Annotated in this window: 64 protein-coding genes and 1 pseudogene (1 of these 65 only partly in view); 44 read left to right on the top strand and 21 right to left on the bottom strand. The window is 71.9% G+C overall.

Going from position 1 to position 52,795, the window contains the following annotated elements:
• The 6 genes from ACFVYA_RS04070 to ACFVYA_RS04045 all read left to right on the top strand — a co-directional run.
• A protein-coding gene (locus tag ACFVYA_RS04070) for a WXG100 family type VII secretion target (RefSeq protein WP_387042159.1) crosses the window boundary here: on the top strand, positions 1-797 show its 3' portion. It extends 235 nt beyond the left edge of the window; the window shows 797 of its 1,032 coding nt (coding positions 236-1,032); the start codon falls outside the window, past its left edge; it ends in the stop codon at positions 795-797.
• A gap of 3 nt (positions 798-800) precedes the next feature.
• Entirely contained in the window at positions 801-2,162 is a 1,362-nt protein-coding gene (locus ACFVYA_RS04065) for a WXG100 family type VII secretion target (protein ID WP_387042157.1), read from the top strand.
• Positions 2,162-2,632, top strand: a complete 471-nt coding sequence (locus ACFVYA_RS04060; RefSeq protein WP_285989500.1) for a hypothetical protein — start codon at positions 2,162-2,164, stop codon at positions 2,630-2,632. Before ACFVYA_RS04065 ends, ACFVYA_RS04060 begins: the two co-directional genes overlap by 1 nt.
• Complete coding sequence (locus tag ACFVYA_RS04055) at positions 2,629-2,949, top strand: YbaB/EbfC family nucleoid-associated protein (RefSeq protein WP_013224119.1); 321 nt, start codon at positions 2,629-2,631, stop codon at positions 2,947-2,949. The genes ACFVYA_RS04060 and ACFVYA_RS04055 overlap by 4 nt, the downstream gene beginning before the upstream one ends.
• Positions 2,950-2,986: 37 nt before the next feature.
• Positions 2,987-4,357 (top strand): type VII secretion integral membrane protein EccD, encoded by a 1,371-nt coding sequence (gene eccD / locus ACFVYA_RS04050; protein WP_285989501.1) that lies wholly within the window; start codon positions 2,987-2,989, stop codon positions 4,355-4,357.
• 120 nt (positions 4,358-4,477) lie between these two features.
• The gene (locus tag ACFVYA_RS04045; protein WP_387042152.1) at positions 4,478-5,746 is read left to right on the top strand and encodes a glucuronoxylanase; all 1,269 of its coding nucleotides are present in this window, start codon (positions 4,478-4,480) and stop codon (positions 5,744-5,746) included.
• Between the two features lie 18 nt (positions 5,747-5,764).
• On the opposite strand, the gene ACFVYA_RS04040 is transcribed toward ACFVYA_RS04045, so the two are convergent.
• Entirely contained in the window at positions 5,765-6,814 is a 1,050-nt protein-coding gene (locus ACFVYA_RS04040) for a type VII secretion protein EccE (RefSeq protein ID WP_387042149.1), read from the bottom strand.
• 141 nt (positions 6,815-6,955) lie between these two features.
• Here ACFVYA_RS04040 and eccB point away from each other — a divergent pair, with 141 nt between their 5' ends.
• The 3 genes from eccB to ACFVYA_RS04025 are packed head-to-tail and all read left to right on the top strand — an operon-like array spanning position 6,956 to position 9,716.
• Positions 6,956-8,377 carry a type VII secretion protein EccB gene (eccB, locus tag ACFVYA_RS04035; RefSeq protein ID WP_387042147.1) on the top strand — a complete coding sequence of 474 codons (1,422 nt, stop codon included), beginning with the start codon at positions 6,956-6,958 and terminating at the stop codon, positions 8,375-8,377.
• An 11-nt stretch (positions 8,378-8,388) separates the two neighbouring features.
• Positions 8,389-9,084 (top strand): response regulator transcription factor, encoded by a 696-nt coding sequence (locus tag ACFVYA_RS04030; protein ID WP_285989505.1) that lies wholly within the window; start codon positions 8,389-8,391, stop codon positions 9,082-9,084.
• On the top strand, positions 9,081-9,716 hold the full coding sequence (locus ACFVYA_RS04025) for a response regulator transcription factor (RefSeq protein WP_285989506.1): 636 nt from the start codon (positions 9,081-9,083) through the stop codon (positions 9,714-9,716). The genes ACFVYA_RS04030 and ACFVYA_RS04025 overlap by 4 nt, the downstream gene beginning before the upstream one ends.
• 127 nt (positions 9,717-9,843) lie before the next feature.
• Here the strand turns inward: ACFVYA_RS04025 and ACFVYA_RS04020 are convergent, their stop codons facing one another.
• A complete protein-coding gene (locus ACFVYA_RS04020) occupies positions 9,844-10,638 on the bottom strand; it encodes a carbon-nitrogen hydrolase family protein (protein WP_387042142.1) in 795 nt (264 codons plus the stop codon).
• An 84-nt stretch (positions 10,639-10,722) separates the two neighbouring features.
• Here ACFVYA_RS04020 and hisD point away from each other — a divergent pair, with 84 nt between their 5' ends.
• Genes hisD through hisB form a run of 3 tightly spaced genes read left to right on the top strand, consistent with a single transcriptional unit; the run spans position 10,723 to position 13,741 of the window.
• Positions 10,723-12,048: a histidinol dehydrogenase gene (gene hisD, locus ACFVYA_RS04015; RefSeq protein ID WP_387042139.1), complete on the top strand. Its 1,326-nt coding sequence runs from the start codon at positions 10,723-10,725 to the stop codon at positions 12,046-12,048.
• A complete protein-coding gene (locus ACFVYA_RS04010; protein WP_387042136.1) occupies positions 12,045-13,145 on the top strand; it encodes a histidinol-phosphate transaminase in 1,101 nt (366 codons plus the stop codon). Before hisD ends, ACFVYA_RS04010 begins: the two co-directional genes overlap by 4 nt.
• The gene (gene hisB / locus ACFVYA_RS04005; RefSeq protein WP_285989510.1) at positions 13,142-13,741 is read left to right on the top strand and encodes an imidazoleglycerol-phosphate dehydratase HisB; all 600 of its coding nucleotides are present in this window, start codon (positions 13,142-13,144) and stop codon (positions 13,739-13,741) included. The genes ACFVYA_RS04010 and hisB overlap by 4 nt, the downstream gene beginning before the upstream one ends.
• On the opposite strand, the gene ACFVYA_RS04000 is transcribed toward hisB, so the two are convergent.
• Complete coding sequence (locus tag ACFVYA_RS04000; RefSeq protein ID WP_387042133.1) at positions 13,738-14,469, bottom strand: MBL fold metallo-hydrolase; 732 nt, start codon at positions 14,467-14,469, stop codon at positions 13,738-13,740. The genes hisB and ACFVYA_RS04000 overlap by 4 nt on opposite strands.
• A 17-nt stretch (positions 14,470-14,486) precedes the next feature.
• On the opposite strand from ACFVYA_RS04000, the gene ACFVYA_RS03995 reads away from it, so the two are divergent.
• On the top strand, positions 14,487-14,645 hold the full coding sequence (locus ACFVYA_RS03995; RefSeq protein WP_285989512.1) for a hypothetical protein: 159 nt from the start codon (positions 14,487-14,489) through the stop codon (positions 14,643-14,645).
• Between the two features lie 5 nt (positions 14,646-14,650).
• Here the strand turns inward: ACFVYA_RS03995 and ACFVYA_RS03990 are convergent, their stop codons facing one another.
• Positions 14,651-15,211: a TetR/AcrR family transcriptional regulator gene (locus ACFVYA_RS03990; protein WP_387042130.1), complete on the bottom strand. Its 561-nt coding sequence runs from the start codon at positions 15,209-15,211 to the stop codon at positions 14,651-14,653.
• Here ACFVYA_RS03990 and ACFVYA_RS03985 point away from each other — a divergent pair.
• A pseudogene (locus ACFVYA_RS03985) lies at positions 15,210-15,473 on the top strand (epoxide hydrolase N-terminal domain-containing protein); the annotation flags it as partial. The gene ACFVYA_RS03990 and the pseudogene ACFVYA_RS03985 sit on opposite strands and share 2 nt — an antisense overlap.
• A gap of 98 nt (positions 15,474-15,571) precedes the next feature.
• The gene (locus ACFVYA_RS03980; RefSeq protein WP_387042127.1) at positions 15,572-16,336 is read left to right on the top strand and encodes an alpha/beta fold hydrolase; all 765 of its coding nucleotides are present in this window, start codon (positions 15,572-15,574) and stop codon (positions 16,334-16,336) included.
• A gap of 66 nt (positions 16,337-16,402) precedes the next feature.
• On the opposite strand, the gene ACFVYA_RS03975 is transcribed toward ACFVYA_RS03980, so the two are convergent.
• Positions 16,403-18,589 (bottom strand): MMPL family transporter, encoded by a 2,187-nt coding sequence (locus tag ACFVYA_RS03975; protein ID WP_387042124.1) that lies wholly within the window; start codon positions 18,587-18,589, stop codon positions 16,403-16,405.
• A gap of 206 nt (positions 18,590-18,795) precedes the next feature.
• On the opposite strand from ACFVYA_RS03975, the gene ACFVYA_RS03970 reads away from it, so the two are divergent.
• Positions 18,796-19,389, top strand: a complete 594-nt coding sequence (locus ACFVYA_RS03970; protein ID WP_387042122.1) for a TetR/AcrR family transcriptional regulator — start codon at positions 18,796-18,798, stop codon at positions 19,387-19,389.
• 227 nt (positions 19,390-19,616) lie between these two features.
• On the opposite strand, the gene ACFVYA_RS03965 is transcribed toward ACFVYA_RS03970, so the two are convergent.
• Together ACFVYA_RS03965 and soxR are read right to left on the bottom strand one after the other, a co-directional pair.
• Positions 19,617-20,153 carry an RNA 2'-phosphotransferase gene (locus ACFVYA_RS03965; protein WP_387042119.1) on the bottom strand — a complete coding sequence of 179 codons (537 nt, stop codon included), beginning with the start codon at positions 20,151-20,153 and terminating at the stop codon, positions 19,617-19,619.
• 33 nt (positions 20,154-20,186) lie between these two features.
• Complete coding sequence (soxR, locus tag ACFVYA_RS03960; protein ID WP_285989519.1) at positions 20,187-20,648, bottom strand: redox-sensitive transcriptional activator SoxR; 462 nt, start codon at positions 20,646-20,648, stop codon at positions 20,187-20,189.
• Between the two features lie 52 nt (positions 20,649-20,700).
• Between soxR and ACFVYA_RS03955 the strand changes: the two genes are divergently transcribed.
• Positions 20,701-21,393 (top strand): thiamine pyrophosphate-dependent enzyme, encoded by a 693-nt coding sequence (locus tag ACFVYA_RS03955; RefSeq protein WP_387042115.1) that lies wholly within the window; start codon positions 20,701-20,703, stop codon positions 21,391-21,393.
• A gap of 5 nt (positions 21,394-21,398) precedes the next feature.
• On the top strand, positions 21,399-22,289 hold the full coding sequence (locus ACFVYA_RS03950) for a transketolase family protein (RefSeq protein ID WP_387042113.1): 891 nt from the start codon (positions 21,399-21,401) through the stop codon (positions 22,287-22,289).
• On the opposite strand, the gene ACFVYA_RS03945 is transcribed toward ACFVYA_RS03950, so the two are convergent.
• Positions 22,267-22,485: a hypothetical protein gene (locus ACFVYA_RS03945; RefSeq protein ID WP_387042111.1), complete on the bottom strand. Its 219-nt coding sequence runs from the start codon at positions 22,483-22,485 to the stop codon at positions 22,267-22,269. The two genes, ACFVYA_RS03950 and ACFVYA_RS03945, sit on opposite strands and share 23 nt — an antisense overlap.
• 185 nt (positions 22,486-22,670) lie before the next feature.
• The gene (locus ACFVYA_RS03940; protein WP_387042110.1) at positions 22,671-23,399 is read right to left on the bottom strand and encodes a hypothetical protein; all 729 of its coding nucleotides are present in this window, start codon (positions 23,397-23,399) and stop codon (positions 22,671-22,673) included.
• 459 nt (positions 23,400-23,858) lie between these two features.
• Here ACFVYA_RS03940 and ACFVYA_RS03935 point away from each other — a divergent pair, with 459 nt between their 5' ends.
• Positions 23,859-24,290, top strand: a complete 432-nt coding sequence (locus ACFVYA_RS03935; protein WP_387042108.1) for an NUDIX hydrolase — start codon at positions 23,859-23,861, stop codon at positions 24,288-24,290.
• Here the strand turns inward: ACFVYA_RS03935 and ACFVYA_RS03930 are convergent.
• Genes ACFVYA_RS03930 through ACFVYA_RS03920 form a run of 3 tightly spaced genes read right to left on the bottom strand, consistent with a single transcriptional unit; the run spans position 24,261 to position 26,252 of the window.
• Complete coding sequence (locus tag ACFVYA_RS03930) at positions 24,261-24,815, bottom strand: NIPSNAP family protein (protein WP_387042106.1); 555 nt, start codon at positions 24,813-24,815, stop codon at positions 24,261-24,263. The genes ACFVYA_RS03935 and ACFVYA_RS03930 overlap by 30 nt on opposite strands.
• Before the next feature lie 37 nt (positions 24,816-24,852).
• Entirely contained in the window at positions 24,853-26,028 is a 1,176-nt protein-coding gene (locus tag ACFVYA_RS03925; RefSeq protein WP_387042103.1) for an acyl-CoA dehydrogenase family protein, read from the bottom strand.
• Positions 26,029-26,075: 47 nt separating this feature from the next.
• On the bottom strand, positions 26,076-26,252 hold the full coding sequence (locus ACFVYA_RS03920) for a hypothetical protein (RefSeq protein WP_285989527.1): 177 nt from the start codon (positions 26,250-26,252) through the stop codon (positions 26,076-26,078).
• A gap of 172 nt (positions 26,253-26,424) precedes the next feature.
• Here ACFVYA_RS03920 and ACFVYA_RS03915 point away from each other — a divergent pair, with 172 nt between their 5' ends.
• From ACFVYA_RS03915 to ACFVYA_RS03905, 3 genes are read left to right on the top strand one after another with little or no spacing between them, the layout of a single operon-like run.
• Positions 26,425-27,288, top strand: coding sequence for a hypothetical protein (locus tag ACFVYA_RS03915; RefSeq protein ID WP_387042100.1), 864 nt, complete (start codon positions 26,425-26,427; stop codon positions 27,286-27,288).
• Positions 27,289-27,320: 32 nt separating this feature from the next.
• Positions 27,321-27,944 carry an imidazole glycerol phosphate synthase subunit HisH gene (gene hisH / locus ACFVYA_RS03910; protein WP_387042260.1) on the top strand — a complete coding sequence of 208 codons (624 nt, stop codon included), beginning with the start codon at positions 27,321-27,323 and terminating at the stop codon, positions 27,942-27,944.
• Positions 27,945-28,421: a hypothetical protein gene (locus ACFVYA_RS03905; RefSeq protein ID WP_387042097.1), complete on the top strand. Its 477-nt coding sequence runs from the start codon at positions 27,945-27,947 to the stop codon at positions 28,419-28,421.
• On the opposite strand, the gene ACFVYA_RS03900 is transcribed toward ACFVYA_RS03905, so the two are convergent.
• Positions 28,418-29,206: a hypothetical protein gene (locus ACFVYA_RS03900; RefSeq protein ID WP_285989530.1), complete on the bottom strand. Its 789-nt coding sequence runs from the start codon at positions 29,204-29,206 to the stop codon at positions 28,418-28,420. The two genes, ACFVYA_RS03905 and ACFVYA_RS03900, sit on opposite strands and share 4 nt — an antisense overlap.
• A 122-nt stretch (positions 29,207-29,328) precedes the next feature.
• Here ACFVYA_RS03900 and priA point away from each other — a divergent pair, with 122 nt between their 5' ends.
• Positions 29,329-30,066, top strand: coding sequence for a bifunctional 1-(5-phosphoribosyl)-5-((5-phosphoribosylamino)methylideneamino)imidazole-4-carboxamide isomerase/phosphoribosylanthranilate isomerase PriA (gene priA, locus ACFVYA_RS03895; RefSeq protein WP_285989531.1), 738 nt, complete (start codon positions 29,329-29,331; stop codon positions 30,064-30,066).
• A gap of 172 nt (positions 30,067-30,238) precedes the next feature.
• Here the strand turns inward: priA and ACFVYA_RS03890 are convergent, their stop codons facing one another.
• Entirely contained in the window at positions 30,239-30,811 is a 573-nt protein-coding gene (locus tag ACFVYA_RS03890; protein WP_387042093.1) for an SgcJ/EcaC family oxidoreductase, read from the bottom strand.
• Positions 30,812-30,884: 73 nt separating this feature from the next.
• Between ACFVYA_RS03890 and ACFVYA_RS03885 the strand changes: the two genes are divergently transcribed.
• From ACFVYA_RS03885 to ACFVYA_RS03870, 4 genes are all read left to right on the top strand, one after another.
• Positions 30,885-31,349 (top strand): MarR family winged helix-turn-helix transcriptional regulator, encoded by a 465-nt coding sequence (locus ACFVYA_RS03885; RefSeq protein ID WP_387042089.1) that lies wholly within the window; start codon positions 30,885-30,887, stop codon positions 31,347-31,349.
• Between the two features lie 377 nt (positions 31,350-31,726).
• Positions 31,727-32,320: a TetR/AcrR family transcriptional regulator gene (locus ACFVYA_RS03880; protein WP_387042087.1), complete on the top strand. Its 594-nt coding sequence runs from the start codon at positions 31,727-31,729 to the stop codon at positions 32,318-32,320.
• Between the two features lie 57 nt (positions 32,321-32,377).
• Positions 32,378-32,719, top strand: coding sequence for a DUF1330 domain-containing protein (locus ACFVYA_RS03875; protein ID WP_285989538.1), 342 nt, complete (start codon positions 32,378-32,380; stop codon positions 32,717-32,719).
• A gap of 49 nt (positions 32,720-32,768) precedes the next feature.
• Positions 32,769-33,245, top strand: a complete 477-nt coding sequence (locus ACFVYA_RS03870; protein ID WP_285989539.1) for a GNAT family N-acetyltransferase — start codon at positions 32,769-32,771, stop codon at positions 33,243-33,245.
• Here ACFVYA_RS03870 and ACFVYA_RS03865 read toward each other — a convergent pair.
• Positions 33,229-33,615: a PPOX class F420-dependent oxidoreductase gene (locus ACFVYA_RS03865; RefSeq protein ID WP_387042085.1), complete on the bottom strand. Its 387-nt coding sequence runs from the start codon at positions 33,613-33,615 to the stop codon at positions 33,229-33,231. The genes ACFVYA_RS03870 and ACFVYA_RS03865 overlap by 17 nt on opposite strands.
• A gap of 248 nt (positions 33,616-33,863) precedes the next feature.
• Between ACFVYA_RS03865 and ACFVYA_RS03860 the strand changes: the two genes are divergently transcribed.
• Positions 33,864-34,802, top strand: coding sequence for a hypothetical protein (locus ACFVYA_RS03860; RefSeq protein ID WP_387042083.1), 939 nt, complete (start codon positions 33,864-33,866; stop codon positions 34,800-34,802).
• On the opposite strand, the gene ACFVYA_RS03855 is transcribed toward ACFVYA_RS03860, so the two are convergent.
• The 3 genes from ACFVYA_RS03855 to ACFVYA_RS03845 all read right to left on the bottom strand — a co-directional run bounded on the left by ACFVYA_RS03855 (position 34,792) and on the right by ACFVYA_RS03845 (position 37,565).
• Entirely contained in the window at positions 34,792-35,769 is a 978-nt protein-coding gene (locus tag ACFVYA_RS03855; protein WP_387042081.1) for a hypothetical protein, read from the bottom strand. The two genes, ACFVYA_RS03860 and ACFVYA_RS03855, sit on opposite strands and share 11 nt — an antisense overlap.
• A complete protein-coding gene (locus ACFVYA_RS03850) occupies positions 35,766-36,266 on the bottom strand; it encodes a SigE family RNA polymerase sigma factor (RefSeq protein WP_285989543.1) in 501 nt (166 codons plus the stop codon). The genes ACFVYA_RS03855 and ACFVYA_RS03850 overlap by 4 nt, the downstream gene beginning before the upstream one ends.
• Before the next feature lie 132 nt (positions 36,267-36,398).
• Positions 36,399-37,565: a phytase gene (locus tag ACFVYA_RS03845; RefSeq protein ID WP_387042257.1), complete on the bottom strand. Its 1,167-nt coding sequence runs from the start codon at positions 37,563-37,565 to the stop codon at positions 36,399-36,401.
• A 117-nt stretch (positions 37,566-37,682) separates the two neighbouring features.
• Here ACFVYA_RS03845 and hisF point away from each other — a divergent pair, with 117 nt between their 5' ends.
• The 6 genes from hisF (at position 37,683) to ACFVYA_RS03815 (ending at position 41,268) form a co-directional block, all read left to right on the top strand.
• The gene (hisF, locus tag ACFVYA_RS03840; RefSeq protein ID WP_285989544.1) at positions 37,683-38,456 is read left to right on the top strand and encodes an imidazole glycerol phosphate synthase subunit HisF; all 774 of its coding nucleotides are present in this window, start codon (positions 37,683-37,685) and stop codon (positions 38,454-38,456) included.
• Positions 38,453-38,830: a hypothetical protein gene (locus ACFVYA_RS03835; protein ID WP_285989545.1), complete on the top strand. Its 378-nt coding sequence runs from the start codon at positions 38,453-38,455 to the stop codon at positions 38,828-38,830. The genes hisF and ACFVYA_RS03835 overlap by 4 nt, the downstream gene beginning before the upstream one ends.
• Positions 38,827-39,189, top strand: a complete 363-nt coding sequence (gene hisI, locus ACFVYA_RS03830) for a phosphoribosyl-AMP cyclohydrolase (protein WP_285989546.1) — start codon at positions 38,827-38,829, stop codon at positions 39,187-39,189. Before ACFVYA_RS03835 ends, hisI begins: the two co-directional genes overlap by 4 nt.
• Complete coding sequence (locus ACFVYA_RS03825; protein ID WP_285989547.1) at positions 39,186-39,548, top strand: DUF1304 domain-containing protein; 363 nt, start codon at positions 39,186-39,188, stop codon at positions 39,546-39,548. The genes hisI and ACFVYA_RS03825 overlap by 4 nt, the downstream gene beginning before the upstream one ends.
• Positions 39,549-39,648: 100 nt before the next feature.
• Positions 39,649-40,725: a DUF3592 domain-containing protein gene (locus ACFVYA_RS03820; RefSeq protein ID WP_387042075.1), complete on the top strand. Its 1,077-nt coding sequence runs from the start codon at positions 39,649-39,651 to the stop codon at positions 40,723-40,725.
• A 9-nt stretch (positions 40,726-40,734) separates the two neighbouring features.
• Positions 40,735-41,268, top strand: coding sequence for a hypothetical protein (locus tag ACFVYA_RS03815; RefSeq protein ID WP_387042073.1), 534 nt, complete (start codon positions 40,735-40,737; stop codon positions 41,266-41,268).
• On the opposite strand, the gene ACFVYA_RS03810 is transcribed toward ACFVYA_RS03815, so the two are convergent.
• Positions 41,244-41,426: a DUF397 domain-containing protein gene (locus ACFVYA_RS03810; protein WP_387042071.1), complete on the bottom strand. Its 183-nt coding sequence runs from the start codon at positions 41,424-41,426 to the stop codon at positions 41,244-41,246. The two genes, ACFVYA_RS03815 and ACFVYA_RS03810, sit on opposite strands and share 25 nt — an antisense overlap.
• A 13-nt stretch (positions 41,427-41,439) precedes the next feature.
• Entirely contained in the window at positions 41,440-42,372 is a 933-nt protein-coding gene (locus ACFVYA_RS03805) for a Scr1 family TA system antitoxin-like transcriptional regulator (protein WP_387042068.1), read from the bottom strand.
• 22 nt (positions 42,373-42,394) lie between these two features.
• Between ACFVYA_RS03805 and ACFVYA_RS03800 the strand changes: the two genes are divergently transcribed.
• Together ACFVYA_RS03800 and ACFVYA_RS03795 are read left to right on the top strand one after the other, a co-directional pair.
• On the top strand, positions 42,395-43,450 hold the full coding sequence (locus tag ACFVYA_RS03800) for a DUF3592 domain-containing protein (protein WP_387042066.1): 1,056 nt from the start codon (positions 42,395-42,397) through the stop codon (positions 43,448-43,450).
• 29 nt (positions 43,451-43,479) lie between these two features.
• On the top strand, positions 43,480-44,493 hold the full coding sequence (locus ACFVYA_RS03795) for a DUF3592 domain-containing protein (RefSeq protein WP_387042064.1): 1,014 nt from the start codon (positions 43,480-43,482) through the stop codon (positions 44,491-44,493).
• On the opposite strand, the gene ACFVYA_RS03790 is transcribed toward ACFVYA_RS03795, so the two are convergent.
• Positions 44,469-45,125, bottom strand: coding sequence for a TetR family transcriptional regulator (locus ACFVYA_RS03790; RefSeq protein ID WP_387042062.1), 657 nt, complete (start codon positions 45,123-45,125; stop codon positions 44,469-44,471). The two genes, ACFVYA_RS03795 and ACFVYA_RS03790, sit on opposite strands and share 25 nt — an antisense overlap.
• A 52-nt stretch (positions 45,126-45,177) precedes the next feature.
• Here ACFVYA_RS03790 and ACFVYA_RS03785 point away from each other — a divergent pair, with 52 nt between their 5' ends.
• The 8 genes from ACFVYA_RS03785 to ACFVYA_RS03750 all read left to right on the top strand — a co-directional run bounded on the left by ACFVYA_RS03785 (position 45,178) and on the right by ACFVYA_RS03750 (position 52,786).
• Positions 45,178-46,737, top strand: a complete 1,560-nt coding sequence (locus tag ACFVYA_RS03785) for an anthranilate synthase component I (protein ID WP_285989555.1) — start codon at positions 45,178-45,180, stop codon at positions 46,735-46,737.
• A 73-nt stretch (positions 46,738-46,810) separates the two neighbouring features.
• Entirely contained in the window at positions 46,811-47,338 is a 528-nt protein-coding gene (locus tag ACFVYA_RS03780) for a Trp biosynthesis-associated membrane protein (RefSeq protein WP_387042255.1), read from the top strand.
• A 124-nt stretch (positions 47,339-47,462) separates the two neighbouring features.
• Positions 47,463-48,272, top strand: coding sequence for an indole-3-glycerol phosphate synthase TrpC (gene trpC, locus ACFVYA_RS03775; protein ID WP_013224167.1), 810 nt, complete (start codon positions 47,463-47,465; stop codon positions 48,270-48,272).
• Complete coding sequence (trpB, locus tag ACFVYA_RS03770) at positions 48,269-49,510, top strand: tryptophan synthase subunit beta (protein ID WP_387042057.1); 1,242 nt, start codon at positions 48,269-48,271, stop codon at positions 49,508-49,510. Before trpC ends, trpB begins: the two co-directional genes overlap by 4 nt.
• Positions 49,507-50,298 carry a tryptophan synthase subunit alpha gene (gene trpA, locus ACFVYA_RS03765; protein ID WP_285989558.1) on the top strand — a complete coding sequence of 264 codons (792 nt, stop codon included), beginning with the start codon at positions 49,507-49,509 and terminating at the stop codon, positions 50,296-50,298. The genes trpB and trpA overlap by 4 nt, the downstream gene beginning before the upstream one ends.
• A gap of 352 nt (positions 50,299-50,650) precedes the next feature.
• On the top strand, positions 50,651-52,012 hold the full coding sequence (locus ACFVYA_RS03760; protein ID WP_387042053.1) for a sensor histidine kinase: 1,362 nt from the start codon (positions 50,651-50,653) through the stop codon (positions 52,010-52,012).
• Positions 52,009-52,425 carry a roadblock/LC7 domain-containing protein gene (locus ACFVYA_RS03755; RefSeq protein ID WP_387042051.1) on the top strand — a complete coding sequence of 139 codons (417 nt, stop codon included), beginning with the start codon at positions 52,009-52,011 and terminating at the stop codon, positions 52,423-52,425. The genes ACFVYA_RS03760 and ACFVYA_RS03755 overlap by 4 nt, the downstream gene beginning before the upstream one ends.
• Before the next feature lies 1 nt (position 52,426).
• A complete protein-coding gene (locus ACFVYA_RS03750) occupies positions 52,427-52,786 on the top strand; it encodes a DUF742 domain-containing protein (protein ID WP_285989561.1) in 360 nt (119 codons plus the stop codon).
• The last annotated feature ends 9 nt before the right edge of the window (positions 52,787-52,795 follow it).

Below are 52,795 nucleotides of genomic sequence, written 5' to 3'. Positions count from 1 at the left end.
GCGACTCGCTCGGCCAGCTGACGAAGATCATCGACGTCGTCCAGAAGGGCGCCGAGCTGCTCGGCGTCTCCGGCACGCTGATCAAAACGGCGCAGGAGGCCTACCGCGCGGTGGTCGCCGCGGTGAACCCCACGGTGGCCGCGTTGATGTCGAACTGGTGGACCTACGGGGCCGCGGTCGCTTTGTCGACCGCGACGAGCGCGTCGCTGCGGGCGTTCATCACCGCGATCGGCGCGCTGCTCAAGGCGCTCGGCGCGGTGGACCTCGCCCAGCAGGTCACCACGCTCGCGCAGGTCATCGGCGAGATCGAGAAGCTCTTCCACCACGGTTCCGGCAGTTCGGGCGCGACGACGCCGTCGATCGGGAACACCCCGGTCACCGCGCCGCAGACCCCGCCGCCGGTGGCGAGCCCGTCGGGGCAGCAGGCGGTGGCGGGCGGGAGCGGCGGGGGGATCCCGCAGCAGCCCTCGTTCACTGACTACACCCCGCCCGCGCTCGCCACCGGCGGCGGTTCCAGCGGTTCCGGCGGCGCGGCGAACCCGGCGAACAGCTGGATTCCGGTAGACCACCCGGTGACACCGCCTCCGGTGCCCGCACCCGCGCCTTCGGTTCCGGCGCCCGTGGTGCCCGCCCCGGCCTCCGGGCACGCCGACGAGGTCGTCATCCACACCGACCTGACCACCGGCGAGTCCACTGTGGAGGCTCCCGGCGGCCAGGACTTCGACCTCGACATCGCGCTGGACTACAACGGCAAGCACTTCAGCCAGCACGTCGGCTACGACGCGGCCGGGAACTGACCGGTGGCGGGCTCGGGGGTCCTCGACGCGTCCGGGGTGGTCAGCTCGGTGCTGTCCGGGTACCGGCGGGTGCTCGTCGAGTGCCGCCGGCGGGTCACCGGCGATCCCGGGGCGCTGAGCGCCGCAGCGCAGCGGGCCGCGAGCCGGGCGTCGGCGATTTCGGGCCGGGCACGGGAAATCGACGAGTCCGCCAAGGCCCTGCACGCGGACTGGGACGGCGACGCCTACACGGCGTTCGCGACGGCGGCGGGTGAGCTCGGCCGGGAACTCACCGACACCGCCACGAAGCTCGACGACCAGGGGAAGCGGCTCGGTACCGCGGCCCGGCTCGTGCAGTCCGCCGAAGCCGCCGTCGATTCGGTGCTCGCGCAGTTCGACCAGTACGCCGCCCAGCTGACCGCCCAGGCCCGCGCGGTGAACTCCGCTTCGGTCGGTGCGTTCATCCAGGCCGCCCGGCAGCTCGGTGAACAGAGCGCCGCCGCGGGCCGCCAGGTCGTCGACGAGTTCTCCGACGCCCTCGCCGAGCTGTTCCCGCCCGAAGGCGTCGGGCGGCTCGAGCACGAGCTCGGCAAGTGGGCCCGCGGGCCGCTGCACTGGCTCAACGGCGAGCCCCTCGACGGCCGGAAGCGGCCGCGGACCGTGCCGTCGTGGTTCGGCAACTCCGGCTGGAAGAAGCTGACCTGGGACGGCCTCGAAGGCACGCGGGCGCCGAAGAAGGCGGACACGCCGTTCGGGCAGCCGGAAGCCGAGGGCCTGAAGAACAAGATCGGCCGCAACACCGAGATCACCTACTACAAGTTCCAGCACGAACAGGACGGGTTTTCCCCGGAGTACGACGGGAAGATCACGTCGAAGGGCTGGGACGCCGGCGCGTCCGGGCACGCGGAACTCGCGGCGCTGCACGGCGAGGCCGAACTCAAGAAGGAGTGGGGCGTCGCCGAAGCCCACGCCAAGGGCACGGTGTTCGCCGGCGGCGAGGTGAGCGCGTCCGGCACGATCGGCGCCCACGGCGTCGGCGCGCACGCCAACGCGTTCGTGGGCGGGAAGGTCGAGGGCGAGGTCGCCGCGGACGTCGCGGGCATCGGCGTCGGCGCGAACGGCACCCTGCAGTACGGCCTGGGCGCGCAGCTCGACGCCCAGGCCGTCTACGACGCCGGGCACCTCAAGGTGAACTTCAAGGCGGGTGCGGCGCTCGGCCTCGGCCTGGGCGTCGGCGCGAAGATCGACATCGACCTGCCGAAGCTCGGCCACACGATCGGCGAGTACGGCGGCGCGGCGGTCGACGCCGTCAGCCACGCGGCCACCGACGCCGCCGACGCCGTGGGCTCCGCTTGGGACGACGCCGTTTCGTACGTGGGGCTGTGATGACCCTTCCCCTCGACTTCGTCATCCCGGACGGCTGGACCGCCGTCGACCCGGGCGACTCGGGCGCGGTGTTCGTCGCCGTGCACCCGGTGCCGGGCGAGGAGTTCACGCCGAACATCACGGTCAGCGTGCAGCAGCGGCCGGACGAGGCGTCGATCGACGCCATCGCCGCCGAAGCCGTCGAGCGGCTTTCGCGCACGCTGGCCGGGCTCGAGGTGCTGAGCCGCCGCGACGTCGGCGACCCGGCCGCGCCCGCCGTCATGCAGCTGCTGCGCCTGCGCACCGGCGAAGGCACCGAGCTGATCCAGACCCAGGTGCACCTGACGGTCCCGGGGGCCACCCCGGAAGACCGCCTGGTGCTCGAGCTCGCCTGCACGGCCGCGCCCGCGGCCGCCCGGGCGCTCTCACCCGGTTTCCAGCGGTTCGTGGCCAGCGTCCACGTCCGCCAGCACGAAGGGAAAGCACAGTGACCGATCCGTACGCGGTGCCGGACATGGACGAGCTGCTGGCGCAGGTGCGCAAGCAGACCGAAGAGGTCCAGCGGATCCAGCGCACGGTCGAGGCGATGGAGATCAAGGCGCACTCGCGGCAGAACGAGGTCACCGTCACCCTCCGCGGCGACGGCCGCTTCACCTCGATCGACATCGACCCCCGCGCGATCCGCGAGTACGACGCCCGCAACCTCTCGGAGATCGTCCTGGAGGCGGTGAACGCCGGGCTGCAGAAGCTCGCCGAGGCTTCGAGCGCGAAGTTCGCCCCGGTGATCGCGGCCGCGAAAGACGTGTGATGACGCCCGCCGACGTTCTCTTTCCCGCGGAGGCGGCATGAGCACCGCCCTGACCGGTACCACCCGCCGGGTCACCGTCGTGACGCCGCGGGCCCGCGTCGACGTCGCCCTGCCGCAGCAGTCGACGTTCGCCGAGCTGGTGCCGCAGCTGGTCCGGCTGGCCGGGGCGTCCGGGCAGGCGTCGGCCGAGCACCCGGGCTGGGTGCTCTCGAGGTTGGGCGGCGCGCCGCTGGCTTTGGGGTTGAGCGTCGCGGCGGCCCAGATCCGCGACGGCGAAGTGCTGCACCTGACCCCGCGGGAGCGCCCGCGGGGTCCGCTGCTGTTCGACGACGTCGTCGACTCGATCGCCAGCGTCGCCGACGCCGACGGCGGCTGGGGTCCGTCGGTGGCTCGGCGGTCCGGCCTGGTGGCCGCGGTGGTCCTGCTGCTGGCGGGCGGCTTGCTGGTCCAGGCGGCGGCGTCGGGCAGCGTCCTGGCGCCGATCGGGACCGGGCTGCTGGCACTCGTGCTGCTGCTCGGCGGCGGCGCGCTGAGCCGCGCGTACGGCGACGCCGAAGCGGGCGCGGCCGGGTCGCTGGCCGGCGTCGGCGTGGCGTTGCTGGCGGGCATGTCGGTGCTGCCACCGCATCCGCTGTTCTCGCTGTCGGCGGGCCCTTTGGCGGCGGGCTTCGCGGCGGTGACGGTGTACGGCGTGCTGGCGGCGGTCTCGGTGGCCGACCGCCTGCCGTGGTTCGTGGCGATCACCGGCGCCGCGGGTTTCGGCGCGGTGACGACCGGCGTGGTGCTGCTGGCCGGTTTCTCCGCGCTGTCGGCCGCCGCGGTGGTCGCGGTGCTGTGCACGGCCCTGGCGGCGGTGGCGCCGATGCTGGCGTTGCGCCTGGCCCGCCTGCCGCTGCCGCGCGTGCCGGACGACATGGCGGCGTTCCGCGCGGACGAGCAGCCGTCGCTGGGCACGGAGATGATCGGCCGAACCTCCCGCGCCCAGGCGGTGCTGACGGGATTGCTGGTGGCGCTGGGCCTGGTGGTGCTGGCGGCGTCCGTCGTGCTTTCGTCGGGTGGACCGTGGGAAGCGGGCTTGGCGGCACTGCTGGGCGTGGCGTGGATCCTGCGGTCGCGGTCGTACGCCGGCCGGGCGCAGCGGCTGGTCTTGATCGGCTTCGGCATCCCGGCGCTGGTGTGCGCCGGGGTGTGGCTGGTGGCTTCGGGCCACCGCACGGCGGTGTTCGCGGTGGGCTGCGCGGTGGTGCTGGCGGCGGTGGTGTGCCTGGTGTACGCGACGCGGGTGGCGCGCGGGCTGCGTTCGCCTTACTGGTCGCGGCTGCTGGACGTCTCGGAGTTCCTGGTGCTGCTGTCCCTGGTACCGGTGGTGGCGATGATCGCAGGGGTGTACGAAGCCGTCCGAGGCTGAGCGCCCGGCGGCCGTCGATGTATTCGAATGAAGGTTTCATTGACGGTGCGGCGCGGCCACTGTTAAACCTGTGTCGGGAGCGCTCCCAGGCTGTTCGCCAGTCGACTCCAGGGAGATGCCATGTCACCACGCCAAGACCGTTCCGAGATCGAGGGTTCGCCGCTCCTGCGCCGGCGGACCGTGCTGGCGGCGGGCGCCGCGCTGCCGGTGCTGGCGGCCGCGACACCGGCTGAGGCGGCCACCGCGGTGGTCGTCGAGCCGTCGAACGTGCAGCAGACGATCCTGGGCTTCGGCGGGATGAACCACACCGTCTGGATCAGCGATCTCACCGCCGCCCAGCGCGAGACGGCGTTCGGCAACGGGACGGGACAGCTGGGCTTCACCGTGCTGCGCATCCCCGTCCACGAGGACCGCAACAACTGGAGCCGCGAGGTCGCCACGGCCAAGCGGGCGAGCCAGCTCGGGGCCAAGGTCATCGCCTCGCCGTGGAACCCGCCCGCCTCGATGACCGAGAGCTTCTCCGGCGGCAAGCGGCTGAAATACAATTCCTACGCCGCCTATGCGCAGCACCTCAACGACTTCACCGCGTTCATGGCGAACAACGGAGTGCCCCTGTACGGGATCTCGGTCCAGAACGAGCCGGACTACGCCCAGCAGTGGACGGCGTGGACCGCCGCCGAGATCGTCAAGTTCCTGCGCGAGAACGCCGGCGTGCTCACCACCAAGGTCATCGCGCCCGAGTCGTTCCAGTACCGCAAGGCGATGTCCGACCCCATCCTCAACGACGCCACCGCCTTGGCCAACGTGGACATCATCGGCGCGCACCTCTACGGCACCCGGTTCGCGGACCTGCCCTACCCGCTCTTCCAGCAGAAGGGCGGCGGCAAAGAGCTGTGGATGACCGAGGTCTACTACCCCAACAGCACCGACTCGGCCGACCTGTGGCCGCAGGCGCTCGACGTCGGCGAACACATCCACCGCGCGCTGGTGGACGGCCGGTTCCAGACCTACGTGTGGTGGTACATCCGCCGCTCGTACGGTCCGATGCGCGAGGACGGGCAGATCAGCAAGCGCGGCGCCTGCATGGCGCACTTCTCGAAGTGGGTCCGCCCGGGCTGCTCGCGGATCACCGCGACCGCGAACCCGCAGGCGAACGTCTACGTCTCGGCGTTCAAGAGCGGAGCCAGGATCGTCGTCGTCACCGTCAACAAGAACACCTCGGCGGTCGACCTCGCGTTCACCCTCCGGGACACCGGTTCCGCGACCGCCCAGACCTGGCTGACGAACGAAAGCGCGAACCTCGCGCGCTACACCGACGTCACCATCTCGAACGGAGCGTTCAACGCTCAGCTGCCGGCCCGCAGCATCAGGACGTTCGTCGTGAACTGAGCTGGTGCCGCACGTCGTTCAGGAGTCCAGCGCGAGCGGCAGCGTCTTCCGGACCGCCGCTCCGTGCCGGCCGTGCAGCGGGACCACCGGGAGCCCCGGCGCCGGAGCCGGGGCACCCGGCCGCGCGCCCACGCGGATCGTCACTTCCGCCTTCTCCTTGCCGCCCGCCGTCCGGGTCAGCGTGTACGACGTCGCCGTGAACGCCGCGCCCGGCACGGAAAAGTCCACCAGCCGCGGCGAACGCGGGGAGAAGCACACCTGCGTGGAATCGCCCCACACCCACGACTTCCACCGGTCGGGCGGCTCGGACGCCGGACCTTGGGCCCCCAAGGCCACCCGCAGCTCCTTCGCCAGCTCCCCGGCCTCGAGCACCGTGCTCTGGTACCCGGCTTCGGCCAGCGCACCCATCAAGCTCAACGCCGCCGACGCCGTGCTCCGCAGCGCCCCGAGATCACCGCCGCCGCGGGCCAGCGCCGCGATCGGGGCCAGGTCCGGCCGGTAGCGCACCGCCAGCCAGCGCACCCGCAGCACCTGGTCGCCGTGGGGGATCGCCCAGGTCAGCAGCTGGGCCGACGCCAGCGGGACGTCCGTCCGCCGGTACGCCGACCGCAGGGCCTCGACCAGCGGGCCCGGTGCGCCCGGGTCCGGCGTCAAGCGGATCAGCGCGCTCCACCCGCCGTCGATCTCCGCGACGCCGAAGCGGTTGCCCGCGCGGTCGACGTGCTGGCGGACCTTGACCGGCCCCGCCACCCGCAACAGCGGGTCCGGGCTGTCGCGGCGGGTGTCGTGGCGGCGCAACCGGAACGCCGTCCACGTCAGCGCCCAGCCCGCCGGGTGCCGGCCCGCGAAGCGCACCGACGTCAGCAGCACGAGCAAGCCCGCGCCGATGGCGGCACCGATCCGCACCGGCTGCGTGACGCCGTCGACCAGCCACGCGAGCAGCACGGCGATCGCGGCGAGCTCCCACAGCGCCGCCTGCAGCGGCCGGATCGGCAGCAGCCACGGCAGTGGCGCGGCCGTGGACCGGGACGGTGCCGGGCGGACGGCGCCGGCGGTATCGACGGACACGGGCTCCCCTTTCCCCGGCCCTCGACGCTACTGGCTGCCCGGATACCGCGTGGGCGTAAAAATTACCCTCGCCGCCCGCTGGTGCGGTGCCTAGCATCGGGCACTCGGAGGGTCGACGGACACAGCCGGGGGCACAGCAGCGTGTGGACGCAGCGGGACCAGATCCAGGCGTACCAGTTCCTCCGCCGCAGGCTCGTCTCCGCGCTCGTCGCCGCCGACGCCAACCACCCCGTCTCGCCCAGCCGCCGGCTCGTGCTCGGCACCGTGCTGGGCGTCGTGGCCGCCCTCCTGGTCACCGCCGTCTTCGGCATCATCGGCCTGCTGAACCCCTCCGGCGGCAAGGACTGGCTGGCCGGCGGCAAGGTGATCGTCGAGGAGGGCAGCGGCGCGCGGTTCGTGCTCGGCGCCGACGGCGTCCTGCACCCGGTGCTCAACTACGCGTCCGCGCGGCTGCTGGCCGGCGGGAACGGCGACGCCACCGTGTCCGTGTCGCCGGAGAACCTCGGCAAGGCGGGCCGCGGCACCGAGATCGGCATCCCCGGCGCCCCCGACTCGCTGCCGGCGTCGGGCGCGCTCGTGACCACGCCCTGGACGAGCTGCAGCCGGACCACCCAGGACGCGCCCGCGTCGGCCGAGCCGCGCACCGCCGTGCTGCTGGCCGCGCCCGCGTCCGGTGTCGAGCTGCCGCGGGACCAGGGCGTGATCGTGCGGCTGCCGAAGGGGGAGCGCTTCCTGCTGGCCGGGGGACGGCGCTACCGGCTGAGCGACGAGGCCGCGACCGCGCTGCAGTTCGACAGCTACCCGACGATCGCGGTGTCCTCGCGGTGGCTCGACACCGTCCCGGCCGGCCGCGACCTGACCGCGCTGCCGGTCGCCGGCGCCGGTAGCCCGGGGCCCGCGGTGGGCGGCCGCGGCACCCGGGTCGGCGAAGTCCTCGCCGTCGTCGACGCGATGGCCGCGCCCGGCGCCGCCACGTCGTACTACCTGGTCCGCCGCGAGGGTCTCGAGCCGGTCGGGCAGACCGAGGCGAGCCTGCTGGTGACGACGGAGGCCAACGCCGCCGCCTACCCCGGGCCGCCCGCGCCGGTGGAGGTCCGCGCGGCCGACGTCGCCGCGGTCGCGAAGACCGCCACGCCGCGCGCCGGCGGTGCCGACCCGGCCGCCTACCCCGACCGCGTCCCCGGCAAGGCGCCGATCACCGGCAACGCCGTGGCGCTGTGCGTTCAGGGCAGCCGGTTGCTCGTTTCGGCCGAATTCCCGCTTCCCGTCGGCGCCAAAGCCATCCAGGTCGCCACCCGGACCGAAGCAAGGGTGGCGGACGAGGTGTTCGTGCCTCCCTCGGGAGGAGCTGTCGTCGTCGAAGCCGGTTCGGTCACCGCGTACCTGGTGACCGACACGGGCCGGAAGTACCCGGTGGTGAACACGCAGGCCTTGGCCTCGCTCGGCTACGGAGGGGTCGCCAAGCCGCCGGTCACAGGTAGTTTGCTGGCATTGGTGCCGACGGGCCCCGCGCTGGACCCGGCCACGGCCGGACGGCCGGCTCCGTCGGGTGGAACGGGGTGAAAGTCGTGCACATGACAGAAGAGCGTTCGACCGAGGGTGAACTGGGCCAGGGGCGGGTCCGGGTCGCGGTCATCGAAGACCACCCGCTGTACCGCGTCTCCGTCGCACGCGTGCTGGCCGAAGCCGACTTCGTCGAGCTCGGCGCGGTCGTCGATTCGGTCGCCCGGTTCCACGTGCACCGGCAGCCGCCGGGCAGCGTGGTCCTGCTGGACCTGGGCCTGCCGGGCGTCGCGGGCGCGGCGGCCGTGCTGGAGGTGTGCGAGCTCGGGCACCACGTGCTCGTGGTTTCCGCGCAGGCGGAACCGGAGGTCGTGCTCGGCGCGATCGCGGCGGGGGCGCGCGGGTTCCTGTCGAAGGACGTCGACGCGGACGAGCTGCTGATCGCGATCAAGACGGTCGCCGACGGCGGCGCGTACGTCTCGGCGGTGGTCGCCGGGATGATCATGAAGGACAACGCCGACCGGCCCGCCGTGTCGGCCGAAGCCGAGCTGTCGCCGCGCGAGGAGCAGGTGCTGCGGCTGGTGGCGGCCGGGGAGCGGGACGTCGACATCGCGCTGATCCTCGGCATCGGCGTCCGGACCGTGCGCGGCTACCTCGACCGCATCCGCGACAAGACGGGCGAACGGCGGCGGCCGGGCCTGGTCAAGGAGGCCATCCGGCGCGGCCTGATCGGCGACGCGAACCCCCGGCGCGGCGGCCGCAAATGAGCGAGCCGGCGCGGATCTCCGTGGGCGTGATCGAGGATCACCCGCTCTACCGGTACGCGCTGACCCGCGTGCTGACCGAGGCGCCGGACATCGAGCTCGGCGCGGTGGCGGACTCGGTGGCCCGGTTCGCGGTCCAGGACCAGCCGGCGGGCAGCGTCGTCGTCCTCGACCTCAAGCTGCGCGGCGTCCAGGACGCGGCCGCGGTCCTGGAAGTCGGGCAGATGGGGCACAAGGTGCTGGTGGTGTCCGCCCACGCGGAGCAGCCGGAGGTGCTGGGGGCGATGCAGGCGGGCGCGAAGGGCTTCCTGTCGAAGGACGTCGACGGCGACGAGCTCCTGCGCGCGATCCGCACGATCGCCGACGACAACGCGTACGTCTCGCCGACACTGGCCGGGATGATCATCCAGGACAGCGAAGAGCGCCACGCGGGCCCGAAGATCGTGCTGTCGGAGCGGGAGAAGCAGGTCCTCCGCCTGGTGGCGGCGGGGGAGCGGGACGTCGACGTGGCGGAGATCCTCAACATCAGCGTCCGCACGGTGCGGTCGTACCTGGACCGCATCCGCGACAAGACCGGCGAGCGCCGCCGCGCGGGCTTCGTCCGGGTCGCCATCCGCGAAGGCCTGCTCCGCTAGCCGCAACTCGCGTGATCGAACCCGTCACCCGCGTGACGGAACCCGTAACTCGCGTGATCGGAGCCGTATCTCGCGAGTTCCGGCCTCGATCACGCGAGTTCCGGCCCGGATCACGCGAGTTGCGGGTTCAGAGGCGGCGGTTGGCCAGGGCTCCCGTTGCCGCGCGGGCCTGGGCCGACACCGCCGGGTCCACGTCCACCAGGAGCGTCTCCGGCGCCGCTCCGGCCTGGGCGACCACCCGGCCGAAGCCGTCCGCGACCAGCGAGTACCCGATTCCCGTCGGCGCCTTCGGGTTGACCGTGACGCCCGTCGCCGCGGGGTCGGCCTGACCGCAGCCCAGCACCCAGCAGCCCGAGTCCAGCGCCCGCGCGCGCACCAGGACCTCCCACTGCTCGCGCTTGCCCTCGCCCGCGCCCCACGACGTCGGCAGCAGCACGACGTCGGCGCCGTCGTCGGCGAGCGCGCGGAACAGCTCCGGGAACCGCACGTCGTAGCAGGTCGCGACGCCGTAGACGACGCCGTCCAGTTCGAAGGTGGTCGCCGCGGCACCGGGCGCCACCGTGTCCGACTCGGCGAAGCCGAACGCGTCGTAGAGGTGGATCTTGTGGTAGCCGCGGTGGTGCCCGCCGCCGGTGATCAGCAGCGTGTTGCGGACCCGCCCGTCGTCCGCCGGGGTGAACATGCCGGCGACGACGACCACGTCGTGCTCGGCGGCCACCGAAGCCACGGCCGACGCCCACGGGCCGTCGAGGGGCTCCGCGACCGGCTCGAGCGGCCGGCCGAACCGGGCCATGGTGGCTTCGGGGAACACCACGATCCGCGCGCCGTCCGCCGCCGCGGTCTCGACGCCGGAGCGAATCAGCTTCAGGTTCGCCTCCGGATCGTCACCCGAGTTGACCTGGCACAACGCGATTCGCGCCACCGCTGCCTCCTGCATGCTGGGATCGGCCGTCACCGGGGAGTATCGCCGAAAACCCGTTCGGTGTGACCTCGTACCCTGGTGGGCATGTTGAACCGCACCGACCTGCGCGGGCAGGTCCCGACCGCCGCCGAACTGCGCGCCACGCTGCCGCGTGCCGAATACGACGTGGACGCGGCGCTGCATCACGTGCGCCCGGTGGTCGAGGCGGTCCGCGACCGCGGTGTCGAAGCCGTCATCGAGTACACCGAGAAGTTCGACAAGGTACGTCCCGCGTCCGTGCGGGTGCCGCGGGCGAAGCTCACCGAGGCCCTGGCCGAGCTCGACCCGCAGGTGCGGGCGGCGCTGGAGGAGTCGATCACCCGCGCCCGGAAGGTGCACGCCGAGCAGCGCCGCACCGACGTCACGACCACCGTCGTCGAGGGCGGCACGGTCACCGAGAAGTGGGTGCCGGTCGAGCGCGTCGGGCTGTACGCCCCGGGTGGGCTGGCCGTGTACCCCTCGACCGTGGTGATGAACGTCGTCCCGGCGCAGATCGCCGGCGTCGGGTCCCTGGTCGTCTGCTCGCCGCCGCAGGCCGCGTTCGGCGGCCTGCCGCACCCGACCATCCTCGCCGCGGCCGAGCTGCTCGGCGTCGACGAGGTCTGGGCGGCGGGCGGCGCGCAGGCCGTCGCGCTGCTGGCGTACGGCGGCACGGACACCGACGGCGCCGAGCTGGCCCCGGTCGACATCGTCACCGGCCCCGGCAACATCTACCTCACCGCGGCCAAGCGGCTCCTGCGCGGCCTGATCGGCATCGACGCCGAGGCCGGGCCCACCGAGATCGCCATCCTGGCCGACGAGACGGCCGACCCGGTGCACGTCGCCGCCGACCTGATCAGCCAGGCCGAGCACGACCCCCTCGCCGCGAGCGTCCTGGTGACGACGTCGCCCGAGCTGGCCGACGCCGTCGACAAGGAACTGGTGAACCGCGTCGCCGCGACGAAGCACACCGAGCGGGTCGCGGAAGCCTTGGCCGGCAAGCAGTCCGGCGTCATCCTGGTGTCCACAGTGGAGGATGGTCTGCGCGTCGTCGACGCCTACGCCGCCGAGCACCTGGAGATCCAGACGGCGGACGCGCGCGCGGTCGCCGCCCGGGTCCGCAACGCCGGCGCGATCTTCGTCGGCGCGTACGCCCCGGTGTCGCTCGGTGACTACTGCGCCGGGTCCAACCACGTCCTGCCCACCGGCGGGTTCGCCCGCCACTCCTCGGGCTTGTCCGTGCAGAGCTTCCTCAAGGGCATCCACGTCGTGGACTACACCGAGGACGCGCTGCGCGAGGTCGCCGGCCGCGTCGTCGCGCTGGCCAACGCCGAGGACCTGCCCGCGCACGGCGAGGCCGTCGCCGCGCGCTTCGGAGGCGAGGCCCGATGACCATCGGCGAAGAGGTCACCCTGGACCAGCTGCCGCTGCGGGACGACCTGCGCGGCAAGTCGCCGTACGGCGCGCCGCAGCTGGACGTCCCGATCCGGCTCAACACGAACGAGAACCCGTACCCGCCACCGCCCGAGCTGGTCGCGGACATCGCCGAGGCGGTCCGCGCGGAGGCCGCCGAGCTGCACCGCTACCCGGATCGCGACGCGGTGGCGCTGCGGCAGGACCTGGCCGACTACCTGAGCGTGTCGACGCGGGTCGTGCTGTCGGAGGCGAACGTCTGGGCCGCCAACGGGTCCAACGAGGTGCTGCAGCAGATCCTGCAGGCGTTCGGCGGTCCCGGGCGCAGCGCGCTCGGCTTCGAGCCGTCGTACTCGATGCACCCGATCATCGCCTCGGGCACCCGCACCGAGTGGGTGCCGGCGCCGCGCCGCGCCGACTTCACCCTCGACACGGCCGCGGCGGCCGCGGTCATCTCGGAACGGCGTCCGGACGTCGTGTTCGTCACCAGCCCGAACAACCCGACCGGCGCCTCGATCCCCGTCGAGGAGCTGCGGGCGATCCTGGACGCGGCCACCGGGATCGTCGTGGTCGACGAGGCGTACGTGGAGTTTTCCTCGCAGGCCAGTGCGGTGCACCTGCTGGCGGACTACCCTTCGCGGTTGATCGTGTCGCGCACGATGAGCAAGGCGTTCGCGTTCGCGGGCGGCCGGCTCGGCTACCTGGCGGCGGCGCCGGCGGTGGTCGACGCGCTGCAGCTGGTGCGCCTGCCGTACCACCTCTCGCGGCTGACGCAGGCGGCGGCGCGGGCGGCGCTGCGGCACGCGGACGCCACTTTGGACAGTGTGCACAAGCTGGCGGCCGAACGCGACCGCGTCGTGGAAGCGCTGGCGGGCCTGGGTTACGACCCGGTGCCGAGCGATTCGAACTTCGTCCTCTTCGGACGGTTCAGTGACCCGCACGCCGCCTGGCAGTCCTATCTGGACGCCGGGGTGCTGATCCGCGACCCGGGCATCCCCGGTCACCTGCGTGTCAGCATCGGTACCCCGGAAGAGAACGACGCCTTCCTCGAGGCGAGTAAGGAAGTCTCGCGATGACCCGCATCGGCAAGGTCGAACGGACCACCAAGGAGTCCTCGATCTCCGTCCAGCTGGACCTCGACGGAACGGGCGAAGTCGACATCTCGACCGGCGTCCCGTTCTACGACCACATGCTGACGGCGTTCGGCGTCCACGGCTCGCTGGACCTGAAGGTCGAGGCCACCGGCGACGTCCACATCGACGCCCACCACACGGTGGAGGACACGGCGATCGTGCTGGGGCAGGCGATCCGCCAGGCCCTGGGTGACAAGAGCGGCATCCGCCGCTTCGGCGACGCGTGGATCCCGATGGACGAAACGCTGGCCCACGCGGCCATCGACGTCTCGGGCCGGCCGTACTGCGTGCACGTGGGCGAGCCGGAGCAGTTCAACACGTTCACGATCGGCGGCAACTACCCGTTCGTGCTGACGCGGCACGTGTTCGACTCGCTGGCGTTCCACGCGCAGATCGCGCTGCACGTGCGGGTGATCCACGGCCGCGACCCGCACCACATCGCGGAGGCGGAGTACAAGGCGGTGGCCCGGGCACTGAGGGCGGCGACCGAGCCGGACCCGCGCGCGGGCGGCATCCCCTCCACGAAGGGCGTGCTCTAGAACACGGCGCCGGGCGCCGCGACCTCGATACTTCCCTTGTGGACGGTCGCGGCGCGCTCGGTGGCCTCGTCCGGTGTCAGGAACGGGCCGAGGTGGGTCAGCAGGAGCCGCCCGGCCCCGTGCGCGGCGCGGGCGGCGTCCTCGGGCGTGAGGTGGACCGCGGACGGCTCCGGACCGTCGGCTTCGCAGAGGAAGAGGTCGGCCCCGTTGGCCAGTTCGGTGAGGGCGGCGCACGGGCCGGTGTCGCCGGAGTAGGCGAGCACGCGGTCGCCATCGGTGACGCGGACGCCGAAGGCGGGGAAGCCGTGTTCGACCGCGGTCGTGGCCAGGGTCAGGCCGTTCACTTCGGTGACGTGGCCGTCGTGCAGCTCGTGCACCTGAAAAGCCTGCTCGATCGGCGCCGGGCCGGTGTTGCTGAGGAAGTCACGCAGCTTTTCGCGGATCCCGGGCGGCCCGTGGAGCGGCAGCGGTTTCGCGGGCCGGAGATCGGCGAAAAGCAGCGCGTACACGGCCGGCAGCAAGTCGGCGACGTGGTCGGCGTGCAGGTGCGAAATCCAGATGGCGTCGACGTCGGTGAGCGCGGTGTGGTCCTGCAGCGCGGCGAGGGTGCCGGGGCCGGCGTCCAGCCAGACGGTCGCGCCGGCTCCGCGGACGAGGTACCCGGAGCACGGCGCGCCGGGGCGGGGGTACGGGGTCGCGCTGCCCAGCACGATCAACTCCAAGGACATGTGGCACCCTAACCCGCATGAGCAACGGAGTCGTCGGCGTCCTTCTGCTCGCCCTGGGCGGTTTCCTGGTGGGCGGCGTGTACTCGACGTGGAAGACGGCGAAGTTCATGGCCGTGGTGCTCGGCGTCGCGGCCGTCCTCGCCATCGGTGGCGCGATCTTCTGGTTCTCGAGCTAGCACCCTCACCCGTCGGCAAGACGCTGGATGGTGGCGCTCAGCCAGGCCTCGAGCTCGGCGGGATCGCCGAGCTCGGACCGCAGGACCCGGCGGCGCGTGGAGACGCCGAGCACGAACGCGTCGATCGCCGCGGCCCGGTTGCGGGCGTCCGCGTCGGTGAGGCCGCTGTCGCGCAGGTAGCGGTGCAGCGGCTCCAGCGAGTTCGTGTCGAGGAACGCGGCCAGCGCTTCCGCCGCTTCCGGGCGTTCGCCGGACGCGCGGTGCAGCACCAGCAGCGGATCCTCCCCGGGCGCGCCGAACCAGCGCTGGACGATGTTCGCCGCGAGGCGGGCGCCCAATGTGGAACGGTCACCGTCGAAGGAGCCCGTGACCGGGATCTCCACGCGGGTCGCGGCCAGGAAAAGGCCGTCCTTGCCGCCGAAGTAGCGCGTGATGAGGTTGGGTGACACGCCGGCGGCGTCGGCCACGCCTTTGACCGTGACCGCCGTGTAGCCGTGGCGGGCGAACTGGCGTCGGGCGTGCTCCAGGATCCGCTGCCGGGTGGCGGCCGCGTCGCGCGAACTCATGTGTACGAGCATACACATGATGTGTACGCTGATACACATGGACGACGAGATGCGTGACCGGCTCCGGCGGACCAGGCGGGTCACGACCCCGTGGAGTGCGGACCGCACCCGCGGCATCGGCGGCACCCGCCTCGACGCGCTCCTCGCACGCTGGGCGAACGGGTACGACTGGGAGGTCCACCAGCGCCGCATCGGCGAGTACCCCTGGGTGACGGTGCGGGCGGAGGGCACCGACCTGCGAGTCATCCACCAGCGGTCCGCGGATCCCGGCGCGCCGGTCGTCGTGCTGCTGCACGGCTGGCCGGACTCGGTGCTGCGGTTCGAGCGCGTCCTGCCGCTGCTCGCGACACGCACGTGGTGGTGCCCGCGCTGCCGGGCTTCCCGTTCGCGGCCCCGCTCACCACGCCCGGGATGTCGGCCGGCCGGATGGCGGGGCTCATCGCGGCTGCTCTCGCCGAGCTCGGTTACCCGAGGTACACGGTGTCCGGCGGGGATGTGGGTGGCACCGTCGCGGAGATCCTCGCGGGCGAGCACCCGGACCGGGTGGCCGCCCTGCACCTGACGAACGTCGCCCCGCAGCGCGCGCTCACGGTGGATCCGGCGAAGCTCGCGCCCGATGCCGCGGCCTACCTCGCCCGGGCGGGGCAGTGGTTCCGGACCGAGGGCGGGTACATCGCCGCGCAGTCGACGCGGCCGAACACGCTCGCCGTCGCCCTCGGCGACTCACCCGCCGGCCTCGCGGCGTGGATCGCCGAAAAACTCGAGTCGTGGTCCGACGAGGGGGCGTTCACCGAGGACGACCTGCTCACCTGGGTCACCGCCTACTGGGTCACCGGCGCGATCGGCACCTCGTTCGCCACCTACGCCGAACCGGCGGCGCTGCCCGCCCGGGTCGACACGCCGACCGTGCTTTCGGTGTTCCCGCGGGACACCAAACCGGAGCCGCGGAGCTACGCCGAAGTGTTCCTGAACGTCCGCGAGTACGTGGAACACGGTGCCGGGGGCCACTTCGCGGCCTGGGAACAGCCGGCGGCGTACGCCGCCGACCTGCGCCGGGCGGTCGAGCTGGGCGCCGAACCTGCCCCCACCCTCCCGGGGGGCGTCCCACGTCCAGTCTATCGGTAGGGCCCGACAAAACCCGTGGCCGAAGCCTGGTTGTCCACAACCCCGCGGGGTTGTGGACAACCAGGGTCAGCGGCTCGCGCCGACCAGTTCCCGCTCCTCGGGCTCGTCGAGCTGCTTCGTGAGCTTCTCGCCCTCGACGTCGACGTCCGGCAGGATCCGGTCCAGCCACTTCGGCAGCCACCACGCGCCGCGGCCGAGCAGGGACATCACCGCCGGGACCAGCGTCATGCGGACCACGAACGCGTCCACCAGCACGCCGAACGCCAAGGCGAAGCCGATCGACTGGATCAGCGACGACTCCGCGAGCACGAACCCGGCGAACACGCTGATCATGATCAGCGCCGCCGCGACCACCACGCGCGCCCCGTGCCGGAAGCCGGTGACCACCGCCTCCTGCGGCTCCGCGCCGTGGACGTGCTCCTCGCGCATCCGCGTCACCAGGAACACCTGGTAGTCCATCGCCAGCCCGAACAGCACGCCGATCAGCAGGATCGGCAGCATGCTCATGATCGGGCCGGTCGACGCGACGCCGAGCAGGTCCGTCAGCCAGCCCCACTGGAACACCGCGACCACCGCGCCGAAGGTCGCCGCGACCGAGCCCAGGAAACCGATCGTCGCCTTCAGCGGCACCACCACCGAGCGGAACACCAGCATCAGCAGCACGAACGCCAGCCCGACGATCAGCGCCAGGTACGGCAGCATCGCGTCCGACAGCTTCTCGGAGACGTCGATGTTCGCCGCGGTCTGGCCGGTGACGGACAGCTTCGCGCCCGTCCCGGTCTCCAGCGCGCCGGAGCCGGTGCGGATCGCGGCCACCAGGTCCTCGGTCTGCGAGCTGCTCGGGCCGCTCTTCGGGATCACCGTGAGCAGCGCGGTGTCACCGGCCTGGTTGACCCGCGGCGGGGTGACGGCGGCGACGTCGGGCAGCTTCTGGATGTCGGCCGCGGCCCGGCCGAGCGCGGCCTGGCGGTTCGTGCTCGAAGAGACGTCGACGACGACCAGCAGCGGCCCGTTCGAGCCTTCGCCGAAGCTGCGGCTGGCGATCTCGTACGCCTTGTGCTGCGTCGACTCCGGCGCGGCCGTGCTGTCGTTGGGCAGGCCGAGCTGCATGCTCAGCGCTGGCAGCGCGATGACGGCCATCCCGGCCAACGCGAGCAGCAGCACCGGGATCCGGTGGCGGCCGACGAACCGCGCCCAGCGTTCGCCGTGCGTCGGTTCGACCGGCTTGCGGCGCAGCCGGATGCGGTCGCCGGCGACCCGGGCCCCGGCGAAGCCGAGGATCGCGGGCAGCAGCGTCAGGGCGATGAGCACGGCGACCGCGACGGTGACGGCGGCGGCGACGCCCATCTGGCCGAGGAACGGGATGCCGATCACGGTGAGGCCGGCCAGCGCGATGATGACGGTGAGCCCGGCGAAGACCACGGCGGACCCGGCGGTGCCCGCGGCGCGGCCGGCGGCTTCTTCGGGGTCGCGGCCGATGCCCAGTTCGTGGCGGTAGCGCGAAACGATGAACAGCGCGTAGTCGATGCCGACGGCCAGGCCGATCATCAGCGCCAGGACCGGCGTGTTCGAGTTGAGCTCGAGGAAGCCGGAGGCGAGGAAGATGCCCGCCATTCCGGTGCCGACGCCGATCAGCGCGGTGAGCAGGGGGATCCCGGCCGCGAGCAGCGAGCCGAACGTGATGACCAGCACGACGGCGGCGACCGCGACACCCAGGCCCTCGGTGGCCCCGGTCGCGGGCACGCCCTGCACGGCGTCACCACCGAACTCGATGGTGAACCCGGCGGTCCGGCCGGCGTTCGCGGTGTCCAGCAGCGCCTGACGGTCCTCGTCGGTCAGCTCGTACGCCTTCGCTCCGTAACTGACCTGGGCGAGCGCGACGCGCTGATCGGGTGAGATCGACTGCACCTGGAACGGGTCGACCACGGCGGCGACCTTCGGTGCCGTCTTCAGCTGCCCGACGAGGGCTTCGACGGCGGCCCTGCCCTTCGCGTCGGTCACCGTGCTCCCGGCCGGGGCCTCGATGACGACGCGCGCGGTGGCGCCACCCGCGTTGGCCTGCGGGAACTTCTCCGTGAGCTGGTCGATCGCCCGCTGCGACTCGGTGCCGGGGATCGTCACCGAGTTCGACAGCTGGCCCGACAGCGTCAGCGCGCCCAGGCCCAGTGCCACCAGGACCGCCGCCCAGACGGCCGCGACCAGCGCTCTGCGCCGGAAGGAAAACCGGCCGAGCCGGTACAGGAAGGTCGCCACGAGTCAGCTCCGTTTCGCCCGGATGGGCTCGGTTCACTCCATCAGGTCCTTTCCCAAGCTAGCCGATCGGCAAGGAAAGGTCCAAGCCGATCGGCAAGTATGTGACTTGCCGAACAGCAAGGTTTATCCCTAGCCGTTCGGCTAGTAAGGCGGTTTGCCGATCGACAGGGAGTGACGTAGGCTCCGACGGCTGCTGAGGAGGAAGAATGACCGCCGGCCCGGCCGAGGACACCCGGACCCGACTGCTGCAGACCGCGCTGCGCTTGTTCACCGAACACGGGGTCGAGGGCACGTCGCTGCAGATGATCGCCGACGCGCTGGGCATCACCAAGGCGGCTGTGTACTACCACTTCAAGACGAAGGCGGAGATCACCGAGGCGGTCGCCGAGCCGGGCGTCCGCGACCTGGACGAACTGGTCCGCCGGGCGGCGGCGCAGAAGCGCCGGGGTGCGCAGGTGGACCTGCTGCTGGACGGTTTCGTCGACCTGGTGATCCGCCACCGGGCGCTGGTGGCGCTGTTTTCGAGCGACCCGGGCATCGCCCGCGCGATCGAGAAGTCGGCCCACGGCGGCATGGAGGGCTTCGGCCGGGCGTTGCTGGCCATCCTGTCGGGCCCCGACCCGGACACGACGGCCCGCGTGAACGCCCTGGTGACGTTGACGGGCATCGCCATGGCGGGCGGCTCCCCGGACCTGGCCGGCCTCGGTGACGAGGAGCTCCGCACGGAGCTCCTCGACGTGGGCCGCCGCCTCCTCGGCCGCCCCCGCCGCCGAACCCTCACCCCCGTGTCGACCCTCTGATCACGCGAGATGACTCTCCAGTCACGCGAGATGCCCGCCTGATCACGCGAGTTCCGTGCTCAATCACGCGAGTTCCGCCCGCAGTCACGAGTTCCGGCCCCAGTCACGCGAGTTCCGTGCTCAATCACGCGAGTTCCGCCCGCAGTCACGAGTTCCGGCCCCAGTCACGCGAGTTCCGTTCGCAGTCACGCGAGTTCCGTTCGCAGTCACGCGGGTTCCGGCCTCGGTCACGCCAGTGGGCGCGACAAGTACTCCGGTGGCACCGCCGGCGTCAGCCAAACTCCGTTGGCGCTCACCTGGAACGCGTGGCCGGCCGCGGTCATTGCGGCGGCGTCGATCCGGAGGATCACCGGCTGGCCGCGGCGGGCGCCGACGATTCTTGCCGTTTCCACCGTCGCCGAGAGGTGGACGGCGTGGCGGTTCATCGGACGGAGGCCCTCGCGGAAGATCGCGTCGAGGTACTTGGCCACCGTGCCGTGGTAGAGCACGGCCGGTGGCGTCGCGTCCGGTAAAGCCAAGTCGACCGTGACGCTGTGGCCCTGGCTCGCGCGGATGCGCGTGCCCGTTTCGTCGAAGGCGAAGCGGCGCTTGTTGTTCTTCTCGACCACTTCGTCGAGCTCCGCGCGGGTGATCGAGAGGGCGCGCACGAGCGCGTCGACCGAGGCCCAGCCGTCGGTGGTGAGCGTGAGGCCGAGGGCGGCGGGATCGTGGCGCAGGTGCCGCGCCAGCCGCTTCGAGATGCGGATCAGTTCCTTTTCGTTCATTGCCTCCCCAGCATCCCGCCGGGCGCAAGCGGTTTAGATGCCGCCCTCGACCGCGGGACGCAGTTTGCTCGCGCCCGGCCCGAAGCGGGCCAGCTCGTCGTCGTTGTTGTACAACGCGCAGCTGCGCAGGGAAAGGCAGCCGCAGCCGACGCAGCCGGTGAGCCGGCTGCGAAGCCGCTGCAGGGCGTCGATGCGCGCGTCGAGCTCGTGCTGCCAGTCGCGGGACAGGCGGGCCCAGTCCGCCTTCGTCGGCGCGTGGTCCGCCGGCAGCGTGGCCAGCGCCGCGCTGATGTCCTCGAGGGAGAGCCCGACCCGCTGCGCGGCGCGGATGAACGCGATCCGGCGCAGCACCGAACGCGCGTACCGGCGCTGGTTGCCCGCCGACCGCTCCGAACTGATCAGCCCCTTCTCCTCGTAGAACCGCAGTGCCGTGTGCGGAACCCCGCTGCGTTCCGCCACCTGTCCGATGCTGAGATGTTCAGCGAGCCTGGTCACCAGGTCAGGCTATCCTTGACTTCGAGTTTAGTCGAGGTTGCATCGTCGGGTCATGACCACTGTGACCGAACCGGGCTACGCCGGCCTGCCCCGGCTGATATCGCTGATGACCGGCGACGAAAAGCACAGCGCCGCCGCGGAGTCCACTTTGGACGTCCTGTGGGTGCTCTACGACCGCGTGCTCGACATCACGCCCGAAAACTTCCGCGAGCCTGGGCGCGACCGGTTCCTGCTGTCCAAAGGGCACGGGCCGATGGCGTACTACGCCGTGCTGACCGCGAAAGGCTTCATCGCCGAGGCCGAACTGGCGACCTGGTCCGACTCGGTCTCGCGGCTCGGCTACCACCCCGACCGGCGCCGCATCCCCGGCGTCGAAATCTCCAGCGGCTCCCTCGGCCACGGCCTGCCGATCGCCCTCGGCACCGCGCTCGGCCTGCGCGCCCGCGGCCTGACCGGCGCGAAGGTCGTGACGCTCGTCGGCGACGCCGAGCTGGACGAGGGCTCGAACCACGAGGCGATCGTCGTCGCGGCGCGCGACAACCTCGAAAACCTGACCACGGTGGTGATCGACAACCAGTCGTCGACGCGCGGCTGGCCGGGTGGCATCGCCCGCCGCTTCGCCGTCGAAGGCTGGGAGACGCGCACGGTGTCCGGCCGCGACCACGACGCGTTGTACGAAGCCTTCACCACCGCCCACCCCGGCCGGCCGCTGGCCGTGGTCGCCGTCGTCGAACCGAAGGGCTGAACACGATGCCGATGCGGGAAACCTTCCTCGCCACCACCGAACAGATCATCGACGCCGACCCGGACGTCGCGGTCGTGCTGGCCGACATCTCGGCCGCGCAGCTCGCCGGCGCCGCGCGGCGGCACCCGGACCGGGTGATCAACGTCGGGATCCGCGAGCAGCTGCTGGTCGGCACGGGCGCCGGGCTGGCGCTCGCGGGCCTGCGGCCGATCGTGCACACGTTCCCGTCGTTCCTGGTGGAGCGCGCTTTCGAGCAGATCAAGCTGGACTTCTCGCACCAGGAGGTGGGTGGCGTCCTGGTGTCGTGGGGGGCGTCGTACGACATGTCGACGGCGGGCCGCACCCACCAGTCGCCGGGCGACGTCGCCCTGATCGATTCCCTGCCGGGCTGGACGGTCCACGTACCGGGCCACCCGGCGGAGGCCCGCCGGTTGCTGCTGGAGTCGATCCCGGGCGACGGCCGCGTGTACCTGCGGCTTTCGGCGCAGGAAAACGCTTCCCCGCACCTGGGCGTCGGGTTCACGAGGCTGCGTTCCGGGTCGGCCGGGTTGGTGCTGGCGGTGGGGCCGGTCCTGGACCGCGTCCTGCGCGCGACGGTGGGCCTGGACGTGACGGTGCTGTACGCCTCGACGATCCGGCCGTTCGACGGCGCCGGTCTGCGATCGGCGGTGCTTTCCGCCGCGGCCGACGTCGTGCTCGTGGAGCCGTACCTGGCGGGGACGTCGGCGCATTGCGTGGCGGAGGCGCTTTCCGAGGTACCGCACCGGTTGAAGACGCTCGGGGTCCGGCGGGACGTGGAGGTGCGGACGTACGGGGAGATCGCGGACCACGACCTGGCGCACGGGCTGGACGCCGGGTCGCTGGGGTTGGCGATCAGGGAGTTTTTGGGGGAGTAGGCGGGGTGTCGCCGGCGCTGGGGGTGCCGGCGGCAGGGTGTTCGTAGCTCAGGTTCACCTCATCGTCTCCGGCGAGCAGGCGCATCAGCTTGACGTTGTTTTCGCGCTCCGTGTCGGTGTCGTCCGGCTGCTCCAGGTGCAGGTTTTCATAGAATTTGAACCGGTTGAGATCGAGTACCGTCCGCACCATTTCCATGTACTCGGCGGCAGCGGCGATTGAGGCGCGGTAGGCGATGTAGGCGAGGAAGTACGGTCCGAGTGCGGCAAGAAGCCACCAGCCGTCCGTGCACAGGAAGCCGACTCCCTCGGCGGTGGCGAGGAGCGCGACGACGCACAGCCGGACGGAGGTGTCCAGCTGCTGTCTGGTGTCTTGGAGGTAGCTCAGGTGGGTTTCCGGCGCGACCAGGGCGATGTACGGGTTGCCCGGACGGCGTCCAGCGCGTACTGGCGGCCGATGGAATCTTCGGCTGAACGCAGCGTGTTGCCCAGCCGGGTGGGCATCATCCGGTCCAGGTCTGGGTAGTGCGCGAGCAAAGACGGGATCGATGTCATCGTTGCGTGTGTTCCGCCGGCGGGATGGGCTTGTGCGCTGAACATGAGGTTTTCGAGTTCTTGCTTCAGTCGCTCCGAGTCCCACCTGGCCGGATCCTGCGCGTTGGTGGGGTCGTCCACCAGTTTGCGGAGATAGCGGGCGACGAGCAACTTCGCGAGCACGCGATTTCGGCGTTGTTCGAGTTTGTCCCTTCGATCCCGAAGTCGCTCGAACCGCTTCCGATGGTGCGTGATGCGCAAGCGGAGCAGGCCGACGGCGATCCGCGAACTTCCCCAGTACCCTTCCAGGATTTTCGTCATGGCGAGCTGCAGCGGGTGCAGAAACAGGGCCACCAGCACTGTGCTCAGCAGGAGCCAGGCGACTTCGCTCACCTTGATGTTTTTCAGCTTGTCGGCCAGATCGCCGAGGGACGGTGGTCCCGACCATGCCCCGCTTTTGATGAGGGCGAACGTCCAGGCGCTCAGGAAGAGAACCGGCAGCATGCTCACGACGCTGAAATAACGGCCGATCCGTGAGCCCAGGCTCATTGCGGTGTCCGGTAGCGAAGGTGCGCTCACGGGATTCGCTTTTCGCGGGGAATCACGTCGTTGCACTCCCGGCACCAATATCCTCTGCGCGTCTTGAGGAGCTTGGTCGTCCGGTGCGTCGGGCAGTGACCGTCGCCCTGTGGCCGCGCGCTGTCGCCAGGCGGCTTGATGGGCGGGTTCTGGATCGGAAGGAGCCGCTGGGTGCGGACCAGACCGACGAGGAGCCGAAGCCTGCGCATGCGCCTCACCCCGCCCTCCAGGATCCGACCATGTTAGGCCAGCATTCAGGCCCAGTCGACAAGCGAGGACGAGGTGATCATGGGGTCGTCGCCCTGGGCGGTGCCCGCTGTGGGCATTGTGGTTGTGGCCCTCGCCGGTGTGTGGGGGAGCGGGTGGGCCTGGCTTGCCGTCGGGGTGCTGGCCGTGATCGGTGGGGGGTGGGCCGGCTGGCTCGTGCTTCGGGAGCCGCGGGTCGATAGCGTGACGACCATGCCATCCATCAGGCCGATCGCCTTGGGGATCATCCGGCGCGGCGACTCACTGCTCGTCTTCGAGGCGCACGACGACGTCAAAGGCGAGACCTACTACCGGCCGCTCGGGGGTGGGATCGAGTTCGGTGAGTACGCCGAAGCCGCCCTCAAGCGGGAGTTTCTCGAGGAGCTCGATGCCGAGATCGAAGTCGGTGAGTTGCTCGGGGTGCTCGAGAACGTCTTCACCTGGCGGGACCGGCCCGGGCACGAGATCGCCTTCCTCTACGCCGCCGAGTTCGCCGATCCGGGCCGCTATGAGCGCGACGAGATGAAGATCCTCGACGATCCCGCCACCGCGCGGTGGGTCGACTTCCGGGACGGCAGCAAGATCCTCTACCCCCAGGGACTCACCGAACTCCTCTCACCGGAGCAAGGACCGGGACGTCGGTGACAGCTCCACCGATGATGCCGATGGCATCCGGCTGAACCACACCGAGAACGGGCCGTCCGTGCGGACCGGCAGCTGCGGGAAGTCGTTCGGAGCCGGCTCCGTCTCGAACGCCGCGAACGCCGACTCCGGTGGGGGCGCGGGCGGGGAAACCGTCACGTGCACACCCGTACCCGGTGGTGGCGAAGCCAGGCCGCGGCGGACCGGGCGCAGCAGCAGCACGTTGTCGGAGTCGATCATCGTCTCGTTCGCCGCCGAACGATGCGCCTTCCACGCCGGGCCGAAGTAGAACTCCTCCAGTGCCGCCTTGCGCTCGGACATCGTGCGGAAACCGCGCAGCCACACGAACTCGTCCGGGCACGCGCGCGAGCGGAACAGGCCGAACAAGTGCGCGCCCGCCGCTTCCTGCGGCTCGACGAACTCGCGCTCGAACAGCTCGATCAGCTCGTCGCGCCGGCCGGGGTGCAGGGTGTAGCGCCGCAGCTCCACCACGGTTTCGAACTCGGAGAACAACTCGGAGAAAGTCATGGTGCAGAAGCTAGCGGCCACCACCGACAAAAAACGATCAGCGGAACGCCGCCAGGCCGGTGACCGCCTGGCCGAGGGACAGCGCGTGCATCTCCTCGGTGCCTTCGTACGTCAGCACCGTCTCGAGGTTCGCCATGTGCCGCATCACCGGGTATTCCAGCGAAATCCCGTTGGCGCCGAGCATCGAACGCGCGGTCCGGGCCACGTCCAGCGCCGACCGGACGTTCGCCATCTTCCCGAAGCTGACGTGGTTGTGGTGCAGGGCGCCGGCGTCCTTGAGCCGCCCGATCTGCAGCGCCACCAGTCCGGCGCGGTTGACCTCGACGAGCAGGTCGGCGAGCTTGCGCTGGGTCAGCTGGAACCCGGCGAGCGGCTTCCCGAACTGCGAACGCGCGAGCGTGTACTCCAACGCGGCTTCGTAGCACGCGCGCGCCGCGCCGACGACGCCGAATAGGATCCCGTAGCGAGCTTCGTTCAGGCAGGACAGCGGGCCGCGCAGGCCGCGGACCTCGGGAAACGCGGCTGACGAAGGCAGCCGGACGCCGTCGAGCACCAGTTCCGCGGTCAGGGACGCCCGCAGTGACAGCTTGTGCTTGACCTCGTTCGCGGTGAAGCCCGGCGTCGACGTCGGGACGACGAAGCCGCGGATCCCGTCGTCGGTCTGCGCCCAGACGACCGCGACGTCGGCGACGGTCCCGTTGGTGATCCACATCTTCGTGCCCGAGAGCACCCAGTCGGACCCGTCGCGCACCGCGCGGGTCCGCATCGAACCGGGGTCGCTGCCCGCGTCCGGCTCGGTCAGCCCGAAGCAGCCCAGCGCGTCGCCGGTGGCCATCCGCGGCAGCCACTCCTGCCGCTGCTCCTCGCTGCCCCACCGGTGGATCGCGTACATCGCCAGCGACCCCTGCACCGAGACGAAGCTGCGCAGGCCCGAGTCGACGGCCTCCAGTTCGCGGCACGCGATGCCGTACGCGATGGCGCTGGTGCCGGCGCAGCCGTAGCCCTCCAGGTGCATGCCGAGCAGGCCGAGCGAGCCGAAGCCCTTCGCCAGCTCAGCCGCGGGCAGCGCGCCCGTTTCGTACCAGTCGGCGACGTGGTCCAGCAGGTGGTCCTTCGCGTACGCACGGACGGCGTCGCGGATGGCGCGTTCCTCCTCGGCGAGCCCGGCGTCGAGGTCGAGGAAGTCGTGCGGATCAGGGGTGCGGCTGCTCATGAGGGCTCCCGGGGACGCGTCGATGCGGCTCCCGCAGGAAACCACAGTCAGGCGTCTGTTCTCCGCGTGGCGTTCGTCACGCGCGCGGCAGACGCGCTCGGCGTGCACCGCGGGCGGGTCTGCTGGCGAGGGATCAGCAGCTCGGTGAACTGCGGAAACGGCACGCTCTCGATGTCGTCACGCCAGGCGTGCAGCATCTCGGACAGCAGATCGTCCTCGGCCATCTTCGCCTCCCTGGCGTCCGGTCGTGGCGGGCTGAGCGCACACGATCGGGTGAAGTGATACCCGGCGAGCGGGACGGTCAAACCGAGTTCCCCAAGATTTTTCCGGGCGGTGTGCGCTCTGTGGCAGGATGGCTTCGCCGCCGCCAAGGCCTCAACTCCTCCAGGAGCGCACATGCGCGCACTGCGGACGGCAAGTCTGCTCGCCCTCACCACCGCCACCCTGCTCGCCGCCACCGGCGTCGCCACCGCGCACGGAACCCGCTGGCAGCAGATCGGCCACACCACCGCCGAGAACCGGATCAGCGGTGAAGGCCTCGCGACCCTCCGGCTGCCCGGCCACGCCCCCGAGATCCTCTACCGCAACGGCGCCACCATTCCGCAGCCGCTCAAGGACGAGGGCTGGGGCCACGTCGGCGACCCCGACTCGCTGCGCGGGTACGTCTTCGACGTCTACCAGGACACGCGGAGCCCGGCGCCGGCCACGAAGATGTACCTGGTCACCAAGCCGGACGGGACGACGACGGAGTTCGTCCACCCGCTGCAGCCCGACGAGCCGGCCGCCAACGCGAACGCCCAGGTCGCGGCCACCCCCGACGGGCAGTGGCTCGTCTCCGGCCCGCTCGGGGAGATCGACCGGCTCTTCGTCTCCCCGACGCCCTTCCTGAACCCGCGCGGCCCGAAGGTGGCCGGCGACCTCCCGGTCGCCGCCCGCATCCACCTGGACCACCACGTCCGCAGCGCCCAGGGCTGCGACTTCGTCGGCGCGACGCGCCTGATCTGCGCGACCAGCGACCCGTACAACGACCTGTACCCGACCAACCTGCAGCTCCTGCAGATCGACCTCGCGCGGCCGCTGAACGGCCACGACGTGACCGCCCGGGTGCACGAGATCGGCCAGGTTCCGCTGGTCAGCACCTGTACGGGCACCTTCACCCCGGAAGGCGTCGACTACGACGACGGCGTGCTGCGCGTCGAGGTCGTGCCGCCGTCACCCTGCAACACGGTGACCGACGTCTATTCCTTCGAGCGCCGCTGAGGGCGACGGCTACGCTGGGTGGCGTGTCTCGTGTGGTGATCCTCGACTACGGTTCCGGCAACCTCCGCTCCGCCGAACGCGCTGTGGCGCGCGCCGGGGCCGACGTCGAGGTGACCGCCGATCCGCATGCCGCCGTCGAAGCCGACGGGCTCGTCGTGCCCGGGGTCGGTGCCTACTCCGCCTGCATGGCGGGGCTGCTGGACGTCCAGGGGCACCGGATCATCGGGAAGCGGCTCGCCGGCGGCCGCCCGGTGCTCGGCATCTGCGTCGGCATGCAGATCCTCTTCGCCCGCGGGGTCGAGCACGGCGAGGAGACCGAAGGCACCGGGGAATGGCCCGGTGTCGTCGACCGGCTGCACGCCGACGTCCTGCCGCACATGGGGTGGAACACCGTGCGCGCGCCCGCGGACTCGCAGCTCTTCGCCGGTCTCGACCCCGAGGAGCGGTTCTACTTCGTGCACTCTTACGCCGCTCGCACGTGGGAGCTGGACGGCCTGCCCGGGCAGGAGCCGAAGGTTACCTGGGCCCACCACGGCGAGGACTTCGTCGCCGCGGTCGAAAACGGGCCGCTGTGGGCCACCCAGTTCCACCCGGAGAAGTCCGGGGATGCCGGGGCGCAGCTGCTGCGCAACTGGCTGGACTTCGTGGCGAGCTGAGTGACCGAGGTCCCGGTGGCCGACTTCGTCCGGTTCTTCGGAGACGGCGGTATCCGCGTCCGGCTGGACTGGAGCAGGCTGGCCACGGAATGCCGGATCGAGGCGATCACCAGCCGGTCGGCGGCCGTGCTCGGTGACCTGCGAACGGTCTGGTACGCCGGGCCGGACGGCCGGAACAGCGAATTTCGCGACGCGGGCGCCAGACCGTTGCGGGTCCGCGAGGCCGCCCTCACCGAAGCCTCCTGGCCGGCCAAGCGCGCCGCGCGGATCGCCGAGTTCGAGGCCCGTTTCCGCGCCGACGCCGGATCCGTCCAGCTTCCGCTCCCGGTCTACGTCCTCGGTGACGGCGGGTTCCTGCTGCTGGACGGCACGCACCGGGCGGTCGCGGCCCACCGCACCGGAGGGAACCTGCGATTGCTCCTGTTCGCCGTCCACGGCCCACAGGATGAGGGCATGCTGCCGGACCTGCGCTTCTAGCCGGCCACTCGTTCGGCCTCGGCCCGCTGGATCACGGCTTCGAACGCCATGTTGCGCAGTGCTTCCCAGCGTTCCGCCCGCCGCAGCCGCCGAATCGACCGCAGCAGGGCGGTGCACACCAGCAGACCGGCCGGGACCGCGGCGATCCGGATGGTGACCAGCTCGTCGCCGACGGCCAGCACGTCGACGGTGCAGAGCAGGACCGGAACCAGCAGGCCGGCCAGGACGTTGATCTCCAGCTCGAGGAAGTCCAGCCGGAACGCCGCCGACCGGCCGCGCAGCCACAGCTTGCTGTAGACGAACACCTCGAGATCGGCGTCGGCGACGTGCCCGCCACCCACACCGGTCCAAACTCCGACGGACTTGCCGTCGCCGTCGACCAGTTCGAGCACCGGATGCTGCCGGACGAGCGCGTCGGCCGCTTCCTCGCCCACCAGCTCCCGCACCCGCGGCCAGCTCGGCGAATCCGGGTGCCGGCGGCGACTGCGTTTCTCCAGCCTGCCCACCGTGACGAACGCCAGCTCGCGGGAGAGGTAGCCGAGCACGAACGCGCCCGACAGGCCCACGGCGGCGAACAGCACGATGCCCGCGCCGCGGACGCCGGACAACGCGTCGACGAAGAACCCCAGGTCCGTTCCGGGGTGCCGGGCGTAGTGGATCCCCAGCAGGGTCACTTCGGTGAGCACACCCGCTCCCGGCAACAGGACGCTCACCAGCTGGACGACGACGTAGAACGGCAGCCGCTCGGAGAAGGAATACCCGGCTTCCTTGCCCGTCGCTTCCACCAGGCCCCCTTCCGGAACCGCAGTAAGAGTACGGCCGCGCGGCGCGGGCGGCTATCGGCCGAACTGGTCGGCCGGCGACCCGCTGACCGGGTGATCCGGGTCGCCGCCCTAGAGTTACGCGCGTGACTTTCACGCTGCTTCCCGCCGTTGATGTGGCCGATGGCCAGGCCGTGCGACTCGTCCAGGGCGAGGCCGGCACCGAGACCTCCTATGGCAGCCCGCTCGAGGCCGCGCTCGCCTGGCAGCGCGACGGCGCCGAGTGGATCCACCTGGTCGACCTCGACGCCGCGTTCGGCAAGGGCAGCAACCGCGAGCTGCTCGCCGAGGTCGTCGGCCGGCTCGACGTGCAGGTCGAGCTCTCCGGCGGCATCCGCGACGACGCGTCGCTGAAGGCCGCCCTGGACACCGGGGCCCGGCGGGTCAACCTCGGCACCGCCGCGCTCGAGGACCCGGAGTGGACCAGCCGGGTCATCGGCGAGTACGGCGACCGCGTCGCGATCGGCCTCGACGTCCGGATCACCGAGGCGGGCCACCGCCTTTCGGCCCGCGGCTGGACCTCCGACGGCGGCGACCTGTGGGACGTCCTGGAGCGCCTCGACCGCGACGGCGCGTCCCGCTACGTCGTCACCGACGTCAGCAAGGACGGCACGCTGCGCGGCCCGAACCTCGAGCTGCTGCGCGACGTCGTCGCCCGCACGGACGCACCGGTGATCGCCTCCGGCGGGGTGTCCAGCGTGGCCGACCTCGTCGCCTTGGCGGGCTTGGCGTCCGACGGCGTCGAGGGTTCCATCGTCGGCAAGGCGCTCTACGCCGGCGCGTTCACGCTGCCGGAGGCCCTCGCCGCGGTCGCGAAGGTCTAGCCGAGCACGGCGCGTCGATGCCGGATGTCGAACTGCGCTCGGCTCTGCGGCATGTGCTCGACCGGCTTGCGGCACGACCGGGCGACTGGTCATGGCTGGCCGAGTTCAGGGACCAGCTAGCCGAGCAGCGACACCGCGGTCCGGCGGGGCAGTAGCCCGGCGGCCGCGGTGATCACCGCGTTCGGCCGTCCCGACACCACCGTCGGCCCTTCGCGGCGGCGCACCGCTCGGAGGGCCCGCGCCGCGACGTCCTCCGGTGTCTGCACCAGCCACGACGGCACCCCGAGTCCCGGCTTGGGCGTGAACCCGAGCGTCGAGGACACGTTTCCGGCGCGAACGCGAACGAGACGCGCTCCATCAACGGCTTCCGCCGGGTGTTGTGGAACGCCGCGACGAGCCAGCGGCCGCCGTCGCGGACCAGCGTGTACGTCTGGACCTTCGACAGCTTCTTCGGCGCGTCGCCCTTGTACGTGTCGCCGCCGGTGCTCACCACCGCGACGTCCGCGCCGAGGAACCGCACGTCGAGGACCTCGTGCGCGAGCTTGGTGCCCTTGAGGAACTTCTCGAACAGGACGCGGTGGCTGCCCGCGATGTCGTCGCGGCCGGAGTACCGCGTGCCGACGAAGGTCACGTACGTCGCGTCTTCGGTGAAGTGAGCGCCGTAGGCGTCGGCGTCGCCCCGGCCCCAGGCGTCGGCGAGCGAGTCGAGCACGGCGGTGACGGCGGTCCGGTCGGTGGTCATCATGGTCGCCTCCTATACTTAGCTTCATGTGTGCAGTATCTGCACGCGTGCAGATATTAAGCACGAGGAGGAGTGGATGGCAAGCGAGCGGCACGGGGTGTTCCGGCGGTACCTGGACGCGGTCGGCCTGCACGGGCTGGCCGGTGCGGAGGCGGCCGGGCTGCACGCCACCGAGTGGTACGCGCTCAGCCTGCTCGACTTGGAGGGCCCGCTGACGTCGGGCGAGCTGTCCACGCGCACCGGCCTCACCACGGGTGCGACGACCCGGCTGATCGACCGGCTGGAGCGGGCGGGCTACGTCCGCCGCGCGGCCGACCCGGCCGACCGGCGCAAGGTGGTGGTCGAGCCGGTGCCGGACGCGCTCGCCGGCGTGGAGGCGATCGTCGGGCCGGCGCGCGGGCGGATCGCCGAGGTCATCGGCCGGTGCTCGCCGGAGCAGCAGGAGGTGCTGTTCGACTACTTCGCCCGGGCGGCGCCGGCCTATCGCGAAGCGTCGGAAGAGATCCGGAAGGCGACGCGGGGACGTCAGGCCGGACGGTAGGTCGTGACCGTGCCGCCGTGGCCGAACGTGAGGACTTCGGCGGGCGTGAACCCGCGCGGCCCGAAGCCGCCGCCGAACATCGGCACTCCGCCGCGGCCGGGTCGGCCTCGGTCGGCGACAGCGAAAGCCGACGTACTGCCGCAGGTGCGGGTACGGATTGGGGATGCCTTCGGCCAGGCCAGGGGGATCGAGTAGGTGCCGCGGCCTTCCCGATGAGCGGCCGGATGTGCCACGGCATGGTCTCCGGGGACTCCGCGCCCAGGGACGATCATGTCCAGGGCTTGCGCATGGGTCCCCCTGTCGAAATGACTCCGGATGTAGTACTTTGCATGAAGTGGTGTCGACCGTAGTACTACGTCTGGAGTGGTGTCAACGTCATGGTACGACGCAACCCCGAGCGGCGCGCGGCGCTGCTCGACGCCTCGATCGAAGTCCTGGCCAACGAAGGCGCGCGCGGGCTCACCTTCCGCGCGGTCGACCAGCAGGCCGGCGTCCCGGTCGGCACGGCCTCCAACTACTTCTCCAGCCGCGGCGAAATCCTCAAGCACGCGGGGGAGCGGGTCTACGAGCGGCTGGTGGACGACGCGGTGATCGCGGGCGGCCTCGAGGGGCCGCGCGACCGGGCGCGCGTCACCGAGCTGATGCACGAACTCGTCGACCGCGTGGCCGCGTTCCCGACGGGTTTCCTGGCGCTGCTGGAACTACGGCTCGAAGCCGCGCGCCGGCCGGAACTGCGGGACGTGCTGACCCGCCGCATCCGCGCGGACGTCGACTTCAACGTCCAGTACCACGAGAAGTCCGGCCTGCCCGGCGACGGCACGATGGTCGTCCTGCTGTGGCTGGCCTTGAACTGGCTGATCATGGAACGGCTGACCCTGCCGGACCTGTTCACCGACGAGCAGCGCCACGACCTCGTCACGGCGCTGGTGGAGCGCCTGCTGGCCGGGCAGCCCGCCTTACCTCCGGGGTAATCGACGCCGTGCCGGCGGCGGGCCAGGATTCCTTCCGGGACAAGAGGAAGGACCGCCATGACCGCCTATGGACTCGCCCACCTGCGCCCGCCCGCCGTGTTGCCGGAGGAGGCGTTCGAATACCTGGAGCGCATCCAGGCCACGCTCGACCCCTACGGCGGCAAGTTCCTCGTGCACGGCGCGCCGGTGCAGGTCATCGAAGGCGACTGGCCCGGCAGTCTCGTGCTCATCGAGTTCCCGAGCCTCGCCGCGGCGCGCGAGTGGTACGCCTCACCCGCCTACCGGGAGATCCTGCGGCTGCGCGCGGACCACATCCCCGGCGACCTGATCCTGGTCGAGGGCTGCGGACCGGACCACGACTCGGCCGCCATGGCGGCGGCCCTGCGGGGCACCGGTTGAGGCCGAAAAGCGGCTGACAACGACCCCCCCGAGTCGTAGGTTGCCGCGGGTGGAGGAGATCGTCACCCAGCTCGAAATGACCGCCGCCAGTCAGCTCAACCCCGCTCCGCTCGTCGACGGTGTCGCGCTGCGGACCACCGGACCGGGGCCGCTGATCCGCGAGCTGCACGTGCGGATCGGGACGCCGTACCGGTGGCCGTCCGCCACTCGCGGTGACGACGAATGGGACCGCTGGCTCGCCGCGCCGCACCGGGAATACCGGCTCATCGAGTACCGCGGCGAGGTCGCCGGTGCCGCGGATTTCGAGCCGCAGCCCGGGAACGACGTCGAAATCACCACGTTCGGCCTGGTGCCGGAGTTCGTCGGCAAGGGACTCGGCGGGTTCGCGCTCACCCTCGTGGTCGCCGACGCGTGGGCGCTGCCCGGGACGCGGCGCGTCTGGCTGCACACCTCGACCCTCGATCACCCGAATGCGCTGCCGAACTACCTGCGGCGCGGTTTCCGCAGCTTCAGTCGTCCACTTTGACCGCGATGCCGACCGTCCGGTCCTCCGGGCCGCGCAGCTTCGAGAAGAACATCGTGACGCGCCCGACGATGCCGTACTTGCGGGCGATCGCCCGCCGGGCCCGCTCGGTGTCCGCGGCGTCCAGCAGCCGGGCCTGGCCGGAGACCTTCGCGCCGTGCGTCTTCTGCCCGCGGACGTCGCAGGCCTGGACCTCCACCCGGCCGTCGTTGCGGATGCGCTTCACCTTGCCGGTGTCCCGCGCCGACCACAGCACGAGTTCACCGCTGTCGCCGGCCACCCAGATCGGGGTCGGCACGGCCCGCCCGTCGCGCCGGAACGTGGTCAGGACGACGTAGCGCTCGGCGGCGAGGCGGTCGGTCTCGGAGGTCATGCGCCCACCGTAGCCGGGTGGCCGCCGGTGCCCGGCCGCCGGCTTCGGTCTCCGGTTGCCGCGAACCGAGGCCGGCGATCCGCGCCGAGCGCAACGTCCACTGTGGACTCAGGTCATGGCCCACCGTGACCGGCGTGAAAAATGCCTAGGCCTTTCGGCGCCAAAACCCCACACGCCTGGCCGAAGCGTTTCAACTAATCCATCTGCAACGCTTTCTGAGCTGCATTCCCGCACCCTGGAGGGCATCAATGGCGGTCAGACAGCAAGTACCGGTTCATCCGCAGGCAGAGTTCTTCGGCGCCGGGCCGTATCCCGCGCGCCGGGCCGTCGTCGCCCTCGCCGCCGTCGTGGCGGGGTTCGTGCTGACCGCCATCTGGTCGGCGCCGTTCGTCGACTCCGTGATCGGCGACAGCGTCGCGAACGGGCTCCTCGGCTACGACGCGAAGGCCACTCCGATCAGCGGGGTCCTCGCCGGGACGCTCTTCGCGTTCGTCTCCGGTCTCGCGGGGTCGTTCACCGCCTGCAACATCGCCGCCTTCGGCGCGGTCGCGCCGCTGGTCGGTGACCAGGCGGGGGAGAAGCGGAGCGCGCTCAAGCCGCTCGGCTGGATCGCCGCCGGCATGCTCACCGTTTCGGTCGTCTACGGCGTGATCGTCGCGCTCGTCGGCACGCGGATGCCGCAGTTCGACACCGCGAAGACCACCGGGCTCTCGCCACGCAGTGTCCAGTCCATGATCGCCTTCGGCGTCGTCGGCCTGGTCTTCCTGCTGATGGGCCTGATCGCCCTCGGCATCCTCCGCAACCCCTTCGCGAGCTTCACCCGCCGCCACCCGGCGGCGCCGCTGGTGCTGATGGGCGCGCTCATCGGCGGGTTCCTCATCGGCCGGCCGTACCCGCTCTTCCGGATCATGTTCCGCAGCGCCGCGGAGCAGCACAACGTCCTCTACGGCGCCGCCGCGTTCGCCCTCCAGTCGGTCGGCAACATCGTCGTCATGGCGGTGCTGTTCCTGATCCTCACCCGCGCGACGGGCGGGCGCGTGCAGCGCTGGCTGGCCGCGAAACCGGCGCGGATCGCGACCGTGACCGGCGCGGCGCTGCTCGTCGGCGGCACGTTCACGCTGCTCTACTGGGACGTCCGCGTGCTGGGCCGGCTCGGGATCATCTGGTTCCCGATGATCAACTGGTAGGCCGCCCGAGCCAGCGGTAGTCGGGTGCCGGGTCGAGCTGGACGCCGTTCGCGACGGCGATCAGCTCGGCCTCCGGCCGCGCACCCGACACCGTCAGCCAGCGTCCCGACGGCAGCCGGACCGCGACCATCGCGTCCCGCCCGGTCGCCGACGCCACGAAGAAGCCTTCGCCGCCGCGGACCGTCGCCGGTTCGGCACCCTGCACGCCGGGGGCATCGCGGCCGGCGACGGCCCGCACGACGGCCACCGACGGCCGGGCCGGGTCGGCCGCGGTCAGCTCGGTGCGCGCGTCGCCGGGACCGGAGCCCCGCACCACGGTCGACCGTTCGGCCAGTCCCGCCGGCAGCGGGCCGAACCGCAGCTCGCCGCGGACGCCGACCGGGCCGGCGGTGACCGAGTCGGCGACCCGCTGGGCGATCGCGCGGGCGTCCGGGATCCCGAGGATCTGCACGACCAGCACGTGCTGCTCGTCGGTCAGCCAGGTGAGTTCCGCGGTGCCGCCGGACCCGGTGAGCATGGAGACCCGGCCGTGCACCAGGGCCTGGTCCTTGATCGCCGCGATCTTCAGCGCCGTCTGCGACCACTCGGGGTCGGCGGTGGAGTACGCCATCAGCGTGATCCTGGACGGGCCGGCCAGCCACTGCCGGACCTGCGGGGTGATCCCGGGGCCGCCTTCGCGGTACTGCTCGGTGAAGCCGTCCGGCAGCCACTCGGGGCCGTAGCCGAGCACCGGGCGGCTCGCGGCGGGCGCCACGTCCGGCCGGGTCAGCAGCTGCGTGCCCGAGACGACGCCGACGACCACCACGACCACGGCGGCGGCGGCGAGGGCCAGCCGGGCCGCCGGCCGCCGCTTCCGCCCGGCGCGGGCGAGGGCGTCGCGCACCGCGTGGCCGTCCGGGGCGCGGGCGGCGAGGCGGTCCAGGCTGTCCCGGATCAGCGTCTCGGTCTGGTGCTCGCTGCGGGTCATTCGGGGACTCCGGTGGGGACGACGGTGTGGTTCAGCCCGGCTTGGCGCAGGGTGGCCAGTGCACGCGAGATCTGGCTGCGCACGGTGGAGGTGCCGCACCGCAGGAACGCGGCGATCTCGGTGTCGGAGTAGTTCTCGTAGTACCGCAGCACGACGGCCGCGCGCTGCTTGCGGGGCAGCGTCGCGAGCAGGCCGAGCATGGCGTCCCGCTCGTCGTAGGCGGCCGCCGGGTCGGGTTCCGGCGGGCCGAGCGCGTCGAGGACGTCGTGGCTGCTGGCCACCATCCGCCGCACCGCCCGCCGCCGCCACGACAGGTACTCGTTGGTGATCATCCGCCGCACGTAGGTCGGCGGCGCGGCGATGCCGTCCCACCGCTGCTGGGCGCGCAGGAGCACGTCCTGGACGATGTCCTGCGCCAGGTGCGGGTCGTTCGTCAGGACGGTGGCGTAGCGGAGCAGCCCGTCGAGCCGCTCCGCCACGAACTCTTCGAAGATCACACGCGTCCTTTCGGTCACCACTGTGGACGCGCGAGGGGGCCCGGCCGCTGCGTGGCGGGCGGAAGTTTTTTCGGGGGCTCCGGGTGGCGGAGCCCCCGGCCCGGGGCGAAGCCCCGGACGTCACTGCGTTTTTTATCGCCCGAGGACGTCCTCCAGCCGGACGAAGGCGAAGCCGGTGGTCGGCAGGTCACCGGCCGCGGGGCGGCGCTCGCCGTCGTGGACCACCAGGAGGCCGTGCGGGAAGCGGCGGCCGAGGGGCGCCGTGCTGATCGCCGAGCCGTCGGAGTGCTCGACCGAGTCCGTGCCGCGGCCCGCGACGATCCGCAGGTCACGGACGTGCCTGCCGTACACGACGAACCGCGAGTCGCCCTGGCTGGAAGCGAACAGCGTGCCGTTCGCCACCGCGAGGCCCTCCGCGTCGGCGGTCAGCCACCGGCCGCCGTAGCCGGGGTCGGGGCCGTCGGGCACGCAGGCATCGTCGTTCCAGCGCCGGGGCACGCCGAAGGAGCGCACCCGGTCGACCAGCTCGGGCCGTCCGAAGGCGGACGGCGTCAGCGGGATCCGCCAGATCCCGACGTCCTCCTGGGCGGTGTAGAGGACACGGCCGTCGAACACCGAGCCCTCCAGCTGGGGCCGTTCGCCGGGTTCCTCGCACGGCGACCAGGCCGAGCCGTCCGGGAGGCGGAACGTCGACGGCAGGTCCACGGTGGCGACCGGCTCGGTGCCGACGGTGCCGCCCGGCCGGTCGGCCAGGCGCAGCAGCGCCACCCGCGTCTCGTGCCGCCGGGTCACCGCCACCCACCGGACGCCGGTGCGCGGGTCCCGGGCCGCGGCCAGGCCGTAGGCGGTCCGCTGTTCGTCCACTTCGGACTCCGACGCGGAGAACACCGGCGCGGCGGCGGGGTCGGTGACGTCGCGCAGCACGTGCGCGCCGGCGGCCGAGCCCGCGGGGTCGATCCGGTAGACGCGGACGCGGTCCCGCCCCCGGTCGCTGACGACCGCCAGGTCCCCGACGACGTCGACGTTGTCGAACCGCCCGCCCGGTCCCGCGGGCACCAGCTGCAGGGTCCGCGCGCCCAGGTCGAACGCGGCGAGGCCGCCCTCCTTGAGGGTGCCGAGGACGACGCCGCGTTCAGGGTCGCGCGGGTGCACCCAGATCGCGGGGTCGTCGGCGTCGGCGTTGGCGGGGGAGGCGCCGGCGTCGTCGACGAAGGCCTGCGTCTGGAGGACGGGCGCCGGATCGCGGGGCGCGGCCGAAGCGGGGACGGCGGTCAGGAGGGAGACGGCGGCGACGGCCACCGGGAGGAGTCTGCGCACGGGCGGAAACTAGACGAATCGGGTGGCCGGGGAGTGAACGGCAGATGCCGGGCCGTGCCATCGGCGGAGGTCCCGACCCCCTTGACTACGCTGGTGGCCATGTCTGTCGCGGTGCGGGTGATCCCCTGTCTCGACGTCGACGCGGGCCGGGTGGTGAAGGGGGTCAACTTCGCCGGCCTTCGCGACGCCGGTGACCCTGTCGAGCTGGCCCGGCGCTACGACGCCGAAGGTGCCGACGAGCTCACCTTCCTCGACGTCACGGCCTCCTCCGGGGACCGCGAGACCACCTACGACGTCGTCCGGCGGACCGCCGAGCAGGTCTTCATCCCGCTCACCGTCGGCGGCGGGGTGCGCAGCAACGACGACGTCAACCGGCTGCTGCGGACCGGGGCCGACAAGGTCAGCATCAACACCGCCGCGATCGCCCGGCCCGAGTTCCTCAGCGAGGCGTCGAGGAGGTTCGGCGCCCAGTGCATCGTGCTGTCCGTCGACGCCCGCCGCGTGCCCGAGGGCGGCGAGCCGACCGCCTCCGGCTTCGAGGTCACCACCCACGGCGGCCGCCGCGGGACCGGCATCGACGCCGTCGAGTGGGCCGCGCGGGGCGAGGAACTCGGCGTCGGGGAGATCCTGCTGAACTCCATGGACGCCGACGGCACCAAGAACGGCTTCGACCTCGAACTCATCGAACTCGTGCGCAAGGCCGTGCGCGTCCCGGTGATCGCCAGCGGGGGCGCCGGGGCCGTCGAGCACTTCCTGCCCGCCGTGCGGACCGGGGCCGACGCCGTGCTCGCCGCCAGCGTGTTCCACTTCGGACAGTTGAAGATCGGGGACGTCAAGGACGCCCTGCGCGAAGGCGGGGTCGAGGTCCGGTGAAGGGCTGGCAGGCACCCGCCGAGGTGAAGGTCACCGCCGGCCTGCTGGTCGGGCTGCCCGTCGCGTGGGCGCTGCTCGACCTGATCCCGGTGCTCGGCGCCGGGGCGGGCCTGGCCATCTACCGGATGCCCGCGCTCGCGCTGATCCTCGGCGGCGTCGTCACCACCGGGCTCGTCCTCCGACACGGCAGTGCGCGGATCGGCGGCCTGGTCGTCGCGGTAGTGTTCGCGCTGCTGCACGCGTTCCTGCTGCTCGGTGCCGAGCTGTGGTTCAACAAGCTGTTCTCCGGCCTCTCCTTCGCCGGCTACGGCTACGCGTTCGTCCTGCTGAATTCGATGCCGCTCAAGCGGCACATCCTGGGAGCCAACGCATGACCCTCGACGCGGGCGTCTCGGCGCGCCTCAAGCGCAACGCCGACGGCCTGATCGCCGCGGTCGTCGTCGAGCACGCGACTTCGGACGTGCTGATGATGGCCTGGATGAACGACGACGCCCTCGCCGCCACCCTCGCCACCCGCCGCGGGACGTACTGGTCGCGCAGCCGGCGGAAGCTGTGGGTGAAGGGCGAGACGTCCGGCCACTACCAGCACGTTCGCGAAGTGCGGATCGACTGCGACGGCGATACGGTCCTGCTGCGCGTCGACCAGACCGGGCCGGCCTGTCACACCGGCACGCACACCTGTTTCGACACCGAGGAACGCCTCCTCCTGGCCGATGAGAAAGAGCTCGCGTGACCATCGTCGCCGACATCCTGGTCGGGCTCGTCGCCCTGATCCACCTCTACATCGTCGTCCTGGAGATGTTCCTCTGGACGACGCCGCGCGCCCGCGCCGGCTTCGGCTTGACCAAGGAGTTCGCGGAGCAGACCAAGACGCTCGCCGCGAACCAGGGGCTGTACAACGGCTTCCTGGCGCTCGCGCTGGTGTGGGGCCTCATCGCGAGCGACCCGACCGGGTTCCAGCTCAAGCTGTACGGCATCGTCTGCGTGATCGTCGCGGGCCTCTACGGCGCCGCGACGGCCAGCAAGAGGATCCTCTTCGTCCAGGTGGTCCCGGGCGCGCTGGCGCTCATCGCGCTGCTGCTCGCCCGCTGAGCCTGCTGACTTGCACGCCCGGCGTGCCCCGGGGGTTGCCCCGGTGTGCGCTTCCCCCATTCCGGCGCTGAGCTGGGGGTTTCCGCTTTAGGCTGCCGCCATGGATACGGGGAGGGACGCCCAAGCCGCCGTTCGGCGGCTGTCGCGGCGAAGAACGGCGTGGGCGCTGACCACGGGCTTGTGCACGGCCGTCTTCGTGCTCTTCGTGATCGGCACGGCGGTGTCGCTGGCCGACCCCGCCTACGTCTTCGCGGACGGCGAACTCGCAGCCGACTTCGGGACGCTCGCCGGTTCGGCGGCGCTGGGCGCTCTGGCGGTGTCCCGCAACCGGGCCGCCGACCGCCGGGCCGAGTCCGTGCTGGCGCAGTTGTGCCTCGAAAGCTGGCTGCCGCCGCCGGAGCCTCTCGACGGCGGGGTCCGGGTCGATTTCGACGTCGAAACCGCCCGGCTGCGCACTCTCGGCCGGCGCGCCCTGGCGCTCGCGCTGCTCTGGTTCGGGGTGCTGGCCGGCGGCATCGCGGGTCTCGAGGCGATCGAGAACGCCGCCGAGCAGCTCCTGGCCACCGGCGCCCGCACCGGCGGTGAGGTCGTCGAAGTCGTCAACCCGCGCAGCGGCCGGGGCTCGCCGTCGATGTGGGTGCGGTACTCGGCCGGCGGCACCGTGTTCACCGAGGAGATCGTCCGGGAAAGCAGCCGCGCCTACACGCCCGGCGACAGCGTGACGGTGGTCTACGACCGGGCGGACCCGGAGCACGTCCGCACGGTGGAGGAGCCGAACGACGACCAGTACCTGGTCGGGTTCTGCGTCGTGCCGATGCTGATCGCGCTCGTCGCGGTGCCGTTTTCGGTGGTGGGCGCATCGCGGTGGCGGCAGCGGCACCGGGCCGTGCGGCACACCGGCTGGCGCGCCGCCGCCGTGACGGTGGTCCCCGACTACCCGGTCCGCAAGGGCCGGCACAGCCCCGACATCCACGTTCGCTACCGCGACGACTCGGTGATCGCGTTGCGCGCCGCGGCCTCGACGCACGGCGCCACGGTGCTGAAGGACCGGCCGGACCGGCAGGCCTGGGTCGGCGGCTGGGGGCGCGACATGGTCGTGCTGTTCCCGTACGCACCGCTGCGGAAGCGGCCTTATGCGGTCCCGGCGTACGCGAGGTCGCTGCGGAGAGCCGGTTAACCTTTCCCCATGGGGGACTGGTTGCCGCCGCCGGAGCGCGGCGAGCCGGAATGGGCGGCCTGGGGTTCGGCGACGCTGCAGGCGAGGTTCGCGCGCTGGGTGTTCGCCACCGTGGCCGGGATCCTGATCGCCGCGGCCTTCCTGTTCGCCGGTCTCGTGGTGCCCGCGGTGGGGGCCGCGGTCCTCACCGCGGTCCCCGGTTACTGGAGTGTCGCGTGTCACCGCCGGACGGTCGCCGCCCGCCGGACGGGCTGGCGCACCGCAACGGTCACGCTCACCGGAGTGTGGTTCACGACGCTGAGGCGGCCCCTTGGAGGCACCATAGCCGTGCGGTTTCCGGATGGCAGCCGCATCGGCCTCCGGCCGTGGGAGACCAACAGCGCGGTGCGGGCGCTCTCGGAACTGCCGGACCTGCCCGCCCTCGTCGCCGGGGAAGGGCCCGCGGCGCTGACGGTGCTCATCCCGCCCAAGCCGCCCCGGCGGGAGAAGCCGGTGCTGTTCGGGGCCTGCGCCGACACCTACCGGTGGCTGCCGGAGTCCTGAGCGAGGCGGTCGAGAACGGAACGCCACGCCCGGGCGGAAACGGTCAGCTGACCGGCCCGGCGGGCCTTCGTGTCCCGAACGCCCACGACCGGCCCGAGCGCCACCTCGACGCAGCTGTAGTTTTCCCCGCTGTGCGAGGACTTCCGCCAAACGGCCATGTGGTCGCCTCCGCTAGTGTGCAGCCTCCTCGAGCAGCTCCCGGGAGGCGGCTTCGCTCAACGCCTGCTCGCCCAGCATCTTAACCACCCGCTGGTGGGCGAGGGTTTGCGTCTTTTCGTGCAGGAACGCGCTCGAATGGGCGTGCTCGACGAAGGTGATCGGGGGCGTGCCGGGGAATTCGTAGATCTCGAACGGTCCCAGCAGACCGGTGTGGTAGCCGAGCCCGGCCGGAACGACCCGCACCGAGATGTTCGTTCGCTGCGATATTTCGAGCAGATGATCGATTTGGTCGGACATGACGGCCGGGCTGCCGATGGTTTCCCGGAGCGCCCATTCGCCGATCAGGGCACGCAACGCGACCGGGTCCCGCCGCGTGAGCACTCCCTGCCGTTTGAGCCGGATCCGCAGGCGCTTGTCGGCCTCTTCGACCGCGACCGAGGAGGCCTCCATGATCGACCGGATGTAGTCCGGGGTCTGCAGCAATCCGGGCACGAGCAGGGGTGACCAGGCGGTGATCTTGGTCGCGGTGCTCTCGAAGGTCAGCAACGCCGTGAGGGCATGGGAGATGTCGGCGTTGCTCGACGCCAGCCAATTGGGCTCTCGGGCGTGCCGGGCGAGCGTGCGGATCCGGTCGCGCTTCTCCCCGCGGATGCCCAGCAGCGCCAGAATCGCCGACACGTCCTCGACGCTCGGCAGGCGATGCCCTTTCTCCCACGCCGACAACAGCTGGGGCAGGATGCCCAGCTCGTCGGCGAGAACGCGCAGACCGACTTTGCGTCCTTCGCGTTCTTCGCGCAGCGAAGCGGCGAGAGTTCTCGCGGCGGGCCCCGAAGACGTTGGCTTCATGAGCCGATAATACGAATCCCGTCGATTCCCCGATTGTGCGAATGGTGTCCACGAATGGCGATGGAAAGCCATTCCTTCCGGCATCCGGGTGACCCGCACGCCCCTGCTCTAAGCTCGGCTGATGGATCCCCTCCGCGAGCTCGTCCGGCGGCGCTCGCGGTGGCTGGCCGTCGCGGCGGGCGGGGTGGCCGTTTTCGGGTTCTTCGTGGTGGCCGTGACGGTTTACCTGCTCGTCGTCGCGGATGCCGGCTTCGGCTCGGGGGACATTTCCGCCTTGATTGTCGTTTTTGCGGCTTCGCTCGGTTTCGCGGGTCTCGGCGCGTGGCGCCTGCGGACGCTCGCGCACCGGATCCGCGGTACCGCGAGCGAAAACGGCTTCGGTGCCTGGCTGCCGCCGCCGAGTGCCGCCGACCACGATCGCCGGATCGACTTCGACGTCGAAACCGGGCGGGTGCGCCGGACCGCCCGGCGCGCCGCGGCGCTGCTCCTGATCTGGGTTGCCCTGGTCACGAGCGGGCTCACCGGGATGCACCTGCTCGATGAAGCCGCCGGCGAACTCCTCGCGACCGGTGCCCGGGTCCCCGGCGTCGTGCTGTCCGTGTACACCCCCGACAAGGGCACCCGGTCGATGCAGGTGCGCTACGGCGGCCGGACCGCGAAGATCGTCCGGGACTCCGGGCACCACTACCGCGTCGGCGAGGCGGTCACCGTCGTCGTGGATCCCGCCGATCCGGAGCACGTGCGCACCACGGAGGAGACGAACGAGAACCAGTTCGTCTTCGGCCTCTGCATCGGTTCACTGGTGCTCGGCCTGGGCGGGACGCCGGTCGCGGCCGGGGCCGCGCTCGGCTGGCGGCGCCGGGCCCGCGCGGTCGCGGTCACCGGGTGGCGGGTCGCCACCGTGGACGTCGTGCCCGACCGCTCGGCCGGCGGCCGCAAGCGGCCACCACCCACCATCCGGGTCCGCTACCCCGACGGCACCGGGCTCGCGCTGCGGACGATGCCGTCGACGCACGGCGCCAAGGCACTGGCGGACTTCACCGACCGGCTCGCGTGGGTCGGCGGCTGGGGGCGGGAAATGGTCGTCCTCTTCCCGAACGGCCCGCGGCGCCCGGGACCGTACGCGGTCCCCGCGGCCGCGAAGGCGCCCCGGGCGGTGGGCGCGGGCCGCCGCTGACCGGACGGTTCCCGTCCTAAAATCGGCTGATGGAGCTGCGGCGGGGATGGCTCGTGGTGACGGTGGCCGCGGTGCGGGTCTTCCTGTTCTTCGGCGCGGGCACGGCGTACTCCCTGCTGACCACGGACCACGTCTTCGCGGACGGCGAACTCCCCGGCGAGGCGCTCATCCTGACCGGCTCCGCGGCCCTCGCCGCGTTCGCCGCCCACCGCCTGCACGCCCCGGACCGGCGGCGGCGCGAAGAGGTGCCGGACTTCGGTGCCTGGCTGCCCGCGCGGGGCGGCTCCCACGGCGAAGGCCGGATCCGCCTCGACGCGCAGACCGCGCGCCTGCGCCGCACCGCCCGCCGGGCCACCGCGATCGCCGCCGCCTGGGCCGTGCTGTTCGCGGGCGGCCTGGCCGGGGTGGTCGCCGCCGACCGCGCCGCCGCTGCCCTCCTGGTCACGGGCGTCCGCGTCGACGGCTCGGTGATCGATGTCTTCGACCCGGCCAGGGGCGCGCCGACGATCCGGGTGCGTTACGAAGCACAGGGTGCTTCCCGGGTGGCGGAGATCACCCGCGACTCCGGGCACGAGTACCACTCCGGCGAACCGGTGACCGTCGTCTACGACCCCGCCGACCCGGCGCACGTCCGCACCACCGCCGAAGCGAACGAAGACGGGGTCCTGACGGGCTTCGGCGTCATGTTCCTGGTGACCGGCTTCTTCGTGCTGCCGTTGGCGGCGACCGCGGCGCTGGGCTGGTGGCGCCGGGCGCGCGCGGTCGCGGCCACCGGGTGGCGGATCGCGAGGGTGACCGTCGTGCCGCACCTCCCGCGCGGCGAGGAAATCGAGGCCCGCTACCGCGACGGCAGTGAGATCGTGCTGCGCCGCGTGCCGTCGCTGCTCGGCGCCGGCACCGCGGTCCGCCGCCGCGCCTGGATCGGCGGCTGGGGACGGCAGATGGTCGTCCTGTTCCCGGCCGGCCCGGCCCGGACCGGCCCGCGCGACGTCCCGGTGTATGCCACCGGGCCGCGGGCTCAGCCGATTTCGCCGGTGAGGTAGCGCTGCAGGGTCGGGGCGATCGCCCGCACCAGGACCTCGACGTCCTCGGTGGCCAGCGGCGCGAACTTCGCCACGTACCGGACCATGCCCAGGCCCACCATCTGGGTCGCGCACAGGTTCATGCGCAGCGGGGTGCGGTCCGAGCCGATCGTGGTGATCAGCGAGCTGAAGAACCGCTGGAAGAAGTCGCGCAGCACGTGCCCGGCCTGCTCGTGGCCGGTGATGCTGCGGATGAGCGCCACGAACTGGCCGCCGCCCGCGCTGTCCCAGCGGGTGATGAAGGTGCGGACGATCCGTTCGCCCAGCTCGTCGTCGGGGCCGTGACGCAGGATCTTCTGCAGCTCCATGGGGTCGAACGGCAGCTCGAGGACCGCCTGGGCGAACAGGCCTTCCTTGCTGCCGAACCAGTGGTTGACCATCGCCGCGTCGACGCCGGCGCGGGTGGCGATCGCGCGTACGGTCGCACCGTCGTAGCCGGTTTCGGCGAACACGGTCCGCGCGGCTTCGATCAGCGCCGTGCGGGTGTCCTGGCCGGCGGGCCGGCGTCCGCGGCGGCGGCCCGTAGTCTCGGTGTTGTCCGTGGTGCTCACCGCTCCATCATGACTCAAGCACCCGCCAAATTCAACACTCATTGAATTATGGCCCGGCGCGGCTGGGATCCGCCGGGGCGGCACAATGAGGTCCATGGTCAGCGCATCCGCCGGTTCGACCGGTCCCGGCACGGTCAGCCCCTCCCGCGAAGACTTCCGCGCCCTCGCCGAAAGCCGCCGCGTGATCCCGGTCGTGCGCCGGGTCCTCGCCGACGGCGAGACGCCGATCGGGGTGTACCGCAAGCTCGCCGCCGACCGGCCCGGCACCTTCCTCTTCGAGTCCGCCGAGAACGGCGCGTCCTGGACCCGCTGGTCGTTCATCGGGGTCCGCAGCCCGGCCGCACTCACCGTCCGCGACGGCGAAGCGGTCTGGACCGGCACCCCGCCGGTCGGCCTGCCCGGCGGGGGCAACCCCCTGGAAGTCCTGCGCGAGACCATCGAAGCCCTGCACACCGAGCCGCTGCCCGGCCTGCCCCCGCTGACCGGCGGCATGGTCGGCTACATCGGCTACGACGCCGTGCGCTGGCTGGAAAAGCTGCCGGAGCTGGCCGAACGCGACCTCGACATCCCCGAGCTGACCATGCTCCTGGCCACCGACCTGGCCGCGTTCGACCACCACGAGGGCACGGTCACGCTCATCGCGAACGCCGTCAACTGGGACGACTCGCCCGAGCGCGTGGACGCGGCCTACGACGACGCCGTGGCCCGGCTGAGCGCGATGACCGAGCAGCTGCAGGTGGCCGCGCCCGCCACCGTCGCCGCGTTCGACCGGCCCGTGCCGGAATTCACCCGGAAGCGCTCGAAGGCGGACTTCCACGCGGCGGTGGAGAAGGCCGTCGAAGCGATCAAAGCCGGCGAAGCGTTCCAGATCGTGCCGTCGCAACGGTTCGAGATCCCCACCGCCGCCGACGCGATCGACATCTACCGCGTGCTCCGGACGTCCAACCCCAGCCCGTACATGTACCTGCTGCGGCTCGACGGCTTCGACATCGTCGGCTCCAGCCCCGAATCACTGGTCACCGTGCGGGACGGCCGCGCGACCACGCACCCGATCGCGGGCACCCGCTGGCGCGGCGCCGACCCCGAAGAGGACGCGCAGCTGGCCAAGGACCTCCTGGCCGACGAGAAGGAGCGTGCCGAGCACCTGATGCTCGTCGACCTCGGCCGCAACGACCTGGGCAAGGTCTGCAAGCCGGGCACCGTGCGCGTCGTCGACTTCTTCCAGATCGAGCGCTACAGCCACGTCATGCACATCGTGTCCACCGTCACCGGTGAGCTGGCCGACGGCAAGACGGCGTTCGACGCGGTCACCGCCTGCTTCCCGGCCGGGACGCTGTCCGGCGCGCCGAAGGTCCGCGCGATGGAGCTGATCGAGGAGCTCGAACCGGTCCGCCGCGCGCTGTACGGCGGGGTCGTCGGCTACCTCGACTTCGCCGGCGACGCCGACACGGCCATCGCGATCCGCACGGCCCTGGTGAAGGACGGCGTCGCGCACGTCCAGGCCGGCGGCGGGGTGGTCGCCGACTCGGTGCCGGACTACGAGGACACCGAATCGCTGAACAAGGCCAAGACCGTGCTCTCGGCGGTGGCCGCCGCGCAGACGATGGTGGCGGCGGGCGCCCTCGACCCGGCCGCGGACGCCGCTCATGTCTGACACGCCGGACGCGCCGCTGCGGCAGGACGCGGCCGCTCCGGCGGTGGCGACGGCCTCGAGGCGTCCACTGTGGATGATCGTGGTCGCGCTCCTGCTGGGCGCGCTCGCGCTGTGGGGTGCGTCACGGCTGACCTGGTTCGCCGAGTTCCGCGACGGCGGCGTGCGGGGGATGGTGCTGCACCGCGAGACCGGTGAGCAGCGCGCCACCGCGCTCGTGCCGCTGGCGCTGCTGGCCCTGGCCGGCGTGGCCGGGCTGGTGGCCACGGGCGGCTGGGCACGCCGCGTCCTGGGCGTCGTGCTGGCGCTCGCCGGGGCCGCGGCGATCTGGGCCGGCGTCGCCGGGGTCCGGTTCGGCGGCTACGCCGACGGGCTCCCGGTGGCCGAGATGCTGCTGGGCCGCGGCCTCGCCGTGCTCGGGGGAATTCTCGTCGCCGCCGGCGGGTTGGCAGCCGTCAAGGGCGCGGGCCGGGCCGCGCGGCTCGGCGCGAAGTACGCGGCCCCGGCGACGCGGAAGAAGGCGCGTGACCCGGACGCCGAGCTGTGGGAAGCCCTGTCCGAGGGGGAAGACCCCACGGACGTCCGGGGCAGGCATTCGGAGTAACGCGCACACCCGGAACCGGGCGGTTCGGATGCGGGGGTTAGCATCGTTTCGGCGGGAAGGGGAAGGTTTTTGTGAGCGACCTTGCGAGTGAATCCGTGAGCACGTACCCAGGCGGGGGCGTCCGGTGAGCGTGCTCGAAGACATCGTCGCCGGCGTGCGGGAAGACCTCGCCGTGCGGGAATCCGCGCTGCCGTTCGACGAGCTGAAGATCCGCGCGGCCGCCGCCCCGGCGCCGCGCGACGTGATGGCCGCCCTGCGCGAGTCCGGCATCGGCGTGATCGCCGAAGTCAAGCGGCGCAGCCCCTCGAAGGGCGACCTGGCCGACATCCCCGACCCGGCCGCGCTGGCGAAGGACTACGAGGCCGGCGGGGCGCGCGTGATCAGCGTGCTCACCGAGCAGCGCCGCTTCGGCGGTTCGCTGGCCGACCTGGACGCGGTCCGCGCGGCGGTGGACATCCCCATCCTGCGCAAGGACTTCGTCGTCAGCCCCTACCAGGTGCACGAGGCCCGCCTGCACGGCGCCGACATGGTGCTGCTGATCGTCGCCGCGCTGGAGCAGAACGCGCTCGTCTCGCTGCTCGACCGCGTCGAATCGCTCGGCATGACCGCGCTGGTGGAGATCCACAACGCCGAGGAGGCCGACCGGGCCCTCGAGGCGGGCGCCAAGGTCATCGGCGTCAACGCGCGCAACCTGCACACCCTCGAGGTGGACCGGGACGTCTTCTCGCGGCTGGCCCCCGGCCTGCCGATGGACGTCTACAAGGTCGCCGAGTCCGGTGTCCGCGGTCCGGGCGACCTGATGTCCTACGCGGGCCACGGCGCCGACGCGGTGCTGGTCGGCGAGGGGCTCGTCGCCTCCGGCGACCCGAAGGGCGCCCTGGTCAAGCTGGTCACCGCCGGTTCCCACCCCGCCTGCCCGAGGCCGTCGCGGTGACCGAAGAGCACAGTGTCGTCGAAAAGCCGATCGAAAAGCCGGGTGAGCACGACCCGGACGAGCGGGGCTACTACGGCCCGTACGGCGGGCGGTTCATGCCGGAGGCGCTGATCGGCGTCGTCGACGAGGTCGCCACCGAGTACGACAAGGCCCGGCACGACCCGGAGTTCCTGAACGAGTTCAACCGCCTGCTGAAGGACTACGCGGGCCGTCCGTCGCTGCTCACCGAGGCCAAGCGCTTCGGCGAGCACGCCGGCGGCGCGCGGGTGTTCCTCAAGCGCGAGGACCTGAACCACACCGGCTCCCACAAGATCAACAACGTGCTGGGCCAGGCGCTGCTCACCAAGCGGATGGGCAAGAAGCGGGTCATCGCCGAGACCGGCGCGGGCCAGCACGGCGTCGCGACGGCCACCGCGTGCGCGCTGCTCGACCTCGACTGCGTCGTCTACATGGGCGAGGTCGACACCGAGCGCCAGGCGCTGAACGTGGCCCGGATGCGGCTGCTCGGCGCCGAGGTGATCCCGGTCAAGACCGGTTCGCGGACGCTGAAGGACGCGATCAACGAGGCGCTGCGCGACTGGGTCACCAATGCCGACACCACGCACTACCTCTTCGGCACGGCCGCCGGGCCGGCGCCGTTCCCGACGATGGTGCGCAACTTCCACCACGTCATCGGCACCGAGGCGCGGGAGCAGATCCTCGAGCAGGCCGGCCGCCTGCCCGACGTCGTCGCGGCGTGCGTCGGCGGCGGGTCGAACGCGATCGGCATCTTCTCCGGCTTCTACGACGACCCGTCCGTGCGGCTGGTCGGCCTGGAGCCGGGCGGCGAGGGCATCGAGGGCAACCGCCACGGCGCCACCCTGACCAAGGGCACCCCGGGCAGCCTGCACGGCGCGATGACGTACCTGCTGCAGGACGAGGACGGCCAGACGGTCGAGTCGCACTCGATCTCGGCCGGGCTCGACTACCCGGGCGTCGGCCCGGAGCACGCGTGGCTGAAGGACACCGGCCGCGCCGAGTACCGCCCGATCACCGACGCCCAGGCGATGGACGCGTTCAAGCTGCTGTCCCGCACCGAGGGCATCATCCCGGCGATCGAGTCGGCGCACGCGCTGGCCGGCGCGCTGGACCTCGGCCGCGAGCTGGGCCCGGACGGGCTGATCGTCGTGAACCTGTCGGGTCGCGGCGACAAGGACATGGACACGGCGGCCAAGTGGTTCGGACTGGTGAACGGATGAGCGGGCTCGACGACCTCTTCGCCGCGACGCGCGCCGAGGGGCGTGCCGCGCTGATCGGCTACCTCCCGGCCGGCTTCCCCACGGTCGACGGCTCGAAGGACCTGATCGCGGCCTGCGTCGACGGCGGCGCGGACCTGATCGAGGTCGGCGTCCCGTATTCGGACCCGGTGATGGACGGTCCGACCATCCAGGCCGCCTCGGTGACCGCGCTGGACAACGGCTTCCGCCTCAAGCACCTGTTCGAGGTGGTCGAGTCGGTGTCGGCCCGCGGCGGCCGCGCGGTGGTGATGACGTACTGGAACCCGGTGAACCGCTACGGCGTGGACCGCTTCGCGCGCGACCTCGCTTCGGCGGGCGGGCTCGGCCTGATCACGCCCGACCTGATCCCGGACGAGGCCGGCGCGTGGATGACGGCGTCCGAAGAGCACGGCTTGGACCGGACGTTCCTGGTCGCGCCTTCGTCGTCGGAGGAGCGGCTCGCGCTCACGGCGGCCGCGTCGTCGGGCTTCATCTACGCGACCGCGGTGATGGGCGTGACGGGCGCACGCGACCAGGTCGGCGCGGGAGCCGAGGCGCTGGTGCGCCGCACGCGGGCCCACACGGACCTGCCGATCGGCGTCGGCCTCGGCGTCCGGTCCGGTGAGCAGGCGGCCCAGGTGGCCTCCTTCGCGGACGCGGTGATCGTGGGCTCGGCCCTGGTCACGGCGGCGGCCGAGGGCTCGTCCGGGGTTCGTGCCCTGTCTGCCGAGCTGGCCGAGGGCGTGCGCCGGGCGGTCGCCACCGCTTGACCCGGAGTGCCCTCCCGGGTGCCCGGGGCTCGGGTGCCTTCGCGGATTCCCGGTCGGCCACGATTGCGGCTGAACACCCATTCTTCGCCGTTTTCCCATTTGCGCCCCGATCCGTTGGGAATTGACTTCCCGGAAACGACGGAGACCGAGGAAGATGCGCCGCCGAAATTGACTCTTACGAACGGGAAAGATCGGCGCTAGGGTCTTGCTCGCCGCAGGCGACGCTCCCCAGCCGACACCACGGCAGTCGCCGTTCACCCTTCAGCCCATTGCGCGCGAACCCGGGCGCGCCTCCCGCGCACCGCGCGATATCGGGTGTCCTGTCTCCGACCGCCCCACGAGGACCTGATCGATGTCAGTGCACTTGCCCGCTCCCGATCAGGCAGCGCGCCTGCCGGTGGGCCGAGCCCTGTTCGTTCTGCCGGCCGCGATCGTCATCACCGGGGGCCTCTGGTGGTGGATGACGGCCGGGGTGCCCGCGGCGGACCGGACGTTCGTGGCCTGGTACGGCGGGGTGGCCGCCGCTGTCGTGTGTGCGGCCGTGACGATCGCCGCGTACTGCGCGCAGGCGGCGCGCCGCTTCCGTGACCGGATCACGGTCCTGGACGCGGGGGTCGCCCGGCTCGCCGACGACACGCTGCCCGCGGTGGTTCGGCGGGTGCGCGACGGCGCGTCGGCGGACACCGCGCTCGCCGAGGTGCCGGATTCCGTCGACGGTGCCCACCGGCGGCTGCTGGAGACGATCGCGCGGGAGATCAGCCGGGGAGAGCGCATGCGCGCGGCCACGACGGCGGCCTGCGCCAACGCCGCCGGCCGCGTTCAGGCCCTGGCCACCAGCATGCTGGCCGACCTGCGCGAGATGGAAGGCCGGTATGACGAAAACGTCCTCGGCGACCTGCTCGAACTGGACCACCGCACCGCGCAGGCGGGCCGCCTGGCGGACAGCATCGCGGTCCTGACCGGAGCGCGGTCCGGCCGGCGCTGGACCAAGCCGATCGTGATGGAAAGCATCCTGCGCGGGGCGATGGGGCGCATCAGCGCCTACCAGCGGGTGCGGACGCACTCGACCAGCACCGTCGCGGTCGCCGGGTACGCCGCCGAAGGGGTCATGCACGCCCTGGCCGAACTGATGGACAACGCCACCAGCTTTTCCCCGCCGTCGGAGGACGTGCACGTGTACGTGGAGGAGGTGCACGCGGGTGTGGTGGTCACGATCGAGGACAGTGGCCTCGTCATGGGTCCCGCGGCGCTGGAGCGTGCCGTGCGGGCGGTTTCCGCCGAGCCGCTGGACCTCACCACGCTGTCCGGGACCCGGCTGGGCCTGGCGGTGGTCGGGTGCCTGGCGCGCAAGCACGGTCTGAGCGTGCACTTCAGGCCGTCCGCGCGGGGCGGCACCGGAGTGGTGGTCATGATCCCCCGGACCTTGATCACCCAGCCCGAACCGGTCGCTCCGCCGGTCACCCCGGCCCCGGCGGCGGTGCGCGCCGAGCCCGCCGAAGCGCCCCCCGCCGCACCTGCGTCCACAGTGGAGGGTGGGCTGTCCGGGCTGCCGCAGCGACGTCGCGGGCAGACGCTGGCGGCCGCGCCCAAGGCAGCGCCGCCGCCGGCGGGGAAGCCGGCACCGGCTCGGGCCGACGCCGGAGCGCGGTTCAGTGCTTTCCACGCGGCCGGCCGGGGAACCCGCCCTTCTGCTCCTTCGGAGGACAGCCGATGAACACCACGGACCACGATCTCGACTGGCTGCTGGAGAACCTCCTGGGCAAGACGCCGGGCACCCGGCACGCCGTGGTGCTGTCCAAGGACGGTCTCAAGCTCTGCCACACCCGCGGGCTCACGATCGACCAGGCCGACCAGCTGGCCGCCATCGCCTCGGGCATCCAGAGCCTGGCGTACGGCACGTCCATCGAGTTCGGCGACGGCACCGGCGGCGTGCGCCAGTCCATGACGGAGTTCCACGGCGGGATGCTGTTCATCGTGGAAGCCGGCGCCGGAGCCCACCTCGCCGTGATCGCCGCCGACGACGCGGACGTCGGCCTCATCGGCCACAACATGAACGAGCTCGTCGAGCAGCTGGGCGAGTACCTGACCGCGCCGGCCCGCCCCCAGCAGCACACCGCGGCCGGATGACATGACCCGGGAAGACCTGCACCGCGAAGACCCCGACCGGTTGTACACCGTCACCGGTGGGCGCAGCCGCGCGAACGAGAGCGCGCTCGACCTGGTGACGCTGATCGTGAGCGAAGGCGATCCGGTTCCGGGCATGCAGTCCGAGCACGTCAAGATCCTGCGCCTGTGCCGTCACCCGACGGCGATGGTGGAGGTCGCCTCGGAGCTGGGCCTTCCGGTGAGCGTCGTGAAGATCCTGCTGTGCGACCTGCTCGACACCGGCCGGATCACCGCCCGCCACCCGTCCTCGGCTCCCGTGGACACCGACCTGCCCGATCTCGAAACCCTGAAGCAGGTACTCGTTGGACTGCAGAAGCTCTGACCAGGACGT

This window comes from Amycolatopsis sp. NPDC058278, from assembly GCF_042881395.1.
Lineage (GTDB): Bacteria > Actinomycetota > Actinomycetes > Mycobacteriales > Pseudonocardiaceae > Amycolatopsis.
Note: the sequence above shows the minus strand (reverse complement) of the source record. Positions and strands in the feature narration are given on the sequence as shown.

Excerpts from the sequence above, each read along its gene's own strand:
- ACFVYA_RS04060 (WP_285989500.1), top strand. The coding sequence starts at position 2,162 with ATGACCCTTCCCCTCGACTTCGTCATCCCGGACGGCTGGACCGCCGTC.
- eccD (WP_285989501.1), top strand. The coding sequence starts at position 2,987 with ATGAGCACCGCCCTGACCGGTACCACCCGCCGGGTCACCGTCGTGACG.
- ACFVYA_RS04045 (WP_387042152.1), top strand. The coding sequence starts at position 4,478 with ATGTCACCACGCCAAGACCGTTCCGAGATCGAGGGTTCGCCGCTCCTG.
- ACFVYA_RS04030 (WP_285989505.1), top strand. The coding sequence starts at position 8,389 with ATGACAGAAGAGCGTTCGACCGAGGGTGAACTGGGCCAGGGGCGGGTC.
- ACFVYA_RS04025 (WP_285989506.1), top strand. The coding sequence starts at position 9,081 with ATGAGCGAGCCGGCGCGGATCTCCGTGGGCGTGATCGAGGATCACCCG.
- hisD (WP_387042139.1), top strand. The coding sequence starts at position 10,723 with ATGTTGAACCGCACCGACCTGCGCGGGCAGGTCCCGACCGCCGCCGAA.
- ACFVYA_RS04010 (WP_387042136.1), top strand. The coding sequence starts at position 12,045 with ATGACCATCGGCGAAGAGGTCACCCTGGACCAGCTGCCGCTGCGGGAC.
- hisB (WP_285989510.1), top strand. The coding sequence starts at position 13,142 with ATGACCCGCATCGGCAAGGTCGAACGGACCACCAAGGAGTCCTCGATC.
- ACFVYA_RS04000 (WP_387042133.1), bottom strand. The coding sequence starts at position 14,469 with ATGTCCTTGGAGTTGATCGTGCTGGGCAGCGCGACCCCGTACCCCCGC.
- ACFVYA_RS03995 (WP_285989512.1), top strand. The coding sequence starts at position 14,487 with ATGAGCAACGGAGTCGTCGGCGTCCTTCTGCTCGCCCTGGGCGGTTTC.
- ACFVYA_RS03990 (WP_387042130.1), bottom strand. The coding sequence starts at position 15,211 with ATGAGTTCGCGCGACGCGGCCGCCACCCGGCAGCGGATCCTGGAGCAC.
- ACFVYA_RS03970 (WP_387042122.1), top strand. The coding sequence starts at position 18,796 with ATGACCGCCGGCCCGGCCGAGGACACCCGGACCCGACTGCTGCAGACC.
- ACFVYA_RS03965 (WP_387042119.1), bottom strand. The coding sequence starts at position 20,153 with ATGAACGAAAAGGAACTGATCCGCATCTCGAAGCGGCTGGCGCGGCAC.
- ACFVYA_RS03955 (WP_387042115.1), top strand. The coding sequence starts at position 20,701 with ATGACCACTGTGACCGAACCGGGCTACGCCGGCCTGCCCCGGCTGATA.
- ACFVYA_RS03950 (WP_387042113.1), top strand. The coding sequence starts at position 21,399 with ATGCCGATGCGGGAAACCTTCCTCGCCACCACCGAACAGATCATCGAC.
- ACFVYA_RS03945 (WP_387042111.1), bottom strand. The coding sequence starts at position 22,485 with ATGGAAATGGTGCGGACGGTACTCGATCTCAACCGGTTCAAATTCTAT.
- ACFVYA_RS03935 (WP_387042108.1), top strand. The coding sequence starts at position 23,859 with ATGCCATCCATCAGGCCGATCGCCTTGGGGATCATCCGGCGCGGCGAC.
- ACFVYA_RS03930 (WP_387042106.1), bottom strand. The coding sequence starts at position 24,815 with ATGACTTTCTCCGAGTTGTTCTCCGAGTTCGAAACCGTGGTGGAGCTG.
- ACFVYA_RS03925 (WP_387042103.1), bottom strand. The coding sequence starts at position 26,028 with ATGAGCAGCCGCACCCCTGATCCGCACGACTTCCTCGACCTCGACGCC.
- ACFVYA_RS03920 (WP_285989527.1), bottom strand. The coding sequence starts at position 26,252 with ATGGCCGAGGACGATCTGCTGTCCGAGATGCTGCACGCCTGGCGTGAC.
- ACFVYA_RS03915 (WP_387042100.1), top strand. The coding sequence starts at position 26,425 with ATGCGCGCACTGCGGACGGCAAGTCTGCTCGCCCTCACCACCGCCACC.
- ACFVYA_RS03890 (WP_387042093.1), bottom strand. The coding sequence starts at position 30,811 with ATGATGACCACCGACCGGACCGCCGTCACCGCCGTGCTCGACTCGCTC.
- ACFVYA_RS03885 (WP_387042089.1), top strand. The coding sequence starts at position 30,885 with ATGGCAAGCGAGCGGCACGGGGTGTTCCGGCGGTACCTGGACGCGGTC.
- ACFVYA_RS03880 (WP_387042087.1), top strand. The coding sequence starts at position 31,727 with ATGGTACGACGCAACCCCGAGCGGCGCGCGGCGCTGCTCGACGCCTCG.
- ACFVYA_RS03875 (WP_285989538.1), top strand. The coding sequence starts at position 32,378 with ATGACCGCCTATGGACTCGCCCACCTGCGCCCGCCCGCCGTGTTGCCG.
- ACFVYA_RS03865 (WP_387042085.1), bottom strand. The coding sequence starts at position 33,615 with ATGACCTCCGAGACCGACCGCCTCGCCGCCGAGCGCTACGTCGTCCTG.
- ACFVYA_RS03860 (WP_387042083.1), top strand. The coding sequence starts at position 33,864 with ATGGCGGTCAGACAGCAAGTACCGGTTCATCCGCAGGCAGAGTTCTTC.
- ACFVYA_RS03855 (WP_387042081.1), bottom strand. The coding sequence starts at position 35,769 with ATGACCCGCAGCGAGCACCAGACCGAGACGCTGATCCGGGACAGCCTG.
- hisF (WP_285989544.1), top strand. The coding sequence starts at position 37,683 with ATGTCTGTCGCGGTGCGGGTGATCCCCTGTCTCGACGTCGACGCGGGC.
- hisI (WP_285989546.1), top strand. The coding sequence starts at position 38,827 with ATGACCCTCGACGCGGGCGTCTCGGCGCGCCTCAAGCGCAACGCCGAC.
- ACFVYA_RS03820 (WP_387042075.1), top strand. The coding sequence starts at position 39,649 with ATGGATACGGGGAGGGACGCCCAAGCCGCCGTTCGGCGGCTGTCGCGG.
- ACFVYA_RS03815 (WP_387042073.1), top strand. The coding sequence starts at position 40,735 with ATGGGGGACTGGTTGCCGCCGCCGGAGCGCGGCGAGCCGGAATGGGCG.
- ACFVYA_RS03810 (WP_387042071.1), bottom strand. The coding sequence starts at position 41,426 with ATGGCCGTTTGGCGGAAGTCCTCGCACAGCGGGGAAAACTACAGCTGC.
- ACFVYA_RS03800 (WP_387042066.1), top strand. The coding sequence starts at position 42,395 with ATGGATCCCCTCCGCGAGCTCGTCCGGCGGCGCTCGCGGTGGCTGGCC.
- ACFVYA_RS03795 (WP_387042064.1), top strand. The coding sequence starts at position 43,480 with ATGGAGCTGCGGCGGGGATGGCTCGTGGTGACGGTGGCCGCGGTGCGG.
- ACFVYA_RS03790 (WP_387042062.1), bottom strand. The coding sequence starts at position 45,125 with ATGAGTGTTGAATTTGGCGGGTGCTTGAGTCATGATGGAGCGGTGAGC.
- ACFVYA_RS03785 (WP_285989555.1), top strand. The coding sequence starts at position 45,178 with ATGGTCAGCGCATCCGCCGGTTCGACCGGTCCCGGCACGGTCAGCCCC.
- ACFVYA_RS03780 (WP_387042255.1), top strand. The coding sequence starts at position 46,811 with ATGATCGTGGTCGCGCTCCTGCTGGGCGCGCTCGCGCTGTGGGGTGCG.
- trpA (WP_285989558.1), top strand. The coding sequence starts at position 49,507 with ATGAGCGGGCTCGACGACCTCTTCGCCGCGACGCGCGCCGAGGGGCGT.
- ACFVYA_RS03760 (WP_387042053.1), top strand. The coding sequence starts at position 50,651 with ATGTCAGTGCACTTGCCCGCTCCCGATCAGGCAGCGCGCCTGCCGGTG.
- ACFVYA_RS03755 (WP_387042051.1), top strand. The coding sequence starts at position 52,009 with ATGAACACCACGGACCACGATCTCGACTGGCTGCTGGAGAACCTCCTG.
- ACFVYA_RS03750 (WP_285989561.1), top strand. The coding sequence starts at position 52,427 with ATGACCCGGGAAGACCTGCACCGCGAAGACCCCGACCGGTTGTACACC.